The organism is Veillonella parvula (genome assembly GCF_032550495.1).
Classification (GTDB): domain Bacteria; phylum Bacillota; class Negativicutes; order Veillonellales; family Veillonellaceae; genus Veillonella; species Veillonella parvula_G.
This window is the reverse complement of the sequence record NZ_JAWFZJ010000005.1, coordinates 1-57,671: the sequence shown is the minus strand read 5'-3', so window position 1 is coordinate 57,671 and position 57,671 is coordinate 1. Positions and strand designations below refer to the sequence as shown.

Genomic DNA, 57,671 nt, shown 5'->3' with positions numbered 1-57,671 from the left:
CGTTGCTTGCGTCACCGCGATATGAATGTAGATATCTTGCGTTTGTACGAAACAACACAAGATACATCTCAACAAGATGCATTAGTAACAGCTTTAACAGAAGGCAATGTAGATTACATTACCTTTACAAGTTCTTCTACTGTAACAAATACAATTCAATTATTGGGAGACAATGCACTAGAGCTATTAGGCAAAACTAAAGTGGCTTGCATTGGTCCAATTACGGCTGCTACGGCTATGAGTGCAGGTCTTAAACCGGCTATCATCAGCGATGTATATACAACAGATGGCTTAGTAAACGCTATTGTAAAAGACATTTAGGAGGATTACATGTACGATTTAACATACCGTCCTCGCCGCTTGCGTATCAATCCAGAAATGCGAGATTTGGTACGCGAAACGACACTCGACGTAACTGATTTGATTTATCCATTATTTATCGTGCCTGGTGAAGGTATTAAAAAAGAAATCGACACATTGCCAGGTCAATATCACTTGTCTGTTGACGAGGCTGTGAAAGTAGCTCAAGAGACTTATGATCTTGGTGTGCGTGGTGTAGAAATCTTTGGTATTCCTACATATAAAGATGAGCAAGGTTCCTCTGCTTGGGATATGTCCCAACCAGTACAACAAGCCATCAAAGCCATCCGCGAAGCCGTGCCAAATCTCTTGGTTATTTCTGACGTATGCTTGTGCCAATATACCTCTACCGGTCACTGTGGCATGATCGATGACCATGAAATATTGAACGACGAAACATTACCATTGCTTTGTAAAGTTGCGGTAAGCCAAGCAGAAGCTGGTGCACATATGGTGGCTCCATCCGATATGATGGACGGTCGCGTAGGTGCTATTCGTGAAGCCCTTGATGCGGCAGGTTATACCAATGTATCTATCATGAGCTATGCGGCAAAATACGCATCTGCTTACTATGGTCCGTTCCGCGGAGCTGTTAATTCTGCGCCAAAATTTGGTGACCGCAAATCTTATCAAATGGACCCGGCTAATCGTTTAGAAGCTTTCAGAGAAATCGAACTCGACATCGCTGAAGGTGCAGATATTATCATGATTAAACCGGCCTTGTCCTACTTGGACATCGTTCGTGAAACGCGTGACCGCTATGAATTGCCTGTGGCGGTATACAATGTATCCGGCGAATATGCGATGGTTAAATCTGCTGCTGCGGCTGGTCTCATCGACGAAGAACGTCTCGTTATGGAAACAATGCTTTCCATGAAGCGTGCTGGTGCTAAAATCATCATTACGTACCATGCCTTAGATATTGCTAAATGGTTACAACAATAAGGAGGAACTATGTTCCAACTCGGTAAATCTGAAAAGGCCTTTAACGAGGCTAAACGTTATATGCCAGGCGGCGTAAACAGCCCTGTTCGTTCCTACCGCAGCGTAGGATCTAACCCTCCGTTTATTAGCAGCGCCAGCGGCAGCCGTATTTATGATATCGATAACAACGAATATATCGACTATGTGTTGAGCTGGGGACCTATGATCTTGGGCCATGCGAACCCTGAAGTTATTGCTAGCTTGCAAGAGGCTATTCCTCGCGGTACTAGCTATGGTGCGCCTACACTACTAGAAATAGAATTGGCTAAAAAGATACAAGCCTTCATGCCGTCTATGGAGGTTATCCGCCTCGTAAACTCTGGTACAGAGGCTACCATGAGTGCCTTGCGCGTTGCTCGTGGCTATACTGGTCGCGATCGCATCGTGAAATTTGTGGGCTGTTACCATGGTCATAGCGATGCTCTCTTGGTAAAAGCTGGCTCTGGCCTTGCTACCTTTGGCGTGCCGGATAGCCCTGGCGTTCCTCAAGGCGTAGCAGAGAATACCATAACATTGCCGTACAATGATTCTGAAGCGGTTCGTAAATTATTCGACGAGATCGGCGATACTATTGCGGCGATCATAGTTGAACCTGTAGCTGGTAACATGGGCTGCGTACCTCCAGCACCAGGTTTCCTCGAAACCTTGCGCGAAGTGACTAAGGCTCACGGCGCTGTGTTGATCTTTGACGAAGTTATGTGTGGCTTCCGCGCTAGCAGTGGGGGTGCCCAAAAGCGTTACAAGATTAAACCGGACCTTACATGCCTTGGTAAAATCGTTGGCGGTGGCATGCCACTTGCCGTGTTTGGTGGCTCTCGCGAGATTATGAACCAAATTGCTCCAGCTGGTCCTATCTACCAAGCTGGTACATTGAGTGGTAACCCAATTGCCGTTACCTCTGGTTTGGCAACGCTTTCCATTCTGCAACGTGATCCAACGGTATTTAAACAAGTAGAAGATACGACGATTGCCCTTTGCGAAGGCTTTGAAAGATTGGCGGCACAATACAATGTGCCTGTTGTAGTACAGCATGTAGGCTCTATGTTCACCATCTTCTTCACTGACAAACCAGTTAAGAACTTTGATGATGCGGCAGCTTGCAACGAAGAACAATTCAAAATGTTCTTCCACCATAACTTGAGCCATGGTATTTACTATGCGCCAAGTCCTTATGAAAGTAATTTCGTATCTATCTGCCACAAGAGTAGTGAAGTGGAACGCACATTAGCCGTTGCTGATGAAGCTTTCAAAAAAATCAGTGATACATTATTATAAAAGTATATAGTTTGTAGTTGTTTATGTATCGATACAGGTGATGAACATGCAGTTTTACAAGAACTTAAAGCGTGCTCGCGTGCGCATGGGCAAAAGCCAAATCGAAGTAGCAAAGGCCGTAGGTATCAGTAATGCGGCGCTTTCAAATTACGAAACAGGGTATCGCGAACCAGATTTAGATACACTCTGTGCCCTGTCTCGCTATTATGGATTGACCTTGGATGAGCTGTTGGATGTAAATGGAGAAGAACACGAGCCCATCTATGATCTCAGTCCTGTACTAAAAAATAAATACATCGCCTATAAAGGTGATGTATTTGAGTTAAAAGACTCGCAAAAACGTGCGCTCTTGCGTGAGCTTGATAATTTATTTACTAAATTTGAGAAATCAAAGGTAGAAGATAAAGGTAGCAAGCCAAAGACGTACAAACATGGGAACCCACATATTAATCGGGCGGGCCTAGCTAGTAGCGCTGGTAGTCTGGCGGCACGACGGAATATAAAGTAGTGCTATACTACATTGTAGATTGAGTGGAACATGTTTATTTAAACAATTTAATTAACTTAATTATAAAAAGTACCATCTATTTGGGGCTAAACGACACATAAGTCGTCCCTTGATAGATGGTACTTTTTTTGCCGCAACATAACAAAATATTCGTTGGTGGTATACGCTAGTTTAACATATAATTGAATTATAGAAGGGGAATAAATATTTATTAATTAGATATGATATTTGATATTATTAAAAGATGTTGGTGTTTTGTATGAAGCTATTTGATTATATAGCTTAGGTAGTTTGGTATGAAAAAAATTTGTTCTTTAATACTGATTGTTATAGCAATTATTAGTACCACTATTTATCAGTATTATTATCACGATGGTTCTCCTAATAATATAGTTATTCTGGATGAGTCCCATGAATTAGTAGATACATCAATTAAAGAAACCGTCTCTAGTCGTATTTTAGCCGTATATCTTGATGAGCCTTACTATTATTATTTAGGCTATGATGGAATCGGTCGATATGATATTAGAAATCACATGTTAGATGTTCTAGAATTTGAAATTTACGGTGATGAGACTGGCAAGCATAAAATTAATTATTCAAGATCTAAGATGATTGTTAATAAGAAATCTAAGTTAGAAGCTTTTTCAAAAGAGACTTTAGATAACTTTGAAAAAATGCTGATGAACTCAGAACGTGGTGCTAAATATTATAATAAACGATGGTATCATTCAGGCTATGAAGCCACATTTCTCGACTTAGATAAGCATCTAATTATTACAAATGACGTAAGAGGAATAAAAGAGACTCCTACTAAAATCTTAATATTTAATGTTAGTGGTTTTATTATCATTGATAAAGAAACAAATAATATACAAGTATATTTTGATGAAAGTATTGCTGGTAAAAAGGTTAGAGACTCTTTAATTACTATGTTGAAATATAACTATGGCGATTATCTAACCATATTAAATAGTCTTGATGAAATTGGGAAAGACGAACGGACCATCTTGTTACAATTAAGAGATAATTATGTTAATAAAAAGTAGTAATATATTATATTTATATTCATAATATTGTGTAGTAAAAATTGAGAGTACTTTAACGAGTTGATTTGATGGAGTTGTTAGTTTTGAAAAAGATAGGAATGTAAATATTCTATTTAGTATGTATTATCTTAATTATAAGGAGATTTAGTAGATCGATGGAGTTCTTTGATTCTTTTTTGAATTTATATGATACAAATTATGAGGTTAAAGGTACAATTCAGGCTATAGGATTTTTAATTGCATTTATTTGTATTCCTGAGTTGATTGGTAATCATGATAGTATAGAATCTTTTACTTCAGCTAAGCCTATAGTGAGATGTGTAGTAAGGATTATTTTGAGTATCTTCTTATTTTTTGCAATATTTACTTTGTTGGGTTTGCTGATGGATAATGGACTATTATAATTCACTAAGTAAAACGGGTTAATGATGAACGTATAGATTTTAAGCTAGAATAAATTAGTGGATAGAGGTATAAATATGATCTATTTTAAAAGTAAAAAAAGCTTAGATACATTTTTAATGGTCTTTATATTGGGTGCTGTTAAGGCATATAGACGAAATTATATTGACTTGACCATTTTAGAATATTACATATTTAGTATGTTAATTCGATTAATGTGTAGAAAAGCACATCTGTCCGATAAACTGTTAAATATAATTGGTGATGGGATGAGTTTAGAGGATGTTGATGAGTGGATGGCTCGTAGAATCCCTATACCAGCATTAAATGATACGTTAGATGATATTGAATGCAGTAGTTGGATTGCTTTAATAGAACGGGAGTTAGAGGGTAATACTTTATCTGAAGTGTTAAAGATTTCTACACATGATGAAAAGAAGTTCGGTATCTATTTCTTTACCGATTATGTAGAGGAGATATTTTGGGCGTTGTTTTTGTTAGGATTGTATGAAGTCTTACAAAAACCTGAATTCATTTCTGAATCAATCTTAAGTTGTATTAAACAGACCTATTTGTCTGAAATATATACGTGTGAACGTATTCAGAATGAAGATCTTCAAGCATGTATTTCCAATTTACAGGAGATAGCGGATACTAATATATCCGGGCAATTAAGTAAAGATTTAATTACTATGAAAGCAAAATTAGCATCATTACAGATATTATTACCATTTTATGATGTGAGTTTTGACAAGTTAAAAACAGGCATTGATTTAAAAGCTACTAAAGGGATGTTTTGGCAGATTAAAGTTTCAGGGGAGTTTATAGACTTAGGATTATAGATTCTAGAAGATTTTTAAGTTGTATATATACTTATGATTATTATTTAAGAAAACTAAGCTAGAAGACTTTTCAAAAGAGGCTTTATATAACGTTAGAAAAATGCTAATGAACTCAGACCATGATGCTAAATACTAACAATAATCGCTGGTATTATTTAGGTTATGACCTAACATTTCTTGATTTAGATAAACATCGAATCATTACTAATGATGATGTAAGAGGAATAGAAGATTTTCTGACGAAATTCCTAATAATTAATGTGAGGATATATGGATATATATATTAATAAAATAAGAGATATACTTATTGATTGTATGCCAATACATTGGTATAAGTGTTATTTGTTTTTTGAATGTACAGAATCAGGTATGAGTTCGGCTTGTTATTATGTAAAAACCCCGGCTGGTTCAATCATTAGTTATGGAGATTTGCTATATAATTGCAGTGATGAAAAAGTAAAATCTATAAAAGCTGGAACTAGTGAGATTTTAACGTATGTACGTTTACTTCATGAAGCCTCTACAGAACAATGGACGTGGGGAACAATGTATATTTCACGCGATGATTATGAGCCACATTGTGAATTTCATAATGACCCTGTAACTGACGATTGCTGGCTCCAAAATAGATATAAGTGGGTATATAAAAACTTTGGTGTTTTGGAAAATGAAGATGAATTTGATCCGGATGTATATAAAGAAATGCTAAAAGGTCCACGAGGTGTTTTATTATTGGAAGATATGGAATCTCGTGTATTAGCAAAAAATTATACTGCCATTGATAAGGCATTTAAGTTAAAGCATAAAAGCTTAGAATCGGAACTTGAAAAACATTATAATAAAGTAGCCAAAAGTATATACAAGTTAACGCCTCTAAATTGGCATCGTGCTAAATTACACTTTGATATGAATGTTAATAATTCCTCTGTAGAGCTTTTGGTTTATAAAACTGAGGATGATTCATATATTACAAAGTATGTAGAAAATAATGATGAAGAGCCGGCTATTATTTCGGAAGTTATGTATAATTTAAAGAATGAAATTTTATCAATGATTGAGACTTTTAAATTCTATAATCAAAATCCGTTCTCTGGATTAATATTTATATTAACAGCTAATGGTGAAGTATCTTTAGAATTATCTTACTCAGATTAGTAGGTTAGTATTACATACTATTATAATGACACCTATACCACCAACAAGGGCTTGGTATAGGTGTCATTTTTATATTACAAAATGATAAAAAATCATTATTACTTAAAATCTAAGTAGTTCTATTAAAATCACCAGATTTCTAAGTTTTTATGAGTGTTTTATGATAAAATAAAAGATATGAATATCTCAACAACTAGATTTATTATTTATAATAGAGATATTATTGAGTATAAGATGACGTGAGTTTATGGAGAAATATTACTAATATACAAATATGAATAAAATAATTGTTTTTATTAAAGGTCTACTGCAGTTATCCACGATATTGGTAGGTATATTTGGTCTATTTCTCTTTATAGGTGGGGGTTGGTTATATCATGATTTACAGTATCGGTATGTAGTTGATAGCAGATACAATACAATTTTTGATAAGGCCAACAGTGTATATCTCATTAATAAAGGTATTTCGATGGATATTATTAATGATAAAATTTATGCGATGAATGATGATGTCTATGTTATTATTAATCAAGAGAGCAATACAATTATTGTATATTATTTAAATCCAGAAGATGTTGAAATTATAAATAATTTTACAAGATTACAACAATGGTATTACGGTGATAATATGATATTACAACCGATTGAAAGTTTAGGTCCATCTGAAACATTTGATATATATAAGAAATTGTCAGAAGCGCCTGGAAGGTTTCAATCACAAGGTAGCCGAATTTCTTTTTAATAGCAGTATAATTTTAGATTCCAAGTTCTAATAACGTAGTTAGGACTTGGAATCTTTTATTATTTTTTGATCAGTTTAAGCGGTAGTCATTAAATATAAAACTTCTTAATTAAAGAGGAGTATTATGTTACTTATATTAAATAAGTCCTATTAAAATTACCGGAATTTTATGATTTTATGAGTGTCTTATGATAAAATAGATGCTGCATTTGGTAATGCTAAAGCTGCATTCGGAAAATTAAAGATTGGTGTTAGAATGACAAAAATTTCTGAAGATAAAGTTCATGTGGTTGGGCAAGCAAAAGATTTATATAATTTTGAATGGCTTCCTGATTACGATAATAAAATCGGATCTATTCCTCCGGCAGAGCTTTCTACTGCGTATATAGATAAACTATGGTCTATGGTAATGAGTGCATCAAAGGAGAGTGCATTAATTGCTGCAGCTAATATTGCATATTTAGAACAGAGAGCTAGAATTATAAAGCCTTTTAAATATGGAATTCAAATTGATACTGTTATTTAAGCTGAAGTGAGAGCATAGTAGAGATGAAATATATATTAATTATTTTGGTAAGTATTTTGAGTTTAGCAGTATGCTCAATAATCTATATTGGTGAATCTAATTCATATAAATATGAACCTCGTTATTTTTTGGGATATTCCAAGGGTGAAAATTATATATTGGATAATAAAACTGGGTCCACATTAGAATATAATGGATACTCTTACGAATCACAATTAAACTATCTATATAGTTATGGAAAAACAGGTTTTCTAAAAATTGATTTAATTTTAGATCAAATATACTATTTATTTGATGAGGAAACCGATGAAAATTATAAAAAATATACTTTAAACAACTATTTGATAGAGAAAAAAGAGCTAGAAAAAGAACAGAAACCAATTCACATACATATTTTATCTAGTAAGGCAGACCTAACTTCTGAGGAACAGGATATTTATAATCGGTTGAAAGATAAGAAGATGAGATATCCTAATCGTTCTATTATTGTTAAAGTAAAATAATATGCTTAATATTTTGGTGATTTGGATGCTTCGTAAGACAAGCTTGTGATGTATTTATTAAGACTTTTCTATACTAATAAATAATTTGATATTACAGATTATTTTAATGACACCTATACCACCCATAAGGGCTTGGTATAGGTGTCATTTTTATATTACAAAATAGTAAAAAATCAGAATTACTTAAAATCTAAGTCATTCTATTAAAATCACTAGAATTTTACGATTTTATGAGTGTTTTATGATAAAATAAAAGGTATGAATACTTCAACAACTAGGTCTATTACCTATAATGGCGACAGAATTGAATATGAGTTAACCATCAAGCGTGTGAAGAACATGAACATGCGCATTACCAGGGATGGTGTGATCCATGTGTCGGCGAATGGGTACATACCGGATTATGTGGTGGATAAATTTGTCATCGAAAATATGCCCTCCATTGAGCGGGCTCGTTACAAGATTGATGCATTGAATGCCAAGTGCGTTGAGGCGTTGCAGTATGTGAATGGTGAAAGCTTATCAATTCTTGGTATTCTCGTTACCTTACGCCTAGTTGAGCAGGATGGAAAGCCTCATATCGGCTTTGACGGAAAAGCCATCCTTACCATGGTAGTACCTCGTGGTACGACCTTTGAAGCAAAGCATAAATTAATGCAAAGTTATTGGCGTAATTTAGGGGAGAAGGTCTTTGTCCACTGGGCGAAGGTCGTATATCAGCGCTTTCACAAGCAAGGTATTGATGTACCTATGCCAACCATAAAGCAGCAGCGCATGAAGAGCCGTTGGGGTTCTTGTACGCCTGCAAAGCAGCTCATTAAGATGAATACCCGCTTATTAGAGGGGCCACAGGCGTATATTGAATACGTTATGGTTCATGAGTTTGCCCATTTTAAATATTTAGACCATTCCAAGAACTTTCACAATCTCGTGGCACAGTTTTTGCCAGATTGGAAGGTCCGCAAGAAGTCATTGAACGTGTATTTTGCTCATCGCCCTTAAAGGAGGTGTACCATGCAGCCATTTGTACATTTACATAGTCATACAGAATTTAGTTTGCTGGACGGCATCAGTCGTTTGCCTGACATGGTACGTCGTGCGAAGGAGTTAAATCAGCCGGCCCTTGCCATTACAGACCACGGCAATATGTACGCCGCCATTTATTTCTATAAAGAGTGTATGGCCCAAGGCATTAAGCCTATCATTGGTTGTGAAGTATATGTAACGGAAAATAGCCGATTCGATCGTCCAGAAGGTCGCAGCCGTGAAAGACTAAAACATCTTATCTTGTTGGCTGAGACCATGGAAGGGTATCGTAATCTCGTTAAAATCGTATCTAAAGCATCTACAGAAGGTATGTTGTATCGTCCTCGTGCAGATCGTGATTTATTGCGCCAATACAGCAAGGGTATAATTGCCCTTAGTGCTTGTATTCAAGGAGAAATCCCTCAGTATATCTTGCAAGATAATATGGAGGGCGCGAAGCGTTCCATCGAATGGTATATTGAGACGTACGGGAAAGACAATTTCTTCTTGGAAATCCAAAATCACGGGTTACCAGAAGAAGCAAAGGCACAAGAGGAGCTCATTAAGCTCAGCAAGGAATACGGTCTTGGCATCGTAGCGTCTAATGACTTCCACTATGTCTTAAAAGAGGATGCAGACGCTCAGGATATTAAGGTTTGTATTTCTACAGGCCGCCGCCGTGCCGAAGTGGACCGCTTAAAGTTCCCTAATGATGAGTTCTATTTGAAATCCGGGGATGAGATGGCGCAGTTGTTCTCTCATATTCCTGGGGCCATTGAAAACACATTAAAAATTGCAGAGCGCTGTAACGTAGAATTCAACTTCGACGAACATCACTTGCCTCACTTTGATGTGCCAGAAGGGGAAACGTCTAAAACGTATTTACGTAAGGTTTGTGAACAAGAAATTCCACGCCTTTATGGTGAAACGTCTGAAGAGTTACAAAAGCGTCTCGACTACGAGTTAGATGTTATCGGTACGATGGGTTTTGAGGATTACTTCCTCATCGTATGGGACTATGTACGATATGCCCGTGAGCACGATATCTTAGTAGGTCCAGGTCGTGGTTCTGCAGCTGGTTCTGTAGTAGCCTATCTATTAGGTATTACAGGTCTTGATCCATTAAAATACGATTTGCTCTTTGAACGGTTCCTCAATCCGGAACGTGTCAGTATGCCCGATATCGATATTGACTTCTGCTATGAAAAACGTGGTCAAGCTATCGAATATGTAACGCGAAAATACGGACAGGAGCGCGTATCCCAGATTATTACCTTTGGTACAGAGGCAGCGCGTGCCGTAATTCGTGACGTAGGTCGCGTGCTGGACTTACCACTGGCTGAAGTGAACCGCATCGCTAAGATGATTCCCAACGAACTAGGGATTACCTTGGATAAGGCTTTACAAGGTAAAGAGTTAAAGGCTTTATACGAAGCTGATCCAAACGTTAAAGAATTATTTGATTTTGGTAAAAAGCTAGAAGGCATAGCGCGAAATTCGTCCACGCATGCGGCGGGCGTCGTAATTTCTGCGGACCCTCTAGATGACCACGTACCAGTACAAAATGCCAACGATGAAGGCTTTGTAACGCAGTACGATAAGGATAACATCGAGGAATTAGGGCTTTTAAAAATGGACTTCTTGGGCCTCCGTACCTTGACGGTTATGGGGGATGCCTTAAAGCTCATCAAGGCGAACCGTGGTATTGACCTAGACTTAGATGCCATTCCGCTTGATGATAAGGCGGCGTGTGACATTCTCACAAAAGGCGACACCTCTGGTGTATTCCAGCTTGAGTCGGAAGGTATTACAAAGCTTGTAATGGACCTTAAGCCTGAGCATTTTGAAGATTTAATTCCATTGGTAGCCTTGTATCGTCCAGGCCCACTAGGCTCTGGGATGGTGGCGGACTTTATCGACCGCCGTCACGGTAAAAAAGAGGTTACCTATTTACATCCAATTTTAGAACCGATTTTAAAAGATACCTTTGGTGTAATCTTATACCAAGAACAGGTTATGCAGATTGCGTCCGCCATGGGTGGTTTCTCCCTTGGTCAAGCGGACTTGATGCGCCGTGCTATGGGCAAGAAAAAGGAATCTGTTCTAAAGGCACAACGGGAGTCCTTTATTCAAGGCTCTGTAGCGAACGGTATTACCGAGTCCGTTGCGAATGAAGTATTCGATTTGCTCGTATACTTCGCTGGTTACGGCTTTAATAAATCACATAGTGCGGCTTATGCGTATATCGCGTACCAAACGGCGTACTTGAAAGCCCATTATTTCCCTGAATTCATGGCGGCTACCATGACGAGCTTCATGCAGAACATGCAAAAGTTGACGTATTACATCAACTCCTGCAAGAAGCACAATGTTAAGGTTTTAGGTCCAGATATTAACTATTCTGAGCGCAGCTTTGCCGTACAAGACGATGCTATTCGTTTCGGGCTTGGCGGTATCAAGAACGTAGGGGACAATGCCATCGATCGCTTGATTACTGAGCGCAATGAGCATGGTCTATATACGGATATCGTGGACTTCTGCAAACGGGTGGATAATAAGGTCGTTAATAAACGATTGCTTGAAAGTCTCATTCGTTGTGGTGCCATGGATGGTTTCAAGGAAAATCGTAACCAATTGTTGCACATGTATGAAAGCGCACAAGCCGTTGGTGCTAAAGAGCAAAAGGATGCCGCTATGGGCACTATGAACCTCTTTGGCGATATGGAAGAATCTGTCGATTTTATCCCTGTTCCCAATGTGGAGGATTTATCGGAAGACGATAAGTTAAAGGATGAAAAGGAATATACCGGCTTTTACATTACGGGGCATCCATTGCAAGGATATGCGAAGGAGTTGGAGGGCCTCTTTGAACTGGGCGCTCTCGTAGAAAATCCAGAGCAATACGATGGTCAAACCATTACCTTTGGCGGTCTCATCGAAAATAAATCAGACCGCATGACGAAGCGCAATGAGGTTATGTCCATTCTTCGCATTGAAGATTATTCTGGTGCGGCTAATGTAGTGGCATTCCCTAAGGTCTTTAGTCAAAGCCAGCAATTCATTGCAGTCGATATGATTGTTAAGGTAAAAGGCCGGGTTGATGCGGATGAAAAAGGTGTGCAAATCATTGCAGACCGTATTACGCCATTAAAGGTAAACTATGGGCAGGCAAAACAGGTGGCAATCCACATTTATAGCCAATATGATACACCAGAAAATAGCGAAGCCTTAAAACGCGTGTTGACTAGCACTGCTGGCTCTGTGCCAACGTCATTATATTTACACCGTCAACGAAAACGGATTAATCTGCCACCAAATATGTGCTTTGACCCTAGTGATGAATCCATCAGGGCTATTGAATCTATTTTAGGTGAAGGCTCCGTAGAGGTGCAATAACATATGTTGTGTGAGGCACAGATAGCTTTCACCAACATTGATATAATAAGAAATGAAAGATCCAATCTTGGATGTGCTTTCATAGGAGGAAAGATGAAACGTACAAAGATAGTATGTACTGTAGGTCCGGGAACGGATAAATTTGGTATCTTAGAAGATATGATGCGGGCGGGCATGAACGTAGCTCGTTTTAACTTCTCTCACGGATCCCATGAAGAGCAAGCAGAACGCATGCAAATGGTGCGCGATGCAGCGATGATTGTGAATAAACCGATCGCATTATTGCTCGACACAAAAGGCCCTGAGGTTCGTCTCGGTCTATTTAAAGAAGGCAAGGTATTCCTCGAAGCTGGTCAACCATTTACGTTGACTACAGATGATGTGGAAGGCACAAAAGAGCTTAGCTCCGTGAACCACAAAGGTCTTACAGGTGATGTGTCCGTAGGGGATAAAATTCTATTGGCTGATGGGCTTGTAACACTTACCATCGATGCTATCGAAGGCAATAATATCATTACAACTGTTCAAAATAGCGGGGAAATCGGCAACCGCAAGCGTGTAGCCGTACCAGGTGTAGCACTAAGCTTGCCACCTGTATCTGAACAGGATGAAGCGGACTTGCGCTTTGGCTGTCAACAAGGGGTAGACTTTGTGGCCGCATCCTTCATGCAACGCGGTAAAGACATTGTGGCTATTCGCCGCATTCTTGAGTCTGAGAAAAAAGATATCAAGATTATCGCGAAAATCGAAAATGCAGAAGGCGTTAAAAATATCGATGAAATCTTGGAAGTAGCTGATGGCCTCATGGTTGCGCGTGGCGATCTCGGTGTAGAAATCCCTGCAGAAGAAGTGCCAGTACTTCAAAAGATGATGATTGAAAAATGCAATAACTTGGGTAAACCCGTTATTACGGCGACACAAATGCTTGAGTCTATGATTCAAAATCCACGTCCAACACGTGCGGAAGCAAGTGACGTAGCTAACGCCATTTTGGATGGTACCGATGCGATTATGTTATCTGGTGAAACAGCCAATGGTTCCTATCCTATAGAAGCTGTTGCGACCATGACTCGCATTGCAGAGGTAACGGAAAAGGCTGCTATTTACGATAGCTATAGCCGCGCTCGTGAGGATGAAGAAATGACTACTACAAGCGCCGTATGCTTGGCTAGTGTGCGCGTAGCTCAAAATCTCGGGGCCGCTGCTATTTTGACATGTACTGAATCTGGCCACACCGCACTTAGCGTGGCGCGTCATCGTCCAGATTGTAAAATCATCGCTGTCACACCTCATGAGGAAACTATTCGTCGCATGCAATTATGCTGGGGCGTAGAGGCTATTAAGGGACATGAAATTATCAACTCCGATGAAATGGTAAAACAAGCCATTACTGGTGCGCTTGGTACTGGGGCTATCGAGTCTGGTGACCTTGTAGTTGTTACCGCTGGTGTGCCATCCGGTGCAACCGGTACTACAAACATGATTCGCGTTCACATTGCAGGTCGAGTACTCTTGTCTGGCAATGGTATTTTACGTAAATCCGTTACAGGTAATGTATACATTGCGGCTAATCATAAGGGTAATTATGAAAGTTTCAAAGATGGTGATATCCTTGTGGTAGGCACAATTGAGCCTGAATTGATGGCTATTGCAAAACGAGCAGGTGGCATTATTGCCGTAGAAGATGGTTATACATCGGACAGCGCTATTGCGGGCATTACCTATGGTATTCCTGTTATCTTAGGCGCTAAAAATGCTCATGAAGTGCTTCTTGAAGGTCAAGAAGTGACTATCGATGGCGAACGTGGTAAGGTGTTTGCGGGCATTGCCAATGCTCGATAATCTCTATAAGTGATAATTAAATAAGGAGGGATAGTATGAATCCATATAATGTAACAGGACCTACTGCAGCTGAGGTTGCACAGGTTGAAAGTATCGTATCCCAACGATTAAAAGGCTCTTTTTTATGGATGGTTGTAGGCTTACTTACAACTATTGGTGTTGGCTTTGCTGCATTAGTGAATCCAAATTGGTTACGCTTTGCGTACCAAAATTTTAATATTATCTTATTAGTAGAGCTAGGTGTGGTATTCCTTTTTAGTGCTCGTGCATATTCTGCTAATGTAATGACGTTACGAGGTATGTTCTTCCTCTATAGTGCTTTGAATGGTCTCACATTGACTTTGGTATCATTGCGATACAATGTGTTTGATGTTGTTATTCCGGCGTTAATAGGTACGCTTGCTTTCTTCATTGGCTTTGCAGTGGTAGGGGCTACAACTAAACGTAATTTATCATCCCTTACACCATATGTGATGGCGGCATTGTTCGGCATGATCATCGTATCCTTGGTGATGATGGGGGCCCGCTTCTTTAACTGGACTGTACTCAGTGGCTTTAGTGATACTGTTAGTTTAGTTCTAGGTTATGTAGGTGTTGTAGTATTCTCTATCTTTACAGCTATCGATGTGAACCGCATTAAGAATAATGTGACACAAGTGGCGCTCATGGAGGATGAAACAATTTTAGACCGCATTGAAATCACAGGCGCTTTGAGCCTATACCTAGATTTCATTAACTTATTCTTATCCTTATTACGCATCTTTGGTAATAAGCGATAATAAAGGAGTTTGTATGGACGATAGAGAATGGCAAACCTTTGTTACTGTTGTCGATGAAGGCAATATTACAAGGGCTGCAGAAAAATTATTTTTATCGCAACCAGCGTTGAGTTATCGGTTGCGCCATATGGAAAAAGCCTTGGGCCATTCTCTGTTGTTGCGGACTGCTGAGGGGATTGCCCTCACGGCACAAGGCGAAATTTTCTATGATTACTGTAAGCGAATGATGCAAGAAGAAGAGGCTTTGGAGCACGCTATGAACTCCGCTTCTGGCAAGATTCAAGGGACCTTGAAAATCGCATCATCTATCAACTTTGCAGATTATGAACTACCGGCTTTATTGAGAGCTTTCCGCGAACAATATCCTGATGTTCATATCCAAGTGAAGACTGCTTTCAGCCATCAAGTGGTAAAAATGTTTAATACTGGTGACTGTATGGTCGCCTTTGCTCGTGGTGGCTATGACGTGTCTGGTAAGTCTGAACTGTTACTAGCAGAGCCATATTGTCTTGTATATAAAGAATTAGTGCCGCCTGAATCCTTAGTAAAGGTACCGTTCATTAAATACCAAACAGATGCATCGGTGGCAAATATTATTGAAACTTGGTGTGCAGAACATTTTGACGAGCCTCCAAGTGTGGCGATGGACGTAAATTCTATGAGTACGTGTCGTCACTTTGTGCGCGCAGGTCTAGGATGGTCTATCTTGACGTATATGGGACTTGGATCCTGTAAGGACAAAGATATCTATGTGAGTCCATTACGCAGTAAAAATGGTGAATATATCACCCGTGATACCAATATGGTGTACACAAAAGATTCGGAAAATTTAATCGTTGTTAAAACCTTTATTGAATATGTCCGTAATTATTACAAGGAACACACCGTTGTAGATAATAGTATACTTAGAGAATATAAGTCCTAGGAATTATCAATAGAGCATATCTATGAGGTTTTCTAACTGTTTATCCATGCTATTTCAGTATTGGACTTTTTCGATATAATAACTCATAATATAGATTAAGATTAATATAGTACCATGTAAGTGCATGTATATCCTTTTGAGGAGGTATACATGCATTTTTTTCATTTGGGACTATAATTCTATGCTTAAAATGCATAAAAAGTATGATTAGTAGATATAAAAGTTTTTATAACCCCTATAAAGGTAATCTATTATTCATATTTCTTTTAAACATATATAATGAGTGTAGACTTAATCAATGTAATCGACGTCGCGAGCGATTATGTTGTTGAAGACTAGATGATTTTATGTATGCCTAAATTAATTCAGAAAGGGAAAGACACACATGAAAGACAAATTATGGCGCGTTGGCGTTATGGCTGCTATCGTCGCAATCACATGGTTTGGTGGCACACCAGATGGTCTCAAACCGCAAGTATGGCAATTATTTGGTATTTATTTAGCAACTATCGTGGGCTTGGTATTAAAACCATTCCCAGTTCCTATTACGGTATTATTAGGTGTTGCTACATCTTCTATCTTATTGAGCAACACTAAAGATGTATTAGCTGGTTACAGCAATACAGCATTATGGTTAATCTTTGCAGCTTTTGCATTATCTGTTGCATTTGGTAAAACTGGCCTTGGTCATCGTATCGCATACTACTTGGTTCGTGCTTTTGGTAGTACAACACTTCGTCTTGGTTATGTAACGGCATTCCTTGACTTGATCTTGTCTCCAGCAACTCCATCCAACACAGCTCGTGCAGCAGGTATCGTATATCCTATCAACTTGTCCATCGCTGAAGCTGTTGGTTCTTACCCTGGTGAGACTGCAAAAAAAGCAGGTGCGTACCTTTTACAGAATGGTTACTTTGCAACAAAGGTAACATCCTTCTTATTCGCTACAGCAATGGCGCCAAACTTATTGGCATTAGACTTCATTACTAAATTGACTGGTGTATCCTTGAACTGGGGACAATGGGCATTAGCTATGTTCGTACCTGGCTTCATTATGTTAATGTGTATTCCGTTCATCGGCTATATGTATGAACGTCCATCCGTCAAAGAAATTGATAACAAGAAAATTGCGGCTGATGGTTTAGCAGAATTAGGTCCTATGAAAGCGTCTGAAAAAGGCCTTATCGCCATCGCACTACTTGCAATCACAGGTTGGATCCTTCCAACATTTGGTATTAAAATTGATGCTACAGCAGTGGCTATCGTAGCGATGATTGCTACATTTGTATGTGGCATTATTACTTGGGATGATTTGCTCAAAACTAAAGCAGCTTGGAACACATTGATTTGGTTTGGTGGCATCTTGGGCTTATCTTCTGCATTGACCAAAGGAAAATTCTTCGAATGGTTGGCTAAGTTCTTAGAAACTCACATGAACTTTGGTTTAGATCCATTCATGATGCTTATCCTTATCTCTGTAATCTCCGTTGCGGTTCGTTACTTCTTCGCATCAGGTACAGCATACATTTCTGCAATGCTTCCAGTATTCTTGATCGTTGGTATTAACGCAGGAATCGATCCTACATTATTAGCGTTCATCTTAATTGGTACAAATTCCTATGGCGGTTCCGTAACTCACTACGGTGCGGCTCCTGGTCCAATCATCTTCTCCGCTGGTTACAACAATGTAAAAGACTGGTGGACAGTTGGTCTTATCTCCGCTGTTGTATGTTTAGTATTGAACTACGTAATCGGTATCCCTTGGTGGAAAATCGCTGGTTTCATGTAATTAGAAATCATTACTATGGAGTGTTAGAATTTAATTGTTAGTATTCAATGTCTGTATAGGCTCTCGCGACGAGCCTGTACAGACTTGAGTTTTATAAATGTTTCACAAGGAAAGGATGCAACATGGCACAATTAGTAAAAGCTGCACAAGCTGGCTTCGACGAAAAAAATGATGCATTAGTAACGGTTGAACCGATTGCTAGCGGTATCGAAATCGAATTAACATCCAAAGTTATGCGTCAATATGGCGACCAAATTAAATCTGTTATCTTGAACACAGTGAAAGAAGCCGGTTATGATGGCGTAAAAGTAACCGTACAAGATAAAAACGCTTGGGATTACACGATTAAAGCTCGCGTGTTGGGCGCATTGGAAAGGGGGAGCAAAGCATAATGGCTAACGATAAAACATTCCCAGAAGTTAAAACAAACCCATTAACAGAGGCTGCTAAAAAACGTTTGTCTCGTTCCATGATGTTCGTACCAGGTAATACACCTAAAATGATTAACAGTGCAGATATTCACGGTGCTGACTCCATCATGATCGATATCGAAGATTCCGTGCCAATTACAGAAAAAGACACAGCTCGTCTTTTAACTGCAGAAGCATTGAAATCCCGTAAATTCCGTGCAGAAACAGTTGTTCGTATCAACCATCCTACACAAACTCCTTATGGCTATGACGATCTTGATGTTATCGTTCCAGCTAAACCTGATATGATTCGTTTACCTAAAACTGAAGATGTTTCTGAAGTTGAAATCGTAGCGAAGAAAATTGAAGAAGTAGAAAAAGCTAACGGCTGGCCAGAAGGTACAATCAATATTATCGTAGCTATCGAATCCGTTCGTGGCTTATACAATGTTCGTGAAATCTGCCACGGCCCTCGCGTAGTTGCTATCGCTCTTGGCGCTGAAGACTATCGTGCAGACCTTCGCACAGGTAAACATAAACCAGCTGTTGAATTGTTGTTCGCTCGTCAAACAATCCTTCATGCAGCACGTGAAGCAGGTATCCGAGTAATCGATACTGTATTCTCCGATGTGAAAGACCCTCAAGGTTTCCGTGAAGAAGTTGAATTCATTAAAGCTTTGGGTTATGATGGCAAATCTTGTATCCACCCAAGCCAAATCAAAATTATCCACGAAGTATTCACTCCTGACGAAAAAGAAATCGCTCATTCCGTTAAGGTATTGAACAGCTATGCAGATGCATTGCGCAACAATAAAGGCGTAATCTCCGTAGATGGTAAAATGATCGATGGTCCTATCGTAGTTCGTGCACAACGCGTAGTTGATAAAGCACGTGCAGCAGGCATTAAAGTTGAATTAGAGGAAGGAGCAGAATACGATGTTAAATAAAGTAGGTCGCGATATCCCAACAAATATCCCAGCACTAGAAGGCCGCGAAGTATATCAAGGTGAATTCGCTATTGAACCTAAAGTTCATCGTGCAGGTAAACCTGTACACATGAGCCGTGTTGGTACAAATAAAGTTCTTGCTTCCATCGATGAAGCAATCGAAAAAGCTGGCGTAAAAGATGGTATGACATTGTCCTTCCATCATCACTTGCGCAATGGCGACTATGTAATGAAAATGGTTATGGAACGCGTACAAGCAAAAGGTATCAAAGATATTACTATCGCATCTTCTTCCTTGTCACCATGCCATGAGTTCTTGGTAGAAATGATTCAAGACGGCACTGTAACAGCTATTGAAACATCTGGCTTGCGCGATCGTCTTGGTAAATTCTTAACTCAAAACCCTGGCGTATTGAAACGCCCTGTAGTGATTCGTTCCCACGGTGGCCGTGCTCGTGCTATCGAATCTGGTGAAGTTCATATCGACGTAGCTTTCATGGGTGCTCCTACAGCTGATCCACGTGGTAATGCTACTGGTCGTATGGGTAAATCCGCATGTGGTGCACTTGGCTATGCTAAAGTTGACTCCCACTATGCAGACACAACTGTTATCATCACTGATAATTTGGTTGATTACGTACACAACTATGCAATCCCTCAAACTGACGTAGATTATGTTGTTGAGGTTGAAAGCATTGGTGATCCAGAAGGTATCGCTTCTGGTGCGGTAGGTTTCACTAAAAACCCTATCCAAATTAAAATTGCTGAACTAGCTGGTGAATTCCTTGATCAAGCTGGCATCATTAAAGATGGTTTCGTATTCCAATTGGGCGCTGGTGGTGCTCCATTGACAGTTGCAAAATTCATCGCTGAAAAACTTCGCAAACGCGGTGAAGTAGGTGGCTTCGCTATCGGTGGTGCTACTGGTATCTTAACTGGTATGCTTGAAGAAGGCTTGATTCGTGCAATTTACGATACTCAAACATTCGATACAACTGCAGCAGCTTCTTTAGATAAAAACCCTGCACACATCGAAATGTCCGCTTCCATGTATGCTAACCCATGGACTGACTGCACTACAAACTACCTAGACGTAGTATTCCTTGGTGCTACTGAAATCGACCTTGATTTCAACGTAAACGTAATGACTGACTCTAACGGTGTATTGATGGGCGCTTCTGGCGGTCACTCCGATACAGCAGCAGGTGCTAAATGTACAGTTATTACTTGTCCATTGATCCGTGGTCGTTTGCCAATGATCCGTGACAAAGTTGCAACTGTAATTACACCAGGCTCCTCCGTTGATGTACTTGTTACTGAATACGGTATTGCAATCAACCCAGCTCGTACTGATTTGATTGAACGCTTCAAAGATAGCAACTTGCCTATCTACACAATTGAAGAATTACAACAATTAGCATTCGACTTGGTAGGTAAACCACAAGATATCCCTGTATCCGACAAAGACGAAGACATCGTGGCAATCGTAGAATACCGCGATGGTTCTATCCTTGACGTGGTTCGTAAACCTCTATAATTGAGTAGGGGTTGGAGTCCGGTAGAGTCCGTTTGGGTTTCGCTGTCAACTCACCATCCCATGCTAGTAAGTTAATACAAAGACCCGCTCCATGAGTTCGAGGACCATGAAGCGGGTCTTTTTGAATTTATGCGTTGTTTTATTATTAACTTCAAAGATAGAAATAAAGTCTAATGTGGCAAATATGGTACATGATTATAGTTATACTTTTACTATAAGAAGATTGGAGACCTTTAGGAGGTAGTTTTTATGTATCGTTGTATTGCCAATTTAGAGATTGATCTAGATGGGTTAGGTGAGTTTTATAGTGAGCTAGACGAATATGAAATGCTAAGTATGTACCAAATAATATCAGCTTGGTTACAGGATGATTTAGATGGACCTAATCCAGAAAATACGGTGTTTGGCGTATCAGAGTATGCCTTAAACTGGATATCTGTATTACCTGGAGATATTTCTTATCGTAACCTATTTGATATGGGAAGTTGTAAGGTCGGTAATCGTTATGAAAGTATTGATTATTTATATGCAAAATTTCTACAAACATTAGAGAATAGTAAACAGCTTGAACCTGAATATGAATCCTTATGTTTAAATCATATAAACGTCATGTCACAGTATATAGAAATTACTCTAACCTGTAGTCAAAATATAGACTTTATATTATTTATAAAACATTGGTTACGTAATTGTAGTACTTATAAACATCCGATATACTATAAAGTAAAGGATGTATATTATGTGAAATTTAGTTGATGCTCATATAGATAATATACATATTATTTCTCCGGATGAACTTTATAGTTGGGCGAAAGAAAAAATAGAGGGTAATAGCTTTTTAATCCCTGAGGGTATTGTAAAATGGTATAAACTGATACATTCATCAAAAAATAGTTAAAAATTAGGAGAGTGACTATGAGTCAAGTATTTAAGCAAGATCTAACAGATAACTCTGTTCGTCCTGGTGGTTTGTTTTTCGTTGAGTTATTAATGCCTAAGCAGTGTGATATGCCTACTCGCGATGCAATGGTAGAGGTATTCACAAAGCATTTGGGCCTTATTGATTGCTTTAGTTATGGAGCTGAATCTGCTGGTTTTGCACCTCAGAATTATAAGGTGCATTACGAGGATACTGATGCAGATATTCCACCGACCTTGATGGTGACGAATTGTGAGAAAATCGATAAGCCTGTATTAGATGATTTTGATCGTAGTCAGGTATGGGATTGTCCAAATGTGGATGAGTTATTAGCAGAGTGCCAATACAGGGTGTTTGCTACGGATATGTTAGCCTCTGGTTTAGCGGCCAAAGAACGTGCAGATATGCTTGTAAAGTATGTAGATGCATTACTAGAATTATATCCCTCTTGTAAAGCCGTTGTATTTGGACCATCTCGTAAGTTCTTAAGTCGAGAATCGATTGAAAATCATCCTGATAAAGAGGTGACTCGTTTCATGTATTATGCTGTAAATGTGCGTTATTTTAGTATTCAAGGTACCAATGATATGATGGTAGATTCTGTGGGTATGAGTACATTATTTTTACCTGATTTACAGTATCACTTTCACGGTGTAGATCCTAATCATGTAGTATTTCATGCTTATAATGTGTTGAATTATATTTTCGAACATGGTAATATAATAGGTGATGGGGAAACCATTGCGGGGTTACAAAATGGCGAGATGAATCAGGATATTCAGTGGAAGGTTCAATACGAGGATTCTTTAATCCAGCCCGTTCGAGAGGTTCTAGATATTAATATGGGTGAATACGCATCTGGAACTCGGTAGTTGTTAATCAATGAAAGGGGTGAGCATTATGAGTGATCAACGTGTTTTTGATATGGAACTTGTGAAAGTTGAAAGTTTGGAGAACGCTGTTAGGACGCCATTTTATCAAACTGATTCCACAGGTGGTTCAGTATGGGTTATTAAACCTGGTCAAATCTTACCAAAACATTATCATCATCACTCTGATGATATATGGGTTATATTGCAAGGCAAGGGTGTATTTTATCCAACGCCTAATACAGAGGTGCCTTTTACAAAGGGGCAAGTTATAGTATCTAAAAAGGGTGAATGTCATGGTGCAAAAAATACTGGAACGGAAGATATTGTCTTTGTGAGTATCGTTGCTCCAGTGCCTGCTGATTATGATCCTGTTAAGACTAATTAATATGAAAGCACTTTATAGTATTTTCTTCTCTTGTGATAGAGATATATTCATACTATAAAGTGCTTTTTTATTTTATACAGTCATTTCTAGCGAATATACCTTTTCTATTTTATATGTCATTATTTTGGTTTTACTATTCCTATTTGTTATTTCTATACTCTATAAAATTCCATTGACAGAGGACGTTTGTTCTTTTAAGATGGTAAAGTATGTAATATTTTAATAAGTAGAAAGGAATTATATGAACTCATCTACACTAGAGCCTCAAAGTGGGGATATCAATTTCAGAGATTTTACGAAACGTCGTATGCTTCACGTAGTCTTACCATTGTTTATTGTTTCTATTATTGCCTTCCTGGATCGCGTTAACATTGCTTATGCAGGCTTGACTATGAAGGAGAATTTACCATGGTTGACGCCAGAAGTATTTGGTATGGGGGCAGGCATTTTCTTTATTGGTTATGTTTTGTTTGAAGTGCCTGCATCTTTAATTGCAGCTCGTTGTAATGCTATGCATTGGGTGGCGCGTATCATGTTTAGTTGGGGGCTCGTATGTATTCTTATGACGACGATGACCACTGAGTTGGAATTTTATGTTTATCGATTTTTACTTGGTCTATGTGAGGCTTCTTTATATCCTGTAATTTATTCATTACTCATTCCAAATTGGTTCTTGCCAAAGGAGCGAGCGAAGGCAATCTCCTTGATGTTGACATCTTTATTGTTCTCTAACATCATTGGTGGGCCATTGGCAGGTATTTTATTGGATACAACGTTCTTTGGTCTACATGGTTGGCGTACACTCTTTATCGTTGAAGCTATTCCTGCTGTGATCTTTGCGTTCATTTTCGCATTCTGGATGAAAGAGCGTCCTGAACATGCATCTTGGGTAACTGATGTAGAAAAGGTATATATTAAAGCCGAGCTTGAAAAAGAAGAGCAACAAAAGCAAGCCGCAAAGAAATATACTATTTGGCAAGCGTTAAAAGACCCAAAAGTATTGCGTTTAGCGTTAATCTATTTCTTGTGGGTTATTGGTTTCTGGGGCTTTAGTTTTTGGATGCCTCAAGTTCTTAAAAGCTTATCTGGATGGCCACCAAGCGTGGTAGCGTGGTCTATTGCTATTCCAATGACAGCAGCCTTACTTGTACAAATATACTGTGGTTACTCTTCTGAAAAGCGCAATGAAAAACGTTGGCACGTTGCTACTACATTGTTCATTGGTACTATTGGTTTCTTAGCAACACCACACAGTCCATCTCCAGAAGTTAGCTTATTCTTTATATGCTTAACTGCAGTAGGTGTTTACGGTGGTATGGGTGTATGGTGGACCATGCCAACAACCTTCTTATCTGGCGCTGCTGCAGCGGGGGCGATGGGACTCATTAACTCTTCAGGTAATATGGGGGGCTGGGTAGGTCCTTATATGCTTGGATTCATCAATGGTCACACTGGTAGCTTTGCTTATGGTTACTATGTAATGGGGGCTTGTATGTTCCTTGCTGGTCTATTAATTTTGACACTTCCAAAATCTATGGAACATAAAGAGGATTAAGTAGAGCTATATTATAGATAACTAGATTATAGACAACTTAATAGGAAAATATTTAACGAATGCTTCAATGGTGTGATTTTGGATACTATTCAATTTTATGTTACAATTTACAAAATAGTATTATTTAAACTTGAGGAGACAAATATTGAAAGAGTGTAGACCTAAGTTTGATGAAATTACATCATTTGATGAATTTAATAAATATTATTGGTATCGTGATGAACTTTCACAAATATGTAAATCATTAGGATTAGAATATAGGGGAACAAAACAAGAACTCAATTATATTATTGAGCAGTACTTTAAAGGCGATTTAATTAAAAAATCATCAATAAAAAATAGAAGAAGGCAAGTGGAAAGTATTACTTTAGATACACCATTACTTGAATGTAATTTTTCCTTTAATACGAAGTTTAGAGAATATTTCTCTGCTTTAATAGGTGTTTCACGATTTAAATTTAATGCTGATATGGCTACTGCCTGGAGAAAAGTAAAAAGTGAAAAAAATACAAGCTTTACAATTGGAGATTTGCTGAAAGTATATTATGGTGAATCAGATTATGCAAAGTATGACAATTCGGTTTGTCAATGGAATCAATTTTTTAAGGATTTTTGTGCAGACGAATGTAGTGGCAATTATTCGAATAAATTAAAAGTAGCATCTATTATTTGGAAAGAAGTTAGAGATTCAAAAAATGAAAAAATTTATTCAAAGGAGCTTTTAAGTGAATATGCATATAAATTAGAAGCGTATCGCAAGTAGAAGCAACTTGTCATTGCGGAGACGTATTATGGGAAAGTTAGCAATTAAATCTATAATAAAATAATGAAAAAAGCACCTTATATCCTATAAGAAGAGTCATTTGTGATGACTTTTGTAGGTATGTAAGGTGCTTTTATTTATTCCTGATTTCTTTATTGATTTTGTTTTGTTACATCAGGCACTTTCCCAGGATTCATATCGAGGTTTAGATCTGTGGATTTGAATGGGCGTGGGTTTGCCTCTGGTGGTTGTACTTTGAGCTCTGGATGCAACCATTGCAGTTGTTTTAGTTCCCAGTCGTACTTGGCACCGTCATTTTGTAGTTGACGAATATCTTTTAGGATTTCGTCTAGTTGATCACTATGCTTATTAGCCATCCCTTCAAGAATGTAAAGACGACCTGCTACACTGTCGATGGTAGAGCCATCGTGGTCTTCATCGACACGCCATTGTAATTCAGAGATTTGTATTTGCTGGAATATGATAACGATAACCAGCACAATGATAACGCCCCACATGGGAGCTTCTTTAGCTTTCAAAAGGGCTCGCAATTTAGATGCGAGCCCAGATGGTTTGTTCATTATTGACGATCCTCGAGTTGTAATCCAGGTAATGGTAATTTGGAGTTTACAAAGTCTAACCACAAGCGAGAAGCGTGGGAGAGGTAATGACCTTTTTTCCAAATTACATAAAGGGTATGAATAATTTCAGGTACGAGAGGTCTTACGACAACCTTAGAACCAACCTCCGTATTTTCACCTACCTCAGGGCAGAGACGAGATGGTAATAATGCGATAGCAAGGTTTGCACTAACCGTTTGTAACATGAGATCACGTTGGCTCGTTTCAAACACGATATGCGGTTGGAAGCCGGTGTGTTTACAAGCTTTGATGATTTCATCATGTAAGTTGAAATCGTCTTTATGCAATACAAAGGATTCATCAGCTAGCATTTCTAGGCGAATTTCTTTTTCTTTTGCTAAAGGGCTAGATTTTGGAATGATAACGGACAGTGGGTCACTCGTAAGGTAGAAAGATTCAAATTCTTTAGGGTTTGGTTTAGTACAGATGATGCCAATATCAATTAAACCTTCCTGAACGCTGATCTCAACCTTTTTAGAACCTTGTTCGTAGAGTTCCAATTCGATTTGTGGATATACTTTTTTAAATTCACCTAATAACTGGGCAAAAATGGGAGCATCAGTAATTGGTGGAATACCAATTCTGATGGAACCTTGCTCCAAACGAAACTCGTTTTCAAAATCAGTTTTTAGATGTTCAAACATAAACACAACGCGTTTAGCGTGGGTTAAGAAGATGGTACCCCCATCAGTAAGTTCTACAGATTTAGCATTACGCATGAAGAGAACAACACCAAGTTCGTCTTCTAAAGCTTTAATTGTACGGCTGATTGCAGATTGGGAGATGTGTAAATTCCTTGCAGCCTTACTAAAGCTTTTTTGATCAGCTACTTCAACGAAGTATTTCAAATGATGAAAATCCATAATTAACCCCCTAAAAATAAAACTTGGTTATAGGACGTGACCTAACTAAATGAGAATAGTTATTACTGTAATGCAATTAGCTATTACTTTATGTAAAGCATGGATAGCAATATTGGCAAAGCGACAGTCACTGTATGTGTTGCGTTGATAGGGCCCAGCACGTTATAATTAGCATATAGGGCTATATCAAGTTATGATATTAGGAATTATGGTTGTGCCCATCACAAAAAAGTATGCTCACACATAATGCCATATTATATATAACATATATATTATTGCATTATTTTTTCATGTGCGCAAGTTTGTAATGGTTGTTATTCCTAAACATAATGATAGATTAAGCAAGTGTTCTATTTTTGCTAAATGCTTAAGGAGGCAATAATCACATGAGTCGTAAATTTAAAACTATGGACGGCAACCAAGCGGCTGCTCACGTTTCTTATGGTTTTACAGAAGTTGCTGCGATTTATCCAATCACTCCATCTTCTCCAATGCCAGAACACATTGATGAATGGGCTGCATCTGGTCGAAAAAACATCTTCGGCAACACTGTTCAAGTTGTAGAAATGCAATCTGAAGCAGGTGCTGCTGCTGCAACCCACGGTTCTTTACAAGCTGGTGCATTAACAACAACTTTCACATCTTCCCAAGGTTTGTTATTGATGCTTCCTAACTTATATAAAGTAGCAGGTGAATTACTTCCAGGTGTATTCCAAGTAGCTGCTCGTGCATTGGCTGCACATGCTTTGGCTATCTTTGGTGACCACCAAGACGTAATGGCTGCTCGTGCAGCTGGCTGTGCTATGTTAGCTGAATCCTCTGTACAAGAAGTAATGGACTTGTCCGCTGTAGCTCACTTGACAGCTATTAAAACTCGTGTACCTTTCATCAACTTCTTTGACGGTTTCCGTACATCCCACGAAATTCAAAAAATTCAAATCTGGGACTATGAAGATTTAAAACCATTGGTTGACATGGATGCTGTTAAAGCTTTCCGTAAAAATGCTTTAAATCCAGATGCTCCTGTAACTCGTGGTACTGCAGAAAACCCTGACGTTTACTTCCAACATCGTGAAGCATCCAACAAATTCTACTTGAACGTTCCTGACGTTGTAGAACACTACATGAACGAAGTTAACAAATTGGCAGGTACTAACTACCAATTGTTCAACTATCATGGTGCTCCTGATGCTACTGATGTTGTTGTAACTATGGGTTCTTCCGCTCAAGTTGTAGAATCCACTGTGGATTACCTCAACAAATTGGGTCGCAAAGTTGGTTTTATCAACGTTCATTTGTTCCGCCCATTCGCAACAGATCGTTTGTTGAAAGCTCTTCCTAAAACTGTAGAACGCATTGCAGTTCTTGACCGTACTAAAGAACCAGGTGCTTTGGCTGAACCATTGTTCTTAGACGTACAAGCAGCTGTAGTTGACGGTGGCCGTAATGTAAAAGTTATCGCTGGTCGTTATGGTTTGAGCTCCAAAGACGTTATCCCTGCAGACATCGTTGCTGTATTCGATAATTTAGCTGCTGAAAATGGTAAGAAATTCTTCACATTGGGTATCAATGATGATGTTACATTCTTGTCCTTAGATCGTGTTGAAGGCGTAGAAGTTGAAACTCCTGGTTTGACTGAATGTAAATTCTGGGGCTTTGGTTCTGACGGTACAGTTGGTGCGAATAAATCCGCTATCAAAATCATTGGTGACCACACTGATATGTATGCTCAAGCATACTTTGACTACGACTCCAAAAAATCTGGTGGCGTAACAATGTCTCACCTTCGTTTTGGTAAAAACCCAATCAACTTGCCTTACTTGATTACTGAACCTCAATTCGTAGCATGTCACCGTCAATCTTATGTACATGAATACGACTTGATTCGCGGCATCAAAAAAGGCGGTACATTCTTATTGAACTGTACTTGGTCTCCTGAAGAATTGGATGAACATTTACCTGCTAAATTACGTCGTCAAATCGCAGAAAAAGAATTGAACTTCTACATCATCAATGCTGCGAAAATCGCTTCCGAAATCGGTTTGGGCGGTCGTATCAACATGGTAACGCAAGCTGCGTTCTTCAAATTGACTGAAATCATCCCTGTAGATGATGCTGTTAAATACCTTAAAGAATCCGTAGTAACTTCTTACGGTAAAAAAGGTCAAAATATCGTTGACATGAACAATGCTGCTATCGATCAAGGTGTTAACGCTTTGGTAAAAGTAGATGTTCCTGCTAGCTGGAAAGACGCAGTAGATGATGGCAATCATGCAGTTAAACCTGGTTGCGAATCTTGCCCATCCTTCGTTCAAAATATTGCACAACCAATCAATGCACAAGCTGGTTATGATCTTCCTGTATCCAAATTCTCTGGCTATGAAGATGGTACATTACCTGCTGGTACTGCTAAATTCGAAAAACGCGGTCCTGCATTGTTCGTTCCAAAATGGTTGCCTGAAAACTGTATTCAATGTAACCAATGTTCCTTTGTATGTCCACATGCTACAATTCGTCCAATTTTGGCAACTGAAGCAGAAGTGGCTGCAGCTCCAGAACATTTCGATACAATCCCTGCATTGGGTGCTAAAGATCTTCAATTCCGTATCGCTGTATCCCCATTAGATTGCTTGGGTTGCGGTAACTGTGTTGATATCTGTCCAGCTCCTAAAGGCAAAGCTATCGTGATGACATCCATCGATACTGAAATCGAACAAGCTGAAGCTTGGAACTATGGTGTTAACCTTCCTGTAAAAGAAAATCCTATGAAGAAGGAAACTGTTAAAGGTTCCCAATTTGAACAACCATTGTTCGAATTCTCCGGTGCTTGCGCAGGTTGTGGTGAAACTCCTTATGCTAAATTGTTAACTCAATTGTTCGGTGACCGTATGATGATTGCCAATGCAACTGGTTGTTCCTCCATCTGGGGTGCTTCCATGCCTGCATCTCCATACACAACTAACCAACAAGGTCATGGTCCTTCTTGGGCAAACTCCTTGTTCGAAGATAATGCTGAGTATGGTTATGGTATGTACATCGGTGTTAAGAAAATCCGCCAACAATTAGTAGAATTGGCTGCTAAAGCAGTTGAAACTGCTACTGGCGAATTGAAAGACGCTTTAGAACAATGGATTGAATTTGCTAACCTTGGTGCAGCTACTCGTCAACGTTCCGAACGTTTAGTAGCAGCTATCGAAGCTGAAGGCGCTACAACTCCTGAATTGAAAGAAATTCTTGAGAAAAAACAATTCTTGATCAAACGTTCTCACTGGATCTTCGGTGGTGACGGCTGGGCATACGACATCGGCTTCGGCGGTGTTGACCATGTATTAGCTTCTGGCGAAGACGTAAACATCTTCGTATTCGATACTGAAGTATACTCCAACACTGGTGGTCAAGCATCTAAATCCACTAACGTAGCAGCAGTTGCTCAATTCGCAGCTTCTGGTAAACGTACTAAGAAGAAAGACCTTGGCATGATGGCTATGTCTTATGGTTATGTATACGTAGCACAAGTAGCTATGGGTGCAGACAAAAACCAATTGATGAAAGCTGTTACAGAAGCTGAAGCATATCCAGGTCCATCCTTGATCATCGCTTACAGCCCATGTATCAACCATGGTATCAAAGCTGGTATGGGTAAAGCTCAAGAAGAACAACGTAAAGCAGTTGCAGCTGGTTACTGGGATCTTTACAGATACAACCCTCAACTTAAAGAAGAAGGTAAAAATCCATTCTCCTTGGATTCCAAAGAACCAACTGAAAGCTTCCAAGACTTCCTTAAAGGTGAAGTACGTTACGCTTCCTTGGCTAAAGCAGCTCCAGACGTTGCAGAAGAATTATTCGCTAAAACTGAAAAAGACGCTAAAGAACGTCGCTTAAGCTATGTTCGCTTGCAAAAAGGTTTTGAAGACGTAAAATAATTCGTTATTTAACGACTGAGAACTATATGAGGCACCCTTTCAAGGGTGCCTCTTTTGTATGTAATACTATATAGCTAAATGTGTTAATATCATATTATTTAGGTAATAACTGCTTTAAACGTAGGTAATATACTAGTAATTTGGTATAATGATAAATAACAATGTATATTTCATAAAGTTAAACATAGAGGTACATATGGCTAAGGATAATTCACAAATAGCAATGGAAGACATGCAACAAACGATATATAAAGAGTTAGGCTATAAATCCTATCCATTTCCTTTTACAACGCCGGTCTATTTAGAAGCATATGGTGCTCTTGTAGGGCTAAATACTCCACCTGCGAAGACAGCTCGTGTTCTTGAACTAGGCGCTACTTATGGCGGTAATATTATTTCTCAAGCTGTATTTAACCCAGAGGCGACCTTTGTAGGCATTGAACTTTCACAAGACCAAGTAGAGAAGGGCAATCAAATTATTTGTGATGCAAAATTAGAGAATGTATCCTTGGTGCAAGGAGATATTTTGAATTTTGACGAATCTATGGGGACTTTCGATTATATTATTGCACATGGATTCTACTCTTGGATCAATGATGAAATGAAGGATAAGCTGCTCAATATTATTTCTAATCATTTGGCGGATAATGGTATTGCCTATGTGTCTTACAATACGTATCCAGGTTGGCATACCATGGAAGAAGTACGTCAGCTCATGCTGTTTGCTAATCGTGGCCAAGATAAGTTGACCCATAAGGAAAAGGTGTTGCGCGGTAAGACCGTAGGCAGTCTTGTAGGTGCTCAGATTCTTAACTATGATAACCTTAAAGAACGAAATAGTAAATTTCTTGGTGCATTGCGCTCTGTTATGCAAAAGGAGGACTATTATGTAGGTCATGACCATCTAGAGCCGCATAATGATCCGTGCTATTTCTATCAATTTAATGATCATTTGAAAGCGCATAATCTTGCTTATGTATGCGATGCAGACCTTACACTATCTATGGTTCGTACCTATGATGAAAGTATAGCAGCTAAACTTGAACAACTGGCTCCTAATAGCCAAGCGGATCAAGAACAATATTTAGATTTTATACTAGATACAACATTCCGCAAGTCTATTATTTGTAAAGCTAGCGCTGCAAAAGATATCAACTATGCTATTGCGAATCCGGCTGAAGTGAATACAATTCCTGTACGTACTATTGTAAATAGCTTTGTTTTCCAAATTCTCTTTGATGAGGAAGCACTGGAAATGTTTGAAAATGAGCTCGTAAGAGATACGTTCCAAGCGCTTATCAAAGATGGTGGTACGTTCAATATGATCGAGGCCCTCGCTATTTTGAAAGCGGCTCATGAGGCGGCTCATGCATCTGATGATGAATTAGAACCTGTTGTATGTAATTTATATCGAGCTGTAGTAGAACATATGGTACGCGGTGGTATTCGCTTCTATAAAACATTCCCTGTAACAGAAGAGTATATGGAGGGCTTATCTTATATACCTGCCCGTTTTACAAACTTTGTAAAAGCTATTGTGAATGGTGGTAGTGAATATATGTATGGGGCAGATATGTTCAATGATGCTATTGGTGATATTTCTGAAGAGGATTTATTATTTATGGAGTTATTGAACAAACCAAAAGCGAAATCTACGATAATTAAAAAGATTAAAGATGCTCTCTTTAGTGCAGATCAGTCTCAACCTACAAAGCATCAAAATGCCATGGCTGAAGCTTTTTATAATGAATTAACAACGCGTATGGAAAAATTGGGCTTTATTAGAAGTAAGAAAACAGGTAGTATTTTCTAATTGATAGAGCTCGTTATTTGATTGTATTGCTATGAAGTTGTATTATATTCATTTTGATTTCATAGTTAAAATAAAAACCCGTTACACTTATAATATTTATATGTATTAAGTGTTAACGGGTTTTATTTAATATAATTAAATTTACTTTTATTTTATATTTATTACTTTTAGTTATTTTATATTGCTGAAAAAGTATAGTAAATCGATAATTTTAATGAGGAAAAAATGAACCGTTCATGAAAGTATGGTATAATGTGTATGGGTATTTTGTAAATATCATCCGATGTGTTGTGGATGATTCTATAAATTGTATTAGTTGATAAAGTTGTATTAATTGTATTATTTGTAAAAGGAGTCTTTTATGGCATCTAAGAAGGCAGTTCTAGTATATATACTAGAAATCCTGAAAGACGAAACAGATGCTAATCATACGTTATCTCAAGAGGAGATTCGCAGTATATTAGCCGAACGGTACGAGGTATCCGTCGATCGGAAAACCTTAGGCCGTCATTTAAATGATTTATATGAATCTGGAGATTTTGGTATTCAATGTGAAGAGTCTGCTGTGGGAGCAGATGGCACCATTCGACGTACTGATTTCTATATGATTCATACCTTTGAAGATTCTGAATTGCGATTATTGATTGATGGTATATTGGCATCTCGCCATATTACTGCATCTCAACGTAAAGATTTAATCGGGCGTGTTGCAAAATTGGGTAGCTCCTATTTTAAGCCTCATGGTATTGATATTGAAAGTAATACGGGGTACCTTCATAGAAGCCAAGATTTATTTCTTAATATTGATCTCATAGAAGAAGCAATACAAAAGGGTAGAAAAATTTCATTGGCCTATTGCCAACCAGATGTGGATAAGCGATTACATATTAATCTTGGGCCAGATCATAAGGAACGGAAGTATGTATTTAATCCATTCCAACTAGTAATGAATCGAGGACATTATTACTTGGTGGGAAATCACGAAAATTATGATGACATGTCTACATTACGCGTTGATCGAATTGCACATATTGCGGTGCTAAATGAACGTAGAAAACCTTTGCGGGAGATAAAGGGATATCAACAACAACGCACCTTTAATGTGTCACAATACGTAAAGGAACATATTTATATGTTCGGTGGTGAATCTATTACTGTTACGTTTAAAGCTAGACGTTCCATCGTAAATCAAATTTTAGATTGGTTCGATGGCAATGTAGAGTTTACAAATATAACAGCTGATAATGTTGTATGTCGTGTACGTGTTAATCATGACGCCTTTAAATATTGGGCGCTCCAATATATGCAAAGTGTAAAGGTGCTTACTCCAGCTTCTTTAGTGACAGAAGTAAAAGCCGCAATTGAAGAAGGTTTACACCAATACTCATAAATAAAAGCTAGTTGATCGGTGAATCAACTAGCTTTTTTATGTTTTCTTATAGAATATGCATTTTTTCTGCTTCTCTATAGTCTTTTAGAACCGGACGTGGAGGCAATTTACCCATGAGGCTTACAATATAGATTGCGATAGAAGAGAAGATGAAGCCTGGCACAATTTCATATAGGCCAAAGAATCCAAATTGTTTCCAAATGAGTACTGTTAAACCACCTACAACAATACCAGCGATACATCCGTGACGCGTCATGCGCTTCCAGAACAAGGAGAACAAGATTGCTGGACCGAAGGCTGCGCCGAAGCCTGCCCAAGCATAGGCTACCATCGTCAAGATATAGCTGTCTGGGTCCATTGCCATATAGATGGCAATCAATGCCACTAGAAGTACTACGATACGGCTTACTAATACAAGCTCTTTATCGCTTGCTTTTGGATGGATGATATTAGCATAGAAGTCATTAGAAATAGCAGAAGCTGTTACTAATAATTGAGCAGATGCGGTACTCATGATGGCTGCCAATACGGCGGACCAGATAAGCCCAGCTACAAATGGAGTAAAGAGGCGTTCTGTCATGATGAGGAATATTGTTTCCGCATCAGTGCCTACTAACTTATCTGGCAGCATGTAAACATGACCGATGAGACCTACAGCAATAGCTGCCATAAGAGATAAGATAACCCATACCATGGCGATGTTCGTAGATTTCTTAAGTTCTTTCGCATCAGAGATAGCCATGAATCTAACTAGGATGTGAGGTTGACCAAAGTAGCCAAGACCCCAACCAAGAGAAGAAATTAGGCCGATAGCCCAAGTAAACCAATCAGATGGATTACCAAACAAGCTAAGTCCTTGTGGAAACTCATGTTGGATGAGTTGGAATGTTTCAATAGGGCCACCCATGTACATGGCTGCTGTAATTGGTACTGCCAAGATGGCAAAGAACATTAATGCGCCTTGAATACAGTCTGTCCAAGATACGGCAAGGAATCCGCCAAGGAAGGTATAAAATACGACGATGCCAGCGGTGATAAAGAGGGATACGGTGTAATCAAGACCAAAGATGGTATTGAACAATTTGCCCCCTGCCACGAATCCTGATGATGTATAAATCAAGAAGAAAATTAAGATAAATAAGGCGGAAATGACAGCTACCGAATGCGATTGATCGTGGAAACGATTCTTCAAATAATCCGGTAATGTCAAGCTATCACTGGCTACCTCAGTATGGTTACGTAAGCGTCTAGAAACGAATTTCCAGTTCGCCCATGTACCTAATGTGAGGCCTACGGCAATCCACACACCAGAAATCCCCGTAGTATACGCTAGGCCCGGCACACCCATGAGCATCCAACCACTCATATCTGATGCTTCCGCACTAAGTGCTGTAATCCATGGTCCTAATTGTCGGCCACCGAGGATGTAATCACCAATGCTGTTCGATTTACGATAATAGTAGACCCCGATATACATCATGAGTCCTAGATATAAGGCAAAGGCGATAATAATCATTAAGTTGTCTTGTGTCATGCCTATATAAGACCTCCTTAGGTTCTAGTTATATTCTATAGTATAGTAAATAATTTTTATTGTACCACATATTAGTACTTTAGAGGGTAAAAAATTGGTGATATCAATAAGATTCCTATATTAATTTAGGCTATATATTTTAGAGATACGCATTAGCTGATTACTTATGAAATCATATATTAATAAGCCCCATACCGAACAAAATATGATAAAATAGAAGAATGGAAAAACGATATTTCGTATTGGGTATACGAAATATTGGTCAGTAGTAATCGAGATTAATATTTACATTTCTGGAACGTGAAAGGAGGACCTTATGGAACAACAAGTAGGCACTAAGCATGAAGTACCTAAACCGCATCAAATTGTGACGAAACAACAAGCGTTGCGTATGTTGGAGACCTACTTTGGGTATACCTCCTTTAGACCGGCTCAAGAGGCTCCTATTGCATCCTTGTTGAGGAACGAAGATGTAATTGGAATCATGCCGACAGGGGCTGGAAAGTCTATCTGTTTCCAGATTCCTGCGCTCTGTAAGGCGGGCTTGACTATCGTGTTTTCTCCTCTCATTTCTCTTATGAAAGACCAAGTGGATGGTCTTTTAGTACAGAATATACCAGCGGCACTTATCAATAGTACGCTTACCCAAGCAGAGTTTAATAAAACCATGTACGAAGTACGTAGTGGTAAGATTAAACTCTTATATATTGCGCCAGAGCGGTTGAGCTCTAATTTTTTCTGTAATGTACTGCGAGCGTTACCGATTGCTCAAGTTATCGTGGATGAGGCTCACTGTATCTCTGAGTGGGGCCATGATTTTAGACCGTCTTATCGACTTATCGGAGAGTGGCTCAATTCATTGCCAAAGAGACCTATCGTGGGGGCTTTCACGGCGACGGCGACGAAATATGTAGAAAATGATATAAAAAAATTATTAGGCCTAGATAAGGCTAATGTATACGTGACGGGTTTTGATCGGCCTAATTTATCCTTCTCTGTCATCCGCACACCGAAGCGGATGGATTACGTTGTCCATTATGTGCGAGAACACGCGAATGAAAATGGTATTATCTATTGTGCAACGCGCAAGGATGTAGATCGGGTTTATGAAAATTTAACCCGTGCGGGCATCAAAGCTGGTCATTACCACGGAGGACTCAACGACGAGGTGCGCCGTGAAATGCAGAATGCCTATGCAGACGATAAATTACAGGTTATGGTAGCGACGAATGCCTTTGGTATGGGCATTGATAAAAGCAATGTACGCTATGTGCTACATTATCAAATGCCGCGTAATATGGAGTCCTATTATCAGGAGGCAGGACGAGCTGGACGTGATGGGGCACCTGCTGAATGTATCTTGCTTTATAGTGGACAGGATGTGCAGGTTCATAAGTATTTAATTGAACAGTCCATTGAAACGCCGGAACGACAAAATGTGGAGTTACGCAAATTGCAGTCCATGATTGATTACTGTTTCTGTAGTAATTGCTTGCGTAAATATATGCTTAATTACTTTGGTGAAAGCACCATTTGGACAACCTGTGATAATTGTAGCTCTTGTAAGGGCTCTGCTGATAAGGTCAATGTTACGAAAGAAGCAAAGGCTATTTTTCGTGCCATTATGGGCACTGATGAGCGATATGGGGCATCAATGATAACCTCTATTGTCCGCGGGGAGCGAACGGATCGGATTATGCGTGCTGGCCATGATGCATTGCCTGTCTTTGGTTTACTGAGCAATGTAGATGAAAAATCTATTAAAGGACTTATTCAACAGTTTGTAGCATCTGGCTATTTGCGCAGTTCGACGGGAAAATATCCTGTGTTATCTTTAACGGCTGGTGCCGAGGAAGTGTTAGCAGGTCGTAAAGAGGTAGAGGAAATCAGACAACATGTGTCTGTGCCTTCTCGCAACAGTAAATCTGCTACCTCTGTGGCACGAGGAAAATCTAGTCCTACATCGGGCGGTTTATTTGAACATTTGCGGCAACATCGCAAGCGCTTGGCTGAAGAAGCGGGCCTTAGACCGTATCTTATCTTCCCTGATACAGTACTCATAGATTTGGCAAATTTACGACCTACAACATTAGGTGAGTTTGGCAATGTTAAAGGCGTAGGGACAGCAAAATTGAAAAAATATGGACTTACCTTTTTACAGGCCATTGCAGAATATAAGGGATGATAAATTTTACTGTATATATGGTAGTACCATATATTTTTTAGTATGATAGTACTATATGTTTTAGTAAGATTAGTAAGATATAAGTTAGTATTATTTGGCTTATTATAAATAGATTTAGGGGGATATATGAGCTTAGCAGATACACAATACCTCGGTATTATTGAAAATATTTTAGATCATGGTATTTATGGTCAAAACCGTACAGGAATCGCAACGTACAAATTGCCTCAACAAATCATGCAATTTAACTTGCAAGAGGAATTCCCGATTTTGACTACAAAATTTGTAGCTTTCAAAACGGCTGTAAAAGAATTACTTTGGATTTGGCAAATGCAGTCCAATGACGTACGCAAATTGCAAGAAATGAATGTGCACGTGTGGGATGAATGGATGCGTGAGGATGGTACTATTGGTAAAGCATACGGCTACCAAATTGCGAAGTATAAGCAATTAGACAAGCTCATCAAAACTATTAAAGAAGATCCTGATAGTCGCCGAATGATTGTAACCCTTTGGAATATTGAAGATTTAGATGACATGGCGTTGCAACCATGTGCGTATGAAACCTTATGGGATGTAGGGGATGGTTACTTGAACTGCATGCTCATCCAACGCAGTGGTGACATGGGGCTTGGCGTTCCGTTTAACACGGCTCAATATGCGGCATTACAATGTATGATTGCTCAAGTAACCGGTCTAAAACCAGGTAAATTTACACATGTTATCAACAATGCCCACATCTATGAAAATCACGTAGAGGCATTGCGTGAGCAATTAGCACGTCGCAATCAAGCGTTGCCTGCTCCAAAAATTATCGTGAATCCTGAGGTAAAAGACTTCTATGACTTCACACCAGAGGATATAACCTTAGATGGATATGAGCACCTTGGTAAATTATCAATGACTGTTGCTGTATAGCATAGTATTTATGACAATTGTTAAATAGCATAATATGTATGGCTATTGCTATATAGTATCGTGTTCATAACCATTGTTAAATAGCATAACTTATGACTGTTGCCATATAGTATTAACCGAAAGAGGGCAGTATGTTAGCATTAATCGTAGCCGTAGCACATAATCGTGTAATCGGTAAAGATAATACTTTGATTTGGCATTTGCCAAATGATTTGAAATTCTTTAAGGAAAAAACAACAGGCCATGTTATCATCATGGGCCGTAAGACCTTTGAAAGCTTACCGTTCTTGTTGCCAAATCGTGAGCATTGGGTAATTACTCGTGATAAAGGCTTTGATGCACCAGAAGGTGTTAAGATTTTCCATAGCCCTGAGGCGGCTGCTGAAGCAGCACGTGCTCTTGATGCGGCCTACGTTATTGGTGGGGCTCAAGTATACGAGGCCTTTCTACCTTACGTAGATACTATGTATATCACTGAAGTAGACCACGAATTTGATGGGGATGCATTTTTCCCTGAGTTTTCTGAGGAGGCTTTCACCATTGAATCCGTAGTAGACGGCGCGGTGGATGAAAAGAACAAATATCCTCATCGTTTTGTAACCTATCGCAGAAAGGCATCTAAATGAGTGAAAGAATGTTTGCCATTATTGGCAGTGAATTAAATGTTAAGCCAAAGCAGGTGCAAGCTGCGGTAGAATTGTTGGACGAAGGCAATACGGTGCCATTTATCGCACGGTATCGTAAAGAGGTGACGGGCGAATTGCAAGATGAGCAATTGCGCACCATTGAAGAACGCATTAAATATTTGCGCAACTTGGAAACACGTCGCCAAGAAATCATTGCATCTATTACAGAGCAAGAAAAGATGACCGACGAGTTGATGAAGTGCTTAGAAGCGGCAACAAAGCTTCAAGAGTTAGAGGATTTGTATTTACCGTACCGTCCTAAGAAACGTACGCGCGCCATGATTGCCCGTGAACGTGGCTTGGAGCCGTTAGCGGAAATGATTCTTAACGATACAGTTATCTCTGGTGATCCGTTAGAGATCGCAAAAGAATACATAACAGAAGAGGTTCCTACGCCAGAGGATGCCATACAAGGTGCTTCTGATATCGTAGCGGAAATCGTCAGCGATAGTGCAGACTTCCGGGCGTACTTGCGTAAGAAGATGTGGAATGAAGGCTTTATTCAAGCTGAATTGAGCGGTGAAGAGGAAGAACAACAACAATTCTTGCAATACGCTGAATATGCTGAGCCCGTACGTCAAATGCCGTCCCATCGTATCTTGGCGGTAAATCGCGGTGAAAAATTAGGTGCTTTGAAATTAGCTCTAACTGTACCAGGTGACACCTATATTGCTTATATGTTACAAAAGTTAGAGAAAAATCCGAAGTCGATCTTCGCAGAGTATAAAGCGGCTGCTGTAGCTGATGCGTACAAACGTCTTATTTTCCCAGCTTTAGAGCGTGAAATTCGCAATGAATTGACGGAAAATGCGGACGAGCAAGCTATCAAGGTATTTGGTGTAAATCTTAAAAATCTATTGTTACAACCACCATTGACTGGACATGTTATCATGGGCCTTGACCCTGGTTACCGTACTGGCTGTAAAATGGCGATTATCGATCAACAAGGCAATGTGCTCGATTACGGTGCGTACTATTTAACAAATAGTGAAAAGCTTCGCAAGGAAGCTCAAAAGGTATTGGCTGATAAAATCCGTAAGTTTAAGGTTACTCTTTTATCTATCGGTAATGGTACTGCATCCTATGAAACAGAGCAATTTGCGTCTACTATGATTGAAGAGGAAACATTAGATTGCCACTATATCATCACTAATGAAGCAGGTGCATCTGTATACTCTGCATCTAAATTAGCTATCGATGAGTTACCAGATTTAGATGTAACCATTCGAGGTGCTGTATCTATTGCACGCCGTGTGCAAGATCCATTGGCTGAATCTGTTAAAATCGATCCTAAATCTATTGGTGTAGGTCAATATCAACATGACGTAAACCAAAAACAATTGACTCATACCTTGGATCAAGTGGTTGAAACTGTAGTAAATCACGTTGGGGTAGAGCTAAATACTGCATCTCCAGCTATCTTGCAGCATGTTGCTGGTATTTCTAGTGCGGTGGCTAAGAATATTGTTTCATATCGTCAAGAGAATGGTGTGTTTAAAAGCCGTAAGGAATTGCTAAAAGTGCCTCGTTTAGGCCCTGCCGCCTTTACACAATGTGCTGGTTTCTTGCGCTTACAACATGGTAAAAATCCACTGGATAATACATCTGTCCATCCAGAGTCTTATGAATTGGCAGAGCGCATCATTGGTGAGTTAGGCTTTTCCTTAGAAGATTTGCAAGATAAATCTCAATTAGAAGCGTTGCAAGTTAAATTACCTCTTGTAGATGCTGAGAAAATGGCTACCAAACTTGATGCGGGCGTGCCGACTGTTCGAGATATTTTGGCGGCTCTTGCTAAACCAGGTCGTGATCCTCGGGAAGATTTACCGGCTCCGCTTACTAGAAAGCACGTAGTGAGCCTAGAAGATATTAAAGTAGGCACCGTTGTAAAAGGGACTGTTCATAACGTAGTTGATTTCGGAGCTTTCGTAGACTTTGGTCTTAAAACGAATGGTTTATTACATCGCAGCGAGCTTTGCAACAGCCGTCAACATCCATCTGATGTGCTTGCTGTAGGTGATATTATCGAAGCTCAAATCATTTCTGTTGATGTAAAACGCAATCGCATCGGTTTGTCTGTAAAAGCATTACAACCAGAAAAACCGAAGAATAACGATAATAACCGTAATAGAAATAATAACGGTCAGCTTCGAAATAATGATAACCGAAATAATAACCGTAATAATGGTGGACGTCAAAATGAGAATCACAATAATGGCTCTCGTAATAATGGGAGTCGTCGTAATTCATAATTTAATAGAAGTCTAGTTAATCTACATTAATAGATTTTAAATGATAGTCATTCTTGACTAAAAGTCATTATACTAAAAACCACACCCTCTATGGTTTTAGAGGGTGTGGTTTTTCTATATAGCTAAAATCTATGTATATTAATGCAGAATAGATATATCGAAAATAATATATCTGATTGAAAATTTTAGATATGAGGAGTATGATGAAATCAAAGAGGGGGAATTCCTAAATCATATTCCTAAAGAGGAGGTAATGCAATGAGCTTGAACCTTAAAGAAAGATATGGACTTTTAATTAATAATGAATGGGTAAAGGCATCTGATGGTGCTGAATTTAATGTATATAACCCTGCTAATGGCGAACAACTCGCTATCTGTGCAGAGGCGACGAATGATGATGTTGATAAAGCTGTAGAGGCTGCAACAGAAGCTTTCAAAACATGGAAAAAAGTATCTCAAGTAGAACGTGCCGATTATTTGTTAAAAATTGCGGATGCTATCGATGCGCATAAAGAACATTTGGCGCAAGTTGAAACATACGACAATGGTAAACCTATCCGCGAAACATTGAATGTGGATATCCCACTTGGGGCTGACCATTTCCGTTATTTTGCAGGCGTGCTTCGTTCCGAAGAAGGTTCTGCACAAGTATTTGATGAAAATACATTAAGCCTTATCGTTCGCGAACCAATTGGCGTTGTAGGCCAAGTTGTACCTTGGAACTTCCCATTCCTAATGGCCGCTTGGAAATTGGCTCCAGCTCTTGCAGCAGGATGTACAGTTGTTATCAAACCTTCTAGCCACACATCTCTTAGCTTATTAGAACTTGGCGATATTTTGAAAGAAATCTTGCCGCCAGGTGTTGTAAACATCGTAACTGGTAAAGGTTCTAAATCCGGTCAATATATCCTCGATCATCCAGGTTTCAGTAAACTTGCTTTCACAGGCTCTACAGAGGTAGGTCTAGATGTATATAAAGCAGCATCTGAACGCTTGATTCCTGCCACATTGGAATTAGGTGGTAAATCTGCGAATATCTTCTTTGACGATGCGAACTGGAAACAAGCTCTTGACGGAGCAATGCTCGGCATTCTCTTCAACCAAGGTCAAGTATGTTGCGCAGGATCCCGTATCTTCGTACAAGATACAATTTACGATAAATTCGTAGCTGAACTTGCCGCACTATTCGATAAGGTGAAAGTTGGTTTGCCTTGGGAAGAATCTACACAACTTGGTTCCTTAATTTACGAAGATCAAGTTAATAAAGTATTGAGCTATGTAGACCTTGCAAAAGAAGAAGGAGCTCGTGTTGTAGCCGGTGGTGTACGTGTTACTGATGGCGAACTTGGTAAAGGTTGCTTTGTAAGACCTACACTTATTGTAGATGCTACAAATGATATGCGTGTAGCTCGCGAAGAAATCTTCGGTCCTGTAGCTGTTGTCATCAAATTCCACAGCGAAGAAGAAGTTATTGAACAAGCTAATGACAGCTTATACGGCCTTGGTGGTGGCGTATTTACTCAAAACATCAACCGTGCTATCCGCGTAGCTCGCGGTATCGAAACAGGACGTATGTGGGTAAATACATATAACTCTATCCCTGCAGGCGCTCCATTTGGCGGTTACAAACAATCCGGTATCGGACGTGAAACTCACAAAGTTATTCTTGAGCACTACACTCAAATGAAAAACATCATCGTAAACTTGAGCGACAAACCATCTGGGTTCTATGACTTAGACTAATAAAATAGCAATCTCTCCAATAAACTATAACAAAGAGGCACCTCGAATGAGGTGCCTCTTTTACTAATATTGAGATAGACGGAATATTTTTCTATACTCTTCTGGTGCATTAGAACCATCAGAAGGTTTTATAATAACTCTAATATATATATCTTCTTTGAAGTCTGGATATGTTGTTGCATATTCTTTGCAGAATTGATCCATTCGATTGTAAAAGTTTGTTACATCTTGGTTTTGTATGGCTGAATAGGGGATAGGCATTTCAATATACAAAGAAGATGTATCATATGTGGCATAAGATAATTCCTCTGCTGTTAGATAATTCTTCATTAATGGAAATGCAGTTATTAACGGGATGTTGGTTATCAGTATTCGCTCAACTTGTGGTACAACAGGTGCAGAGGTATGTAAGGCTTCAGATATTTCAATGGGCATTTGTGGATATTTGTCAAAGGTGACTTGCCATCTATTGTTCCTATGAGATTCCAAGTGATATGTTAGATTAGGATAATCCTCATTTATATATTGTTGTACTTCATCTTTACTATAATGTGAGAGAAGATGACAACCCGTTGTTAGTATGAGGGATAGTATAATCAGTGGCAATAATATAAATCGTTTTAGGGTAAAAGGTTTCATTGTATATTCCTTTTATACTACTTTAGGAAGTTTAGTAAATCGTAATTGCTTAACAGGCATTGTTTAATTTATTGGTGGAATTTTGGAGTACATTTTGGAGTACACTATTTTAATTATATTATATCTAAATTAAATGTTTACTCATATAGCTGATTAATACCACACACCTCTCAATAAATCATAATAAAGAAGTAGCCCGAAAGAGGTGTCTTTTTTGTACTTAACAATAGTCTATTATATGTAAAAGTATAGTGTATGTTATAATTGTAGCCATATAAAATCGTGTTATTTATAGAGGGCTATTATGAATTTGAAGAGAGTAATTAAATGGATTGGATATATTGTTGGCATAATAGTAGTGCTTTATATACTCATATTGGGAGTATTGATATATTTCTTGGCAAGTGGTGACTTTAAAAATAGTTTGATTTATTTAAGTGATCTTAAAGAGAGTGGATTATATTATGGCAATGAAAACCGTAAGATTGCTGATAATGTAGTTGCTGTTCATGAGGTGGATAATAAACTTTATTACATAACGTTAGACGGTATTGGTATTTTTGATGAGAATGTAAGTTTACTAGATGCTTGGAATAAAAATCTTAATAAATATAATACTTTCATTCCTCGGATAGATTCTAAAGAAACACAATTTAATGTAAGTCTTGATCAGTTATACCCTAATATTTCTAGTCTTGATGAAAGTGATAGAGATATATGGCATGAGATCTTTTATGATAGTGAGAAACGATATACAGGTCCAAACGCTGGATATACTATAAAGTTACCTTTCTATGTATCGTATAGAAAGGAAGACTTGATTAAGCATAATGATATAGTAGATCTTTCTACAGGGACTATTATTGGTAAGTATGGAAGTGAGCATATTTTAAGAAATAATGCTTATTATAATTTTGAATTCGGGAAATTGACTAAAATTGATTTCTATCAGAAGGCTATATATAGCTATTATTCTGATAATCTTGATATAGGTCGGTTTAGCAAGAATAATGCAGGTGATGAGAGATATGAATCTTATGCACGAAATGAGTTAAATAAAGTAAGAACGAAAGACATAGAGGTATTAACTAACTTACTAAATCAACGATTCATAGTGTTTAATTCCTTTAACGAGTTTTCTGATTTTGATAAAGTTACCTTTGAAGCATTAACCATTGATGCAATTAAAAATCGGAAGGCTTTACAATTAGGGCCGTTAGAAAATCAAACCCTACAGCAATATTTAAGTAAATAGAATAAATATATAGCGATGTATAACTGTATTAGACATTTATCTGTTAAGTATATCTGCGGTAGGGCATGTTTTTTATGAATCAGGTTTAAATAAGTAAAATGTTAACCATGAATAGTTTACAAGAAATTCTATTTAGAAAATGGTCAAAGGACAGGATAAACTATGATTCATTTTGATTATCTATTAATTATAGGAATATTACTTAGTGTTTTACTCTTTCTTTTAGTTGGCGTATTTTACTATAGTAAATCTAAACTTTTAAAGGGACTCAATATTTGGTTTTTAATAATACTTAGCGTTTTATTAAGTTATTTATTATATCCCTTATATGAACTGACTGATTATAGAGAAGAATTTACGACATTGGTTATTATTGCTGCGATAATCATTAAAATAAATATCAATTTATCTATATTTATGATCGCTGATAAAATAAGAACGAAATGGATTTCTAAATTAATTTTGATTCTATGGGTTGTTCTTGTTGAATGCTTGTATATGCCTATTCATTTGTCATATCTTGTTTTGTTATGTGTATCAGGTGGAATTGTGTTGATTGAACATTTTAAGGGAAAAAGAAATCCTATTTAGCTTAGATTCAGAATTACTTTTATAGCGCTCGCCCTCGAAATATGATATACTGTTTAAATGCGCATAGTTCGTGCGCGATAGGAGGAAACACATTTAGATGTTAGAAAAATTTGAACAATTAATGATTAGCGAACCTGTTCTAAGAGCGTTAAACGATATGGGCTTTGAAGAGCCTACGCCAATTCAACAGGAAGCTATCCCAGTTGCCATGAGCGGTAAAGACATGATTGGTCAAGCTCAAACAGGTACTGGTAAGACAGCAGCATTTGGCTTGCCTGTATTGGAACGCGTAGACGGGAATGAGCGTCACGTTCAAGTAGTTATTTTATCCCCTACACGAGAATTAGCTATTCAAGTAGCTGAAGAGCTTAACAAAATGGCTCAGTACACGAATATCACAGCACTGCCAATCTACGGTGGTCAAGATATTAATCGTCAGTTCCGTGCCTTGAAAAAGAATCCTCAAATCATCGTTGCCACTCCTGGCCGATTGATGGATCATATGGACCGTGGTTCTATTAAATTTGACCATGTGAAAGTTGTGGTATTGGACGAAGCCGACGAAATGTTAAATATGGGCTTTGTTGATGATATCAATAAAATCTTGGGTGCTATCCCAGAAGACCATCAAACATTGTTGTTCTCTGCAACTATGCCTAAAGCTATCCAACAATTAGCTGAAACATATTTGACAGAGCCAACATTGATTCGCATGAAACCGACTCAAGTTACGATGGACTTGATCGAACAATACTATATCGAAGTGCAAGACCGTCAAAAATTCGATGTTCTTTGTCGTTTGTTTGATATCCAAACACCTGAACTTGCTATTATCTTTACGCGTACAAAACGTCGTGTTGATGAAGTGACAGAAGGTCTTAAGAAACGTGGTTACATGGCGGAAGGCATCCATGGCGACTTGTCTCAACAAAAACGGGACAGCGTAATTCGCCAATTCCGCGAAGGTACCATCGATATTCTCGTGGCTACAGATGTGGCAGCTCGTGGTCTTGATATTTCTGGCGTATCTCACGTATATAATTATGATATGCCTCAAGATCCTGAAAGCTACACACACCGCGTAGGTCGTACAGGTCGTGCCGGTAAAGCAGGTCAAGCTTTCACGTTCGTTATCCCTCGTGAAATGGAGCATTTACATGCTATCGAGCGTTTAACAAAACGTAAAATTGCACGTCGTCGTGCACCTTCATTAGGTGAAGTTCTTGAAGGTCAACAACGTTTGGCAATTGAAAGTCTCGTTGAAATGACAGATAATCTAGAAGCATTGGCGCCTTTCAAATCTAGTGCTGAGGAATTGTTGAATGATACAGATTCTGTAACACTTTTGGCGGCAGCTCTTAAATTGTTAACAAAAGAACCAGATACTACTCCTGTAAATATTACAGAAGAAAAACCATTGCGTGTACGCCGTCGTCGTGAAAGTGGTCGTAGTGATCGTCGCCGTCGTGATGGTGATCGTCGTAGAGATGGTGACCGTCGTCGTGATGACCGTCCACGTCGCAGTCGCGATGATCGTAGAAGTGATCGTCGCAATGACCGTAAAGTTGACCGCCGCAGAGATGATCGCAAATCTGATCGTCCACGTGGTGAGAAAAAAACTCGTCATCAAAGTGAAGGGTTTAAACCTTACTTTAAAGACTAATAGGATGTGGATTGCTTCTGGGCAATCCACATTTTTTATTACTTAATAGTTAATACTATTTATCTTGATAAGTGTTGAGAATTTTGGTATAATAAATAATAATTATTTCTTGTAAACGGTCGATAATGGCCTATGCCTTATAGATTTCCAAGTGGAGAAAGGTAGATTATTATGGATATCGCACAAATTTTGCGTAGCCAGGGGTTTAAAGTAACCCCACAACGTATTGCGATTTATGATGCTTTGCGTGGTCATCATGATCATCCAACAGCAGAGATGTTGTATCATACGTTGCGCCCAGAACATCCAAGCATGAGCTTGGCTACAGTGTACAAGACGATGGAGATTTTTGAAAAAATCGGTCTTGTTAAAATTCTAGAAGTTGGTGATGAGCGTGCTCATTACGATTGGGATACACAAGCTCATTCCCATATCCGTTGCATTCGTTGCAATAAGGTAGAGGATATGATGGGCATTGATTTGAAAGCTATCAAAACGATTGCTGATCAAGGTAGCGAATATCAAATCACAGGTCAACATATTACCTTCGAAGGTGTTTGCCCTGAGTGTGCAAAAAAAGAAAGTCATTAATAGATAACCCCTGTTGTTGAAGGGCTCCTTCACGGCAGGGGTTATATTAGTTATCGTATAGTCATATATAGAGGAGTATTATGTTTGTAATAGGCAGTCACTTATCAATTAGCAAAGGTTATTTACATATGGGCAAGGAAGCGACTAAAATTGGGGGCAATACCTTCCAATACTTTACGCGTAACCCTCGTGGAGGGGGCATGCGAGCTCTTGACGTAGAGGATATGAATAACCTTTGTGCATATATGAAAGAGCACAACTTTGGTACCTTGTTGGCACATGCGCCGTATACCTATAACCCATGTGCCGCCAAAGAGGATTTACGCGCTTTTGCGAAGCAATCTATGATGGAAGATTTAGAGCGTATGGAATATTTGCCAGGTCAAATGTATAACTTTCACCCTGGTAGCCATGTGAAGCAAGGCGTAGATCAAGGTATTGAGTACATTGTAGCGTGCTTGAATGAAATCTTATTCCCAGGTATGAAGACAACAGTCCTCTTGGAAGTAATGGCTGGTAAGGGTACAGAAATCGGCTCTCGTTTTGAAGAAATTGCACGCATCATCGATGGCGTAAAGCTAAAAGAGTACATGGGTGTGTGTGTTGATACTTGCCACATTCACGAAGGGGGTTATGATATCGTACATAATCTCGATGGCGTTATTGACGAGTTCGATCGAATTGTAGGTCTTGATCGTTTGAAAGCCATTCATTTGAATGACTCTAAAAATCCTATGGGTGCCCATAAAGATCGTCATGAAAAAATTGGGGAAGGACATATTGGTATCGATGCTATTGCTCGCGTTGTAACACATCCTAAATTGACGAACTTGCCATTCTATTTGGAAACACCAAATGAATTGGACGGGTACGCAAAGGAAATTTCTATGCTACGCTCTATCGTAGAGAATAAATAATTAAAATACAGATGTTAATTTAGTTATATAATAAATATGTAGAATACCTGATGCTATACTAGTTATTGCAAATACATAAAGTTATTAAAACTATTAAGGCCATTAAAGCTATATAAAATTATTGAATTTCCATAAACTTATGAGACTAACAGCTTGTTTTAGCATTTGAATACATACATTGTGTAAGGTATAGGGAGAACTGGAAAGGGGGGACAAAATGCGTTTTTTACATACTGCTGATTGGCATTTAGGGCGTATTTTTTATGGCCAGTACTTAACAGAGGACCAAGCTCATGTGTTGGAACATCAGTTTTTTAATATTTTGAAAGATGAAAACATCGATGGCATATTGCTCGCAGGGGATATTTTTGATAGAGCGGTGCCACCCATTGAAGCTATTGAATTGTGGGACTTCATAATTACTCGTCTTGCTATGGACTACAAGGTGCCTCTCTTTGTGGTGAGCGGTAATCACGATGGGGCGGAACGTCTTGAAGTGGGGCGCTCTATGTTGGGACAATCGGGTATTCATATTTGGGGTTCTCCTCATCACGCGTTGAAGCCTTTTGAATTTGAAGGGACCGATGGCAAGGTGGCAATTTGCCCTATGCCTTTTAGTGAACCCCGGCGCATAGGGGAGGCTTTATTTGCTGATGTAGAGTCTACTAATACAGAAACTACCGATACTGAAATTGCTGACATAGCAACACAGCGTTATGAACAAAATTGCGAAAGCGCTTTGAATCTTCACAATTATGATCAAATGTATCAGGCTTGGAGCGACTACTTGTATAAACAAGTGCCTAAGGGGATGCGCAGTATCGCCATTAGCCATGCTTTTGTCATGGGCGGTGAAGTAGGGGGCTCAGAGCGTACCTTGTCTGTAGGTGGTAGTGAACAGGTAAATCCTCAAGTCTTTAAAGACTTTCACTATACTGCCTTGGGACATTTGCATGGGCCTCAACGAATGGGAGCTGATTATATTCGCTATAGTGGCTCTCCATTAAAATTTTCCTTTGATGAACATATGCAGAAGAAGTCTTTCACCATCATTGATATGGATACAAAGGGGAACGTAGATATTAGTACGATTCCTGTAGAGGCGAAGCGAGATGTAGTCGTTTTGGAAGGTTATTTTGAAGACCTGTTAAATGATAAAGTATTACAGGCTAAACATAGGGATGATTATGTGCAAGCCCGTTTACTTGATACGATGCCGATTATGGATGGAATGGCTAAATTGCGCCAGGTATATCATCGTTGTATGACCATTGATCTAGTTGGTCGTGTGGCAGGACCAATAGCAGATATGGGCGATGCGGTTTTTAAAGAATTAAATGAACGTCAATTATTTAATCAGTTTGCAGAAACTGTGTGGAAGGAACCTTTAACAGAGAAAGAACAGCAATATATCAACTCTGTATGGGACCGAATTCTTAAGGAGGACTAAATGAAGCCTATATCATTAACTATAGAAGCCTTTGGTCCGTATCGTGATTCGGTCACTTTAGATTTTAATGAGCTTCAAGACCATTCCATGTTTCTCATTGCTGGTCCTACGGGGGCAGGGAAAACATCAATCTTAGATGCCATAGTGTATGCCTTGTATGGTGAGCCGAGTGGAGAAGTACGCAAAACAGATGCTATTCGCAGTGACTTTGCAGAACCTCATCGTATGACTCGTGTCGATTTCTCCTTTGCTATTGGCAATGCACAATATCGTGTTGAACGGTTACCGAAACAGATGGTAGCAAAGAAACGTGGTACAGGGATGCGTGAACAGAATGCTAGCGCTACTGTATATGAGCGGAAAGATGGTGAGTGGAAGGTCATTGCTACCTCAGCTGCCGCTATTCGCGATACTATTCAGCAAATTATAGGCTTTCGCAAGGATCAGTTTTTACAAGTTGTGCTATTACCTCAAGGGGAATTCCGAAAGTTGCTAGTTGCCTCTACGAGTGAGCGTGAGGAATTACTGCATACACTTTTTAGAACTGAGCTATATCGAAAGTTACAAGAAGCACTGAAGGTTGCCTATGATGAAGCAAAGGCAGGTATTGAAGAAAATCTAACTAAGCAAACTGCATTTATGCAGTCTATCCCTCATGATGGAGCGACTCCAATGGTAACCATTGAGCATGTGCGTGAGTTACTAGCAAATCGGGGCCCACATCGAGATGCTCTCGCGGTAGAACGAGATGAGGCAGTAACCGTGGTAGAACAGTTTAATGTGCTCCGAAATCAATGGTCTTTATATAATCAGGCTCAACAATCTCTTGCTGAGGCTACTTCGAAACTTGACATGGTGAAAGTAAGGGAAACTGAGCGTGTAAATCTAAGCGAAAAGGTTCAGTTCCTTAACTCTTTGGCACCAACTCATGAATTATATAAACAATATATTGAGAAACAAGCTATATTAAAAACTTTAGAACAGGCCCTTTCAGATGCGAAAGAACATGTAGAACTAGCAACTCAACATGAGGCTAAATGTTTAGACGTATACAGTGACTTAGAAGGTCGAGCTGAAAGTATACAAGCTAAAAGAACTGCTTTGGCTCAATTTCAACAACAAGCAGAGAAGTTTAATGAGTTAGATGTATTGAAAAAGGAATTGTCCACATTACAGAGTAATTTAGAAGAATTAGATAGTAAAAAAAGCGAAGATGCCTTAGCTAAACAACGGAAGCTTGTAAAGACTTTAGAAAACGACTTAGAAGCTTTGCGTAAACAGTTACGAGATAATAACAAATTCTTAGAGGATGCTAATGTTATTCAAGGGCAACTAAATGATTTACATAGATATTCTGAATTGCTAGAAGAAATTAATAAGGTACAAAAAGAAATCGACGATAAAGGTCAAATGTTAGCGTCTTTAGATGAAACCTTGCAGGTTGCAAAGGTACATCTTGAACGATTAGAGCATCTAATGCAAGAAGGACGTGCCTTTGAGCTAGTTCATTTAGTTGTAGATAATGAGCCTTGTCCGGTTTGTGGCTCTACAGATCATCCACGGTTAGCAGCTAAGCCGGAGATGTATCCGACTAAGGATGAAATTGAAGAGGCTCGCAAAACCCGTGACTTGGCACTGCAAAAGCAAGCTAGCGAAGTGGGACAACAGAAAACATTAGATGCTCGTCTTAAGGAGTTAGCTAAGTTAGAAGTAGAACAATGTTCCAAACTTAAGTCATCTATGGATGGTTTTTCTAAGAAAAACTTTACATCTGTTCAACAAGATTTGTTGACTAAAATGGAGCGACTTACAGCTTTACATAGTGAGTCTGAATTGTTGAGTAACACTATAGCTGACAATGAACATGAGTTAAAAGTAGCTAGAGATAAGTTAGCAACTTTAGAACTTGCCCATAATGAATTACTTAAAAATCTACACGACCTAGAAATTCGTATTAGCTCAGTACAAGCTAACATTGATGCTCTATCTAAAACTTTACCAACCACGGATATAGCTGCATGGCAAAAACAGTTAGAGTCATTGGATAGTGATATTACACTCTACGATGAGCAGGTGAAAGTTAGCAAAACTAATTTAGATACTGCTCGAGAACAATTGAATGCCAAACGCGGACGCTTAGAAACTTTGTCCTCTCAAGTAAAAGAAGAAACAAAAAATCTTATTTTGATGTATAAGAACTATACAAAGTCATTACAATCCATTTCTTTAACAGAGAATGATTTTGTAGAGTCTTTACGTGAGATTAAAGAGATAGAGATCTATAGAACACAGCTGAACGTTTTGACTGAAGCCTTTAATAAAGCACAAGCTGTATATGATGCGGCATTAAAAGCCACAGAAACTATGGTTAAGCCAAGTGATAGTATTACTGATGAAATTTATTCTACAGCAGTAGAGCATCGGGATACACTAGTAGGTAATTTAGCGGCATGGGATAAAGAAACAAAGCATATTGAAACTACGCTCAATTCATTAGAAGAACTTGAAACTGCTATGGGTGAGGCTCGTGAAAAGGTGAAGTTCTTAAGCCGATTAAATGATCTCGCTAATGGTGGGGAGCAAGGCTTTAAAAATGTTACCTTTGAACGCTATGTGCTGGGGGCTATTTTAGATGAGGTTGTATATGCTGCTAATTTACGACTTCAGAAGATGAGTCGCAACAGATATTCCTTGGAGAGATCCGACTATACAGGTGGTGGTCGTGGCAAGCAAGGCCTCGATTTGGCGGTTATGGATGCTTTTACAGGCCAATCTAGACCAGCAAATACCTTATCTGGTGGTGAAACATTCTTGGCCTCTATGGCGCTTGCCTTGGGATTAGCGGATGTTATCCAAAGCTATGCTGGTGGCATCCATATGGATACGATGTTTATTGATGAAGGTTTTGGTACACTCGATCCAGATACATTGGAACTCGCCATGGAAACATTGTTACAGTTGCAATCGTCAGGACGTCTCATCGGCATCATTTCTCATGTACCTGAGTTAAAGTCTCGTATACCTGCTCATTTAGAAGTGACTCGAGGTGACGACGGTAGTACGGCAAAATTTGTTATTAACTAGATATCATAAACTAGATATAGATTTGCCAAATGTGTTACTATAAAAAGAGGAGAATTCCTACAAAAACATCCTGTATTTACGAAGGGGGTTCTATGAAGTTTTCGTTTGCTCATAATAATATAAATGTTAAAGACCTTGATAAAAGTCTAGCATTCTATAAAGAGGCGTTATTGCTCGAGGAGTCTCGTCGTTTGGAAGACCCAAGCGGTGCTTTTACCCTCGTGTATTTAAAAAGTCCTTATACAGCACATGAATTAGAACTTACATGGTTGCGTGACTGGGATCGTCCTTATAATTTGGGGGATAATGAATTCCACTTGGCATTCTATGTAGATGACTATGAAGCGGCTCTTAAAAAGCATAAAGAAATGGGCGTTGTTGCTTATGAGAATGCTGATATGGGTATTTATTTCATAGCAGATCCAGATGGATATTGGACAGAAATCATTCCGGCGGGGAAATATTAATGGAATATATGTTAACCCGTTTAGAGTGGTTGGTTGGTCCCAATAAAATCCAAACATTAAGAGACACGTCTATCGCGCTCTTTGGTGTAGGTGGCGTAGGTGGTGGTGCCCTTGAGGCATTGGTGCGAGCTGGTGTAGGTCGCATCGTCATTATCGATGGAGATTCCATAGCGCCTAGCAATTTGAACCGTCAAATGATTACGACTCATAATACGATTGGGGAACGTAAGGTAGAGGTAGCAAAGGCGCGAGCTCTTTCTATCAATCCTGATGTGGTGATAGAAACTCATGATATTATGTATACTGAGGAAAACTATCCTGGATTTATTCAAAGCTTGAACGTTGATTATGTTATTGACGCCATCGATATGGTAACGGCGAAACTTAATATCATTGAGGTTTGTCAACGTGAAAGCATCCCTGTTATTTCTTGTATGGGCGGAGGTAATCGCTTTTACCCAGAAAAACTTATGATTGTAGATATCAATAAGTCTCATACATGTCCTTTGGCACGCGTTATGCGTCGGGAACTCAAAAAACGGGGTATAAAAAAACAATTAGTTTTATTTTCTACTGAAAAACCGACAAAACCACAGTTCCGTGGTGATGCCACAAGTCCTGGGACATGTAGTTTTGTGCCACCAGTGGCAGGTTTTATATTAGCAGCACATGTGTTGCGTACAATTTTGGAGGTACCTGAACAATGAAAAAAGCGAAAATCCATATGGCTGACGGCGGCGATATCGTAATTGAATTATTTGAAAAAGAAGCGCCTGGCACAGTACAAAACTTTATCGACTTGATTAACAAAGGCTTCTACAATGGCCTTCGTTTTCACCGTGTAATTCCTGGTTTCGTAGCACAAGGTGGTTGTCCTAATGGCAACGGTACAGGTGGTCCTGGCTATACAATTAAAGATGAATTAGTTGGCAATCCGCATAAACATGAGCGCGGTGCTTTATCTATGGCTCACCGTGGCCCTAATACTGGTGGTAGTCAGTTCTTTATTGTATATGAGCCACAACCTCATTTAGATGGTGTACATACTGTATTTGGTAAAGTCATTGAAGGTATGGATGTAGTTGATGGTATCCAACAAGGTGCTATCATGGAAACTGTAGAAGTAATCGAAGGTTAATCTCATGAATGAAGTATCTATTAAACATCCAGAATGGCTATATATCGATGTAAATGGTAAAACATCATATGGGTATGACCAAGAGTGGTTCACTGATGAGTGGCAACGCTTGTCTGGTTGTGGGCCTACATCGGCATCACAAGTATTGGGCTATTCGCTATTTAGGGATGGCTTATTAGATCTAGAAACCACATCCGACCAAACGCTTGCTTTAGAACGGATGAACTTAGTTTGGAAATATGTAAAGCCACGTTTTGGTGGTGGTGTTTATAAAACTCAATGGATGGAACGTGGTCTTACTCGCTTACTCGAGGATAAAAGCCTATCTTATGATGTACATATGTTGAATGTATCTCCGTTCTGTGCATCACGCGTAGAGGTGGAGGCTGCAGCTCAGTTTATACATGATGCATTGGCACAGGATGTGCCTGTAGCATTTTTAAATCGTCATAAAGGAAAAGAGAAGGCTCTCTATACCTGGCATTGGGTTCCGATTCACAAGATGTTTATGGACGGCGATGATATCCGCTGTGGCATCTTTGATGAAGGTGAAATTCGTGATTTCTCTTTGGCGAATTGGATGAAAGACACTATTTTAGGTGGTGGATTCTGTTACATTAGTCGCAAAGAGTAAGTAACAGGATAATTAAAGTAATATATATACGCATCGCAGTGATTTGCGATGCGTATTGTAGTATAAATAGTAGGAGGTACTACATGAGTCAATGGATTACTGAGGAACAAACACCTCACTTACGTCTAAGCGCTGAAGCGGAAGAAGTGCTTTACTCTGGGGAATCTGAGTTTCAAAAAATTGAAGTTTTTAAATCAAAAGAGTATGGTATGATGCTCGCTTTAGATGGTGTTTTTCAAACATCTGAGCGTGAAGAGTTTATCTATCATGAAATGATGAGCCATATCCCTTTGTTCTTACATCCTAATCCTGAACGTGTCTTGATTATCGGTGGTGGTGATGGTGGCGTAGCTAGAGAATGTGTACGTCATGATTGTGTAAAAGAAGTAACAATGGTTGAAATCGATGGTAAGGTTGTAGAGTTGGCAAAACAATATCTACCAACTATTGCTAAAGCTATGATTGAAAACCACCCTAAATTGACTGTAAAAATTGGTGATGGTATTGGTTTCATGGCAGAAGCAGAAGATTACTATGATGTAATTATCGTGGATTGTTCCGATCCAATCGGTCCTGGTGAAGGCTTATTTACAGAAGAATTCTATAAGAATACATTAAAAGCTTTGAAAGCTGATGGCTTGTTTGTACAACAAACAGAATCTCCGATGTTACATCAACCATTAGTGGAAAAAGTTTTTGGTTACGTTAATAGCCATTTCCCAATTGCTCGCTTATATACAGCTTTTATTCCAATCTATCCTGCAGGAATGCATTGTTTTACATTGGGTTCCAAAACATTTGATCCTCTAACATGGACTCCAAACCGTGAACAAAACTTTGAAACTAAGTATTATAATGCGGATATTCAAAAGGCTGCTTTTGCATTGCCAAATTTTGTAAAAAATTATTTGCCAACTAAGTAAATAATATGTATAATGGGGGAGCACAATTTGTGAAATGAAAGTTTCCGATAGTGCTTCCTTATTTATATGGGGATTAAAGGGCTTATATTAGAGATAACACAATTAAAAGTTTCGTTTGTAAAAATTAATGAAATTGAGAAAAAGGTGTTGACACAAATCTCTAGAAAAGATATAATTCTCTTTGTTACGAAGACAATGTCTTCGATACCTACAAGGTGGTGGGTATGGTGAAGCGGTTAACACGGCGGATTGTGGCTCCGTTACGCGTGGGTTCGATCCCCACTACTCACCCCATAACCTACACATCGTAATCACTGTAGGGGTGTCGCCAAGTGGTAAGGCAACGGACTTTGACTCCGTTATGCGCTGGTTCGATCCCAGCCACCCCTGCCAACATGACTCACTAGCTCAGTTGGCAGAGCACCTGACTTTTAATCAGGGTGTCCCGCGTTCGAGTCGCGGGTGAGTCACCAAATTAAAACTCACAAACTTCGGTTTGTGAGTTTTCTATCTCTATTTTTAGAGATTTTGGTTATGATTGTGAGTATAAATTTAATCAAAAATCGGTTGAAAAAATCTTTGGAAAAGAGGTTGACGATTTAAGGTTAGATTGATATACTATACAAGTCGTTAGGGCGCAGAACTAACGTAACAGATCTTTGAAAACTGAACAATGATAGGTAATCAATCATATGATTGAACATATGCCAGAGTGCGGGTTTTGACATAGTCAAAACCAACCATAATTCAAAGCTACTTAATAGTAGCGACAACAAAAACGAATGAGCTATTCAAATAGCTTCAAGATATCTTGGAGAGTTTGATCCTGGCTCAGGACGAACGCTGGCGGCGTGCTTAACACATGCAAGTCGAACGAAGA

At 38.9% G+C, this 57,671-nt stretch carries 49 protein-coding genes, 3 tRNA genes and 1 rRNA gene (1 of these 53 running past the window's edge); 49 read left to right on the top strand and 4 right to left on the bottom strand.

What is annotated here, in order from left to right:
* From cobA to E6X37_RS09135, 25 genes are all read left to right on the top strand, one after another.
* A protein-coding gene (cobA, locus tag E6X37_RS09255) for a uroporphyrinogen-III C-methyltransferase (RefSeq protein ID WP_287511358.1) crosses the window boundary here: on the top strand, positions 1–321 show its final stretch. Its footprint begins 1,188 nt before the window's first position; the window shows 321 of its 1,509 coding nt (coding positions 1,189–1,509); its start codon lies off the left edge, out of view; the stop codon is at positions 319–321.
* Between the two features lie 9 nt (positions 322–330).
* The gene (gene hemB / locus E6X37_RS09250; protein WP_156697429.1) at positions 331–1,305 is read left to right on the top strand and encodes a porphobilinogen synthase; all 975 of its coding nucleotides are present in this window, start codon (positions 331–333) and stop codon (positions 1,303–1,305) included.
* 9 nt (positions 1,306–1,314) lie between these two features.
* The gene (gene hemL / locus E6X37_RS09245; RefSeq protein ID WP_287511360.1) at positions 1,315–2,619 is read left to right on the top strand and encodes a glutamate-1-semialdehyde 2,1-aminomutase; all 1,305 of its coding nucleotides are present in this window, start codon (positions 1,315–1,317) and stop codon (positions 2,617–2,619) included.
* Positions 2,620–2,665: 46 nt separating this feature from the next.
* A complete protein-coding gene (locus tag E6X37_RS09240; protein ID WP_021148476.1) occupies positions 2,666–3,127 on the top strand; it encodes a helix-turn-helix domain-containing protein in 462 nt (153 codons plus the stop codon).
* Between the two features lie 296 nt (positions 3,128–3,423).
* Complete coding sequence (locus E6X37_RS09235) at positions 3,424–4,176, top strand: hypothetical protein (protein ID WP_012864734.1); 753 nt, start codon at positions 3,424–3,426, stop codon at positions 4,174–4,176.
* Positions 4,177–4,331: 155 nt separating this feature from the next.
* Complete coding sequence (locus E6X37_RS09230) at positions 4,332–4,580, top strand: hypothetical protein (protein WP_012864733.1); 249 nt, start codon at positions 4,332–4,334, stop codon at positions 4,578–4,580.
* A gap of 75 nt (positions 4,581–4,655) precedes the next feature.
* The gene (locus tag E6X37_RS09225; RefSeq protein WP_077707607.1) at positions 4,656–5,420 is read left to right on the top strand and encodes a DUF3969 family protein; all 765 of its coding nucleotides are present in this window, start codon (positions 4,656–4,658) and stop codon (positions 5,418–5,420) included.
* A gap of 270 nt (positions 5,421–5,690) precedes the next feature.
* Positions 5,691–6,575: an immunity protein YezG family protein gene (locus tag E6X37_RS09220; protein WP_077707606.1), complete on the top strand. Its 885-nt coding sequence runs from the start codon at positions 5,691–5,693 to the stop codon at positions 6,573–6,575.
* A 469-nt stretch (positions 6,576–7,044) separates the two neighbouring features.
* The gene (locus E6X37_RS09215) at positions 7,045–7,317 is read left to right on the top strand and encodes a hypothetical protein (protein ID WP_187658824.1); all 273 of its coding nucleotides are present in this window, start codon (positions 7,045–7,047) and stop codon (positions 7,315–7,317) included.
* A gap of 181 nt (positions 7,318–7,498) precedes the next feature.
* Positions 7,499–7,843: a hypothetical protein gene (locus E6X37_RS09210; RefSeq protein ID WP_229039603.1), complete on the top strand. Its 345-nt coding sequence runs from the start codon at positions 7,499–7,501 to the stop codon at positions 7,841–7,843.
* Positions 7,844–7,866: 23 nt separating this feature from the next.
* Complete coding sequence (locus E6X37_RS09205; RefSeq protein WP_077707604.1) at positions 7,867–8,346, top strand: hypothetical protein; 480 nt, start codon at positions 7,867–7,869, stop codon at positions 8,344–8,346.
* 234 nt (positions 8,347–8,580) lie between these two features.
* Positions 8,581–9,348, top strand: a complete 768-nt coding sequence (locus E6X37_RS09200) for a M48 family metallopeptidase (RefSeq protein WP_077707603.1) — start codon at positions 8,581–8,583, stop codon at positions 9,346–9,348.
* Between the two features lie 12 nt (positions 9,349–9,360).
* Positions 9,361–12,768, top strand: coding sequence for a DNA polymerase III subunit alpha (locus E6X37_RS09195; protein ID WP_195213287.1), 3,408 nt, complete (start codon positions 9,361–9,363; stop codon positions 12,766–12,768).
* Positions 12,769–12,861: 93 nt separating this feature from the next.
* Positions 12,862–14,610, top strand: coding sequence for a pyruvate kinase (pyk, locus tag E6X37_RS09190; RefSeq protein ID WP_008715016.1), 1,749 nt, complete (start codon positions 12,862–12,864; stop codon positions 14,608–14,610).
* A 35-nt stretch (positions 14,611–14,645) separates the two neighbouring features.
* Positions 14,646–15,389, top strand: coding sequence for a Bax inhibitor-1/YccA family protein (locus E6X37_RS09185; protein WP_004695271.1), 744 nt, complete (start codon positions 14,646–14,648; stop codon positions 15,387–15,389).
* A gap of 13 nt (positions 15,390–15,402) precedes the next feature.
* Positions 15,403–16,314, top strand: a complete 912-nt coding sequence (locus E6X37_RS09180; RefSeq protein ID WP_060919687.1) for a LysR family transcriptional regulator — start codon at positions 15,403–15,405, stop codon at positions 16,312–16,314.
* Positions 16,315–16,699: 385 nt separating this feature from the next.
* A complete protein-coding gene (locus E6X37_RS09175) occupies positions 16,700–18,103 on the top strand; it encodes an anion permease (protein ID WP_008715021.1) in 1,404 nt (467 codons plus the stop codon).
* A 122-nt stretch (positions 18,104–18,225) separates the two neighbouring features.
* The gene (citD, locus tag E6X37_RS09170; protein ID WP_008715023.1) at positions 18,226–18,495 is read left to right on the top strand and encodes a citrate lyase acyl carrier protein; all 270 of its coding nucleotides are present in this window, start codon (positions 18,226–18,228) and stop codon (positions 18,493–18,495) included.
* Positions 18,495–19,460 carry an HpcH/HpaI aldolase/citrate lyase family protein gene (locus E6X37_RS09165; RefSeq protein ID WP_004695279.1) on the top strand — a complete coding sequence of 322 codons (966 nt, stop codon included), beginning with the start codon at positions 18,495–18,497 and terminating at the stop codon, positions 19,458–19,460. The genes citD and E6X37_RS09165 overlap by 1 nt, the downstream gene beginning before the upstream one ends.
* The gene (citF, locus tag E6X37_RS09160) at positions 19,450–20,997 is read left to right on the top strand and encodes a citrate lyase subunit alpha (RefSeq protein WP_024061618.1); all 1,548 of its coding nucleotides are present in this window, start codon (positions 19,450–19,452) and stop codon (positions 20,995–20,997) included. Before E6X37_RS09165 ends, citF begins: the two co-directional genes overlap by 11 nt.
* A 249-nt stretch (positions 20,998–21,246) precedes the next feature.
* Entirely contained in the window at positions 21,247–21,753 is a 507-nt protein-coding gene (locus E6X37_RS09155) for a hypothetical protein (RefSeq protein WP_278605153.1), read from the top strand.
* Positions 21,754–21,912: 159 nt separating this feature from the next.
* Positions 21,913–22,788, top strand: coding sequence for a DUF4261 domain-containing protein (locus tag E6X37_RS09150; protein ID WP_278618681.1), 876 nt, complete (start codon positions 21,913–21,915; stop codon positions 22,786–22,788).
* Positions 22,789–22,816: 28 nt separating this feature from the next.
* Positions 22,817–23,173 carry a cupin domain-containing protein gene (locus E6X37_RS09145; protein ID WP_024066296.1) on the top strand — a complete coding sequence of 119 codons (357 nt, stop codon included), beginning with the start codon at positions 22,817–22,819 and terminating at the stop codon, positions 23,171–23,173.
* A gap of 241 nt (positions 23,174–23,414) precedes the next feature.
* Complete coding sequence (locus E6X37_RS09140; protein ID WP_120055971.1) at positions 23,415–24,728, top strand: MFS transporter; 1,314 nt, start codon at positions 23,415–23,417, stop codon at positions 24,726–24,728.
* A 145-nt stretch (positions 24,729–24,873) separates the two neighbouring features.
* Positions 24,874–25,491 (top strand): SAP domain-containing protein, encoded by a 618-nt coding sequence (locus E6X37_RS09135; protein WP_120055969.1) that lies wholly within the window; start codon positions 24,874–24,876, stop codon positions 25,489–25,491.
* Between the two features lie 152 nt (positions 25,492–25,643).
* Here E6X37_RS09135 and E6X37_RS09130 read toward each other — a convergent pair whose 3' ends face one another.
* Entirely contained in the window at positions 25,644–26,072 is a 429-nt protein-coding gene (locus tag E6X37_RS09130) for a hypothetical protein (protein ID WP_038125714.1), read from the bottom strand.
* Positions 26,072–26,995 (bottom strand): LysR family transcriptional regulator, encoded by a 924-nt coding sequence (locus tag E6X37_RS09125; RefSeq protein ID WP_008602616.1) that lies wholly within the window; start codon positions 26,993–26,995, stop codon positions 26,072–26,074. The genes E6X37_RS09130 and E6X37_RS09125 overlap by 1 nt, the downstream gene beginning before the upstream one ends.
* Before the next feature lie 386 nt (positions 26,996–27,381).
* Here E6X37_RS09125 and nifJ point away from each other — a divergent pair, with 386 nt between their 5' ends.
* The 3 genes from nifJ (at position 27,382) to E6X37_RS09110 (ending at position 34,121) form a co-directional block, all read left to right on the top strand.
* Positions 27,382–30,918 carry a pyruvate:ferredoxin (flavodoxin) oxidoreductase gene (gene nifJ / locus E6X37_RS09120; RefSeq protein WP_316689759.1) on the top strand — a complete coding sequence of 1,179 codons (3,537 nt, stop codon included), beginning with the start codon at positions 27,382–27,384 and terminating at the stop codon, positions 30,916–30,918.
* A 196-nt stretch (positions 30,919–31,114) separates the two neighbouring features.
* Positions 31,115–32,731 carry a methyltransferase regulatory domain-containing protein gene (locus tag E6X37_RS09115; protein WP_156697441.1) on the top strand — a complete coding sequence of 539 codons (1,617 nt, stop codon included), beginning with the start codon at positions 31,115–31,117 and terminating at the stop codon, positions 32,729–32,731.
* Between the two features lie 361 nt (positions 32,732–33,092).
* Complete coding sequence (locus E6X37_RS09110; RefSeq protein ID WP_278622112.1) at positions 33,093–34,121, top strand: helix-turn-helix transcriptional regulator; 1,029 nt, start codon at positions 33,093–33,095, stop codon at positions 34,119–34,121.
* Positions 34,122–34,167: 46 nt separating this feature from the next.
* Here E6X37_RS09110 and putP read toward each other — a convergent pair whose 3' ends face one another.
* On the bottom strand, positions 34,168–35,655 hold the full coding sequence (gene putP / locus E6X37_RS09105) for a sodium/proline symporter PutP (RefSeq protein WP_004696839.1): 1,488 nt from the start codon (positions 35,653–35,655) through the stop codon (positions 34,168–34,170).
* Between the two features lie 316 nt (positions 35,656–35,971).
* On the opposite strand from putP, the gene recQ reads away from it, so the two are divergent.
* The 5 genes from recQ (at position 35,972) to E6X37_RS09080 (ending at position 43,439) form a co-directional block, all read left to right on the top strand.
* Positions 35,972–37,840 carry a DNA helicase RecQ gene (gene recQ / locus E6X37_RS09100; RefSeq protein WP_195394840.1) on the top strand — a complete coding sequence of 623 codons (1,869 nt, stop codon included), beginning with the start codon at positions 35,972–35,974 and terminating at the stop codon, positions 37,838–37,840.
* 126 nt (positions 37,841–37,966) lie between these two features.
* Entirely contained in the window at positions 37,967–38,758 is a 792-nt protein-coding gene (locus E6X37_RS09095; protein WP_287526905.1) for a thymidylate synthase, read from the top strand.
* A 131-nt stretch (positions 38,759–38,889) separates the two neighbouring features.
* On the top strand, positions 38,890–39,384 hold the full coding sequence (locus E6X37_RS09090) for a dihydrofolate reductase (protein WP_156697444.1): 495 nt from the start codon (positions 38,890–38,892) through the stop codon (positions 39,382–39,384).
* Positions 39,381–41,696: a Tex family protein gene (locus E6X37_RS09085; RefSeq protein ID WP_316689758.1), complete on the top strand. Its 2,316-nt coding sequence runs from the start codon at positions 39,381–39,383 to the stop codon at positions 41,694–41,696. The genes E6X37_RS09090 and E6X37_RS09085 overlap by 4 nt, the downstream gene beginning before the upstream one ends.
* A 258-nt stretch (positions 41,697–41,954) precedes the next feature.
* Positions 41,955–43,439 carry an aldehyde dehydrogenase family protein gene (locus E6X37_RS09080; RefSeq protein WP_008602634.1) on the top strand — a complete coding sequence of 495 codons (1,485 nt, stop codon included), beginning with the start codon at positions 41,955–41,957 and terminating at the stop codon, positions 43,437–43,439.
* A 63-nt stretch (positions 43,440–43,502) separates the two neighbouring features.
* Here E6X37_RS09080 and E6X37_RS09075 read toward each other — a convergent pair whose 3' ends face one another.
* Positions 43,503–44,078: a hypothetical protein gene (locus tag E6X37_RS09075; RefSeq protein WP_287518783.1), complete on the bottom strand. Its 576-nt coding sequence runs from the start codon at positions 44,076–44,078 to the stop codon at positions 43,503–43,505.
* Positions 44,079–44,382: 304 nt separating this feature from the next.
* On the opposite strand from E6X37_RS09075, the gene E6X37_RS09070 reads away from it, so the two are divergent.
* The 16 genes from E6X37_RS09070 to E6X37_RS08995 form a co-directional block, all read left to right on the top strand.
* Positions 44,383–45,333: a hypothetical protein gene (locus E6X37_RS09070; RefSeq protein WP_287518781.1), complete on the top strand. Its 951-nt coding sequence runs from the start codon at positions 44,383–44,385 to the stop codon at positions 45,331–45,333.
* A 162-nt stretch (positions 45,334–45,495) separates the two neighbouring features.
* Positions 45,496–45,924, top strand: a complete 429-nt coding sequence (locus E6X37_RS09065; protein WP_195394836.1) for a phosphatase — start codon at positions 45,496–45,498, stop codon at positions 45,922–45,924.
* 97 nt (positions 45,925–46,021) lie between these two features.
* On the top strand, positions 46,022–47,587 hold the full coding sequence (locus E6X37_RS09060) for a DEAD/DEAH box helicase (protein ID WP_287526896.1): 1,566 nt from the start codon (positions 46,022–46,024) through the stop codon (positions 47,585–47,587).
* 171 nt (positions 47,588–47,758) lie between these two features.
* Entirely contained in the window at positions 47,759–48,178 is a 420-nt protein-coding gene (locus E6X37_RS09055) for a Fur family transcriptional regulator (RefSeq protein WP_004695325.1), read from the top strand.
* A gap of 80 nt (positions 48,179–48,258) precedes the next feature.
* Positions 48,259–49,095, top strand: coding sequence for a deoxyribonuclease IV (locus tag E6X37_RS09050; protein ID WP_287526893.1), 837 nt, complete (start codon positions 48,259–48,261; stop codon positions 49,093–49,095).
* A 217-nt stretch (positions 49,096–49,312) separates the two neighbouring features.
* On the top strand, positions 49,313–50,545 hold the full coding sequence (locus tag E6X37_RS09045; protein WP_287526890.1) for an exonuclease SbcCD subunit D: 1,233 nt from the start codon (positions 49,313–49,315) through the stop codon (positions 50,543–50,545).
* The gene (locus tag E6X37_RS10415; protein ID WP_316689756.1) at positions 50,546–53,629 is read left to right on the top strand and encodes an SMC family ATPase; all 3,084 of its coding nucleotides are present in this window, start codon (positions 50,546–50,548) and stop codon (positions 53,627–53,629) included.
* 92 nt (positions 53,630–53,721) lie between these two features.
* Complete coding sequence (locus tag E6X37_RS09035; protein WP_004695332.1) at positions 53,722–54,096, top strand: VOC family protein; 375 nt, start codon at positions 53,722–53,724, stop codon at positions 54,094–54,096.
* A complete protein-coding gene (locus E6X37_RS09030; RefSeq protein ID WP_227037432.1) occupies positions 54,096–54,803 on the top strand; it encodes a tRNA threonylcarbamoyladenosine dehydratase in 708 nt (235 codons plus the stop codon). The genes E6X37_RS09035 and E6X37_RS09030 overlap by 1 nt, the downstream gene beginning before the upstream one ends.
* A complete protein-coding gene (locus E6X37_RS09025) occupies positions 54,800–55,234 on the top strand; it encodes a peptidylprolyl isomerase (RefSeq protein ID WP_004695336.1) in 435 nt (144 codons plus the stop codon). The genes E6X37_RS09030 and E6X37_RS09025 overlap by 4 nt, the downstream gene beginning before the upstream one ends.
* 4 nt (positions 55,235–55,238) lie before the next feature.
* Positions 55,239–55,868 (top strand): hypothetical protein, encoded by a 630-nt coding sequence (locus E6X37_RS09020; RefSeq protein WP_004695338.1) that lies wholly within the window; start codon positions 55,239–55,241, stop codon positions 55,866–55,868.
* A gap of 83 nt (positions 55,869–55,951) precedes the next feature.
* Positions 55,952–56,791, top strand: a complete 840-nt coding sequence (speE, locus tag E6X37_RS09015; RefSeq protein WP_004695340.1) for a polyamine aminopropyltransferase — start codon at positions 55,952–55,954, stop codon at positions 56,789–56,791.
* A 218-nt stretch (positions 56,792–57,009) separates the two neighbouring features.
* Positions 57,010–57,085: transfer RNA gene (locus E6X37_RS09010), tRNA-His, on the top strand.
* Between the two features lie 24 nt (positions 57,086–57,109).
* Positions 57,110–57,184 (top strand) — tRNA-Gln (locus E6X37_RS09005).
* 4 nt (positions 57,185–57,188) lie between these two features.
* Positions 57,189–57,264, top strand: a tRNA-Lys gene (locus E6X37_RS09000).
* Between the two features lie 335 nt (positions 57,265–57,599).
* Positions 57,600–57,671 (top strand): 16S ribosomal RNA (locus tag E6X37_RS08995); the annotation flags it as partial.

Excerpts from the sequence above, each read along its gene's own strand:
- hemB (WP_156697429.1), top strand. The coding sequence starts at position 331 with ATGTACGATTTAACATACCGTCCTCGCCGCTTGCGTATCAATCCAGAA.
- hemL (WP_287511360.1), top strand. The coding sequence starts at position 1,315 with ATGTTCCAACTCGGTAAATCTGAAAAGGCCTTTAACGAGGCTAAACGT.
- E6X37_RS09240 (WP_021148476.1), top strand. The coding sequence starts at position 2,666 with ATGCAGTTTTACAAGAACTTAAAGCGTGCTCGCGTGCGCATGGGCAAA.
- E6X37_RS09235 (WP_012864734.1), top strand. The coding sequence starts at position 3,424 with ATGAAAAAAATTTGTTCTTTAATACTGATTGTTATAGCAATTATTAGT.
- E6X37_RS09230 (WP_012864733.1), top strand. The coding sequence starts at position 4,332 with ATGGAGTTCTTTGATTCTTTTTTGAATTTATATGATACAAATTATGAG.
- E6X37_RS09225 (WP_077707607.1), top strand. The coding sequence starts at position 4,656 with ATGATCTATTTTAAAAGTAAAAAAAGCTTAGATACATTTTTAATGGTC.
- E6X37_RS09220 (WP_077707606.1), top strand. The coding sequence starts at position 5,691 with ATGGATATATATATTAATAAAATAAGAGATATACTTATTGATTGTATG.
- E6X37_RS09215 (WP_187658824.1), top strand. The coding sequence starts at position 7,045 with ATGGATATTATTAATGATAAAATTTATGCGATGAATGATGATGTCTAT.
- E6X37_RS09205 (WP_077707604.1), top strand. The coding sequence starts at position 7,867 with ATGAAATATATATTAATTATTTTGGTAAGTATTTTGAGTTTAGCAGTA.
- E6X37_RS09195 (WP_195213287.1), top strand. The coding sequence starts at position 9,361 with ATGCAGCCATTTGTACATTTACATAGTCATACAGAATTTAGTTTGCTG.
- pyk (WP_008715016.1), top strand. The coding sequence starts at position 12,862 with ATGAAACGTACAAAGATAGTATGTACTGTAGGTCCGGGAACGGATAAA.
- E6X37_RS09185 (WP_004695271.1), top strand. The coding sequence starts at position 14,646 with ATGAATCCATATAATGTAACAGGACCTACTGCAGCTGAGGTTGCACAG.
- E6X37_RS09180 (WP_060919687.1), top strand. The coding sequence starts at position 15,403 with ATGGACGATAGAGAATGGCAAACCTTTGTTACTGTTGTCGATGAAGGC.
- E6X37_RS09175 (WP_008715021.1), top strand. The coding sequence starts at position 16,700 with ATGAAAGACAAATTATGGCGCGTTGGCGTTATGGCTGCTATCGTCGCA.
- citD (WP_008715023.1), top strand. The coding sequence starts at position 18,226 with ATGGCACAATTAGTAAAAGCTGCACAAGCTGGCTTCGACGAAAAAAAT.
- E6X37_RS09165 (WP_004695279.1), top strand. The coding sequence starts at position 18,495 with ATGGCTAACGATAAAACATTCCCAGAAGTTAAAACAAACCCATTAACA.
- citF (WP_024061618.1), top strand. The coding sequence starts at position 19,450 with ATGTTAAATAAAGTAGGTCGCGATATCCCAACAAATATCCCAGCACTA.
- E6X37_RS09155 (WP_278605153.1), top strand. The coding sequence starts at position 21,247 with ATGTATCGTTGTATTGCCAATTTAGAGATTGATCTAGATGGGTTAGGT.
- E6X37_RS09150 (WP_278618681.1), top strand. The coding sequence starts at position 21,913 with ATGAGTCAAGTATTTAAGCAAGATCTAACAGATAACTCTGTTCGTCCT.
- E6X37_RS09145 (WP_024066296.1), top strand. The coding sequence starts at position 22,817 with ATGAGTGATCAACGTGTTTTTGATATGGAACTTGTGAAAGTTGAAAGT.
- E6X37_RS09140 (WP_120055971.1), top strand. The coding sequence starts at position 23,415 with ATGAACTCATCTACACTAGAGCCTCAAAGTGGGGATATCAATTTCAGA.
- E6X37_RS09130 (WP_038125714.1), bottom strand. The coding sequence starts at position 26,072 with ATGAACAAACCATCTGGGCTCGCATCTAAATTGCGAGCCCTTTTGAAA.
- E6X37_RS09125 (WP_008602616.1), bottom strand. The coding sequence starts at position 26,995 with ATGGATTTTCATCATTTGAAATACTTCGTTGAAGTAGCTGATCAAAAA.
- nifJ (WP_316689759.1), top strand. The coding sequence starts at position 27,382 with ATGAGTCGTAAATTTAAAACTATGGACGGCAACCAAGCGGCTGCTCAC.
- E6X37_RS09115 (WP_156697441.1), top strand. The coding sequence starts at position 31,115 with ATGGCTAAGGATAATTCACAAATAGCAATGGAAGACATGCAACAAACG.
- E6X37_RS09110 (WP_278622112.1), top strand. The coding sequence starts at position 33,093 with ATGGCATCTAAGAAGGCAGTTCTAGTATATATACTAGAAATCCTGAAA.
- putP (WP_004696839.1), bottom strand. The coding sequence starts at position 35,655 with ATGACACAAGACAACTTAATGATTATTATCGCCTTTGCCTTATATCTA.
- recQ (WP_195394840.1), top strand. The coding sequence starts at position 35,972 with ATGGAACAACAAGTAGGCACTAAGCATGAAGTACCTAAACCGCATCAA.
- E6X37_RS09095 (WP_287526905.1), top strand. The coding sequence starts at position 37,967 with ATGAGCTTAGCAGATACACAATACCTCGGTATTATTGAAAATATTTTA.
- E6X37_RS09090 (WP_156697444.1), top strand. The coding sequence starts at position 38,890 with ATGTTAGCATTAATCGTAGCCGTAGCACATAATCGTGTAATCGGTAAA.
- E6X37_RS09085 (WP_316689758.1), top strand. The coding sequence starts at position 39,381 with ATGAGTGAAAGAATGTTTGCCATTATTGGCAGTGAATTAAATGTTAAG.
- E6X37_RS09080 (WP_008602634.1), top strand. The coding sequence starts at position 41,955 with ATGAGCTTGAACCTTAAAGAAAGATATGGACTTTTAATTAATAATGAA.
- E6X37_RS09075 (WP_287518783.1), bottom strand. The coding sequence starts at position 44,078 with ATGAAACCTTTTACCCTAAAACGATTTATATTATTGCCACTGATTATA.
- E6X37_RS09070 (WP_287518781.1), top strand. The coding sequence starts at position 44,383 with ATGAATTTGAAGAGAGTAATTAAATGGATTGGATATATTGTTGGCATA.
- E6X37_RS09065 (WP_195394836.1), top strand. The coding sequence starts at position 45,496 with ATGATTCATTTTGATTATCTATTAATTATAGGAATATTACTTAGTGTT.
- E6X37_RS09060 (WP_287526896.1), top strand. The coding sequence starts at position 46,022 with ATGTTAGAAAAATTTGAACAATTAATGATTAGCGAACCTGTTCTAAGA.
- E6X37_RS09055 (WP_004695325.1), top strand. The coding sequence starts at position 47,759 with ATGGATATCGCACAAATTTTGCGTAGCCAGGGGTTTAAAGTAACCCCA.
- E6X37_RS09050 (WP_287526893.1), top strand. The coding sequence starts at position 48,259 with ATGTTTGTAATAGGCAGTCACTTATCAATTAGCAAAGGTTATTTACAT.
- E6X37_RS09045 (WP_287526890.1), top strand. The coding sequence starts at position 49,313 with ATGCGTTTTTTACATACTGCTGATTGGCATTTAGGGCGTATTTTTTAT.
- E6X37_RS10415 (WP_316689756.1), top strand. The coding sequence starts at position 50,546 with ATGAAGCCTATATCATTAACTATAGAAGCCTTTGGTCCGTATCGTGAT.
- E6X37_RS09035 (WP_004695332.1), top strand. The coding sequence starts at position 53,722 with ATGAAGTTTTCGTTTGCTCATAATAATATAAATGTTAAAGACCTTGAT.
- E6X37_RS09030 (WP_227037432.1), top strand. The coding sequence starts at position 54,096 with ATGGAATATATGTTAACCCGTTTAGAGTGGTTGGTTGGTCCCAATAAA.
- E6X37_RS09025 (WP_004695336.1), top strand. The coding sequence starts at position 54,800 with ATGAAAAAAGCGAAAATCCATATGGCTGACGGCGGCGATATCGTAATT.
- E6X37_RS09020 (WP_004695338.1), top strand. The coding sequence starts at position 55,239 with ATGAATGAAGTATCTATTAAACATCCAGAATGGCTATATATCGATGTA.
- speE (WP_004695340.1), top strand. The coding sequence starts at position 55,952 with ATGAGTCAATGGATTACTGAGGAACAAACACCTCACTTACGTCTAAGC.